Below are 44620 nucleotides of genomic sequence, written 5' to 3'. Positions count from 1 at the left end.
TGGTGGCGGTTGCATTCCACCCGGTGGTGGTGGTTGCATTCCACCCGGTGGTGGGGGTTGCATTCCTCCCGGTGGTGGCGGTTGCATTCCACCCGGTGGTGGTGGTTGAGTCCCTCCCGGTGGTGGTGGTTGAGTCCCTCCTGGTGGTGGGGGTTGTTGCATTCCTCCTGGTGGTGGGGGTTGTTGCATTCCTCCTGGTGGTGGCGGTTGAGTCCCTCCTGGTGGTGGCGGTTGCATTCCTCCTGGTGGTGGGGGTTGTTGCATTCCTCCTGGTGGTGGCGGTTGAGTCCCTCCTGGTGGTGGAGGTTGAGTCCCTCCTGGTGGTGGCGGTTGTTGCATTCCTCCTGGTGGTGGCGGTTGAGTCCCTCCTGGTGGTGGCGGTGGTTGGATCGGGGTGAATTGGATGGGTGGCGGGGGTGCGAAATTGGAGAGAATTGCAATATTGCCTTGAGTGCGATCGCTGGATAAGAGAATGCCGTTGAGTTGTTCAGTTCCCGTAAAAATGCCGCCTACAGTGCCATTGGTTCTGGCATCGCCGACAATAAAGGGGGTTGCGCTATCCCCGCCATGCCGAATAACGATCGCCTCGTTGCCATTGGCATCAGCAGTATAAAGACTCGTGGGAATATCCAGGCGATCGCGCAAAGTTCCCGTGGCGCGAAAAAATCCCCCCGTATTGATTTCTATCCTGCCACCCCTGCCGTTACTGCCTCCCGAGGCATCAATTGCAAGGACTTCAATATCTCCAGAAGAGGTGAGGGAGACATCTCCGCCAGTGGAGATAATCTCACCCGTTTGAATCCCATTATTTCCAGGATTTGACGTTAAGGTGATATTGCCACCACCGGAAGAGAGAATCGCCTTGCTATCAATCAACAGTCCCCCACTTCCCGATCGATTTGCTGTGAGGGTAATGTCTCCCTGATTGGTTTGAATGCTACCATAGACGGCAATCCAATTTCCCGCTTCCGCAGTCAATCCGACTCCAGGAGTTTGAATGGCGACTGGGGTACCTAGGGTAATGTCCTCCGTTGCTTGTAAGATGACATTAGTTGTCGCATTATTAATCAAGTCTACAGCGATCGTCGTGGGTTCGCCTAAATCCGGGTCTGCAAAGGCATCAACGTCAGACAAATTAGCTGTATTTTCTGTACTGCTGACCACTTCTATATTCGTCGGGTCCAGTAAAAGAATTCCCGAAGTACCATAAGGTGCGAGGGTATTGACGGTCCCTTGAAAGTCTAAAAATTCCCGTCCCGATATTTCTACAAACCCGCCATTTTGGGGAAGGTAAGCAGGATGAGAACCCCCTCTGGCAGTGACTTGTCCATAGAAGCGGGTGGTTTGATCGGACCAGATAATCACTCGTCCTCCATCTGCTGCCGAGGGGGAATTTGTGATTCCTGCTGGATCGGAAATAGAGAGTCCATCGGCATGAATGATTGTGTTTGCACTAACAAATGTGCGGGTGGCGGTGGGAATTGTACCATTGCCTTGAAAGTCGCCGCCAATCCGGATTGTGCCACCGCCATCAATTCCGGAGGCATCGATCGCCGCATCGATGACAGCAACGCGATCGCCTACAAGGGTGATGGTTGGTAATGCAGACTGATCAGGACTGCGATCGCTGACATCGAGGGTTCCCGAGGCGATCGCATCCCCGATTTTGGCATCCAGACTGATTCCTGAACCTGTGAGTGCGATCGTCCCATCGGCATTGACTTCTACCCCCGTAGCATTTTCTAGGTTTCCCCCGGTTAATAATTCTGAAAGTGAGAGGGGATCCGGCAAGGAGGCGAATTCCCCTCCGGTTAGAACTCCCTCGGTTCCCATCTCCACCTCTAAACTTAACAAATGTCCGCTTTGAGAGATACGAACTCGATGTTGTCCGGGGATGGCAGCAAGGGTAATATTTCCTCCAGGACTAGACAGAGTACCGGCATTGAAAACAGTTCCTCCCATTAAAACCAATGCGTGACCCGGTTGCAATTCCATCCGGCCAAAATTGGCAATGCTTCCTGGTTTCCAGGAGTCAAAAGCCAACTGCACTGGGGTTCCGACTAACTCCTGCCAATTTTGAGAACCCGTGGCAGTAAACCAGGTATTACTATCAAATCCAATTCCCGTTGCTGTAGTTGCAAAAAAATCTCCGGATACATTTAATTGAGCATTCTGTCCAAAAATTATCCCAGCGGGGTTCATCAAAAATAGATTAGCATCTCCTCCTGAGATTTGGATTAATCCATTGATGACTGAAGCGCTTCCTCCCGTAACTCGTCCCAGAATATTTTGAAGAGGGGGAATGGAGTGAAAATTGGCAATTTCTCCAGGATTTAAACCAAACTGCTCAAAGCTATGAAACAGACTGATACCATCTTTAGAGAGAGTGCCCCCTTGAATATCATATTGATTTCCATTCCAGTGAACTTGGGTACCCGTTCCATCCGTAGCGGGGGAAATTTCTTGCGCGAGAGATAAATTAACGTCCGTGAATACCGCAATGAGACTGACTAAAACAGGGGAAATTAATTTCATTGGGGTTACTGAGTTAAGGATACAGAAAATTGGGTCATCGGGGTTTAGAGGGTACAAGAGACTACATTAGGGAGAAGTGGTTGCCTTAGACGGTTAGGCGATCGCCTCAACAGGAAAGCTTCATCGGTAATCTGAGTAAAAACCCACAGGAAGAGACACCCAGGCTGATAAAATAAGGGGAAACTCTTTAGGAATAGGGACCCGTGTTAGCGGCATTACTGTACGGAAAAGAAGACTGACGTTTAGAAATTGTACCGGATCCGACACCGGATGTGGGGGAAGTCGTGATTCGGGTGAAAACTGCCACGACTTGCGGGACGGATTTGAAGGTATGGCGGCGTGGGGGTCATGCTAAGATGTTGCAACTTCCCACCTTATTTGGACATGAGGCATCAGGGGAAATTGTGGCAATTGGGGAGGGGGTTCAGGGATGGCAAATAGGCGATCGCGTGGTTGCCAATAATTCCGCCCCTTGCTTCTATTGTTTTTTCTGCGATCGCCATGCCTATTCCCTCTGTCCTAACATTACTTGGAATAACGGAACTTTTGCGGAATACTTAAAAATTCTTGCTGCCATTGTTCAAGCTAATTTACTAGCAATTCCTCCGAATTTTCCGATGAATTAGCTTTATGAACTGAACAATTAGCCTGTGTTTTACATGGAATATACCGTTCACCAATTCAACCCCAAGACCGGGTTATTGTGATTGGGGATGGAGCAATTGGATTAATGTTTGTGGCAGTTTTAGCAACCCGTTGTGCTGAAGTTGTGTTATTCGGCGGTAATGATAATCCCTTGGACATTGGCCGACAACTGGGAGCATTTCAGACTTTTAATTATCATCAATTAGACCCAACCATTCCCGAGGTGGTGAGAGGGTTCACCGATGGATGGGGTGCAGATGTTGTCATCGAAGCGACAGGAGTATCGGAAGTTTGGGAAACCGCCATCGCCTGTGGTCGTCCGGGTGCGATTATTAACTTATTCGGCGGTTGTCCAAAAGATACGACAATCACAGTAAATACTCAACGATTACATTACAGTGAAATAACCTTAAAAGGCGTATTCCATAATACCCCTTACCATGTCCGAGAAGCACTTTCTACCATTGCCAGCAGACAGATTCCCTTGGAATTGTTACTCAGCGATCGCCGGTCACTCCAAGACTTAGAAAGAACCTTCCAGGATATGCGCGATCGCCAAGTCATCAAAGTGGCGATCGTCCCCAGAGAATGAGAAAATTAGGTTAAAAATTATTGACCTCAAGGGAATATCCAATTTTTATAAACCTTGTCTCAGGGGATTAAACATTGTTCGGGGGAGGGGGAGCAATCTGCTCCCAGTCCTGTGCTGAATTGTCCAATTCAGTTATAATATCCTTATACTGGATGATTTCTAATTGGCCTCACCCCCCTTGCCAAATGCCGGAATAGATACTTTGGACGGCGATCGCAATTCGGTGTAAATCCTCTTTTAACAGCGGCGGCCAATCTACCCCAGAATTCCAGCCACTTTCAAAAAGCTGCTGACTTTCCACCGTTAAAAGATACAATGCCCAAACCAAGTTTCGGTCTAAATTTTTGGCATCTTTCACTCCTTCAAAAACCACTTTAAGTGCTAATAAAATAGCCGTAATTTGACCAGGAATCGGCGGTTTTCCTTGTTGGAGACGGCGCAGTAAATCATCAGGGTTGCGCTGAGAACTTAGGGCAGTTCCCTGATCCATTAAAAAATTGTAGGCAGTTGGGTAATCCATCGGCTTTTTTTATCGAACAAAATTGGCAGGCTCGCACTCTTGTTGCATCCTAACTGTAGCGCAAACCGAGAACCCGCGATCGCCGGGGATAGGATGACTCGCTTTTAGACAGTGCTATCCTTAACAAAGAAACTCAATCCAGCTATACAAAATAAACTCCCGTGAAAAAAATAAACCCCGCCTTTTTCCACCTCCAGCAGGGAAGAAAGGGGGGATAATTTTAGGATGGGGAATGAGGAGTATGAGCCTTCCCGTTCAGCCGATTTTATCCCTTGATCAAGAGGCGAATTTCACCCGGGGTACAAAACCCCCATAATTATAGAACTAGAGCACAGGCCGATGGGGCAATCCAACCCTCCTCATCCTCTCATCCTCACCCAAGGAGACTCCATGTCCTATTTATCTCAATTAGAAGCACAGATTATTCGGGAAATGAATCAAGCGCGGGCCAATCCCGGGGAATATGCTAACAAACTGGAAACCCTGAAACAATATTATGACGGCAGACTGTTTAAACAACCGGGAGAAACCGCGATCGCAACCCAAGAGGGAATCAGTGCTGTTGATGAAGCCATTCGGGCCCTGCGGGCAATGGATTCTAAACCCTCCTTGTGCCCCTCCCGAGGGATGTCTCAAGCAGCAGCGGATTTAGTCCAGGACCAAGGGCCACGAGGGGAAATCGGACATACCGGCAGCGATGGCAGCACCCCATTTGACCGGATGAACCGTTATGGACGCTGGCAGGGAGGGGCCGCAGAAAACATCAGTTATGGTTCCGATACCGCAGAACAAGTGGTCATGCAACTGATTATCGATGATGGGGTGAGTAGTCGTGGTCACCGGAAGAACATCTTCAACGGCGAATTTCGCTGGACTGGGGTCGCCTGTGGCCCTCATCAAACCTACCGGCAGATGTGCGCGATCGTCTATGCCAATGGATATGAGGAACGGGAGTAGGCGCAGTTGCTGAGGTAATCAGACCCCATTGCCCCGGGAATAGGGACCTCTTTCAGCAGAACTTTGATTTTTGCGGCATACTTAGATATTTGTTAAAGAGTCATCCCTCATCGCCGCAATTGCTGGTTTTTCCATGACGCTGACGCAAGTTTGGGGTACATTGCTGATTTTTATCCTCTGTCCAATCTTAGGGGCCTTACCCCTGATTGATTGGATCACTCGGGCCCTCACCGGCCAAAATTTGCGGCGGGTGGGAACCGGCAATATAGGGGTCTCTGCGGCCTTCTATCATGGAGGACGAGTTGCCGGTATCCTCGCGGTCATATCTGAGGCATCAAAAGGAATTTTAGCCGTATTGCTAGCAAGGCAGTTTTTTCCCCAGAATCCAGAATGGGAATTAATTTCCTTGATTGCCTTGGTAATGGGTCGGTATTGGAAAGGACGAGGGGCCGGGACCACCAATGTGGTTTGGGGGTTTATCGTCTATGACCCGATCGCCTCGGGGTTGATTTTTTTGATTGGGGGGATTAGTTTTACTCTAGTGCGAGAGCGTCAGCAGGGTCGGACCTTAGTGTTGGTCCTCCTGCCGCTGATTACGGCTGCCTTGCACTCCCAGCAAGTTGAACGCATCGCCGCCGCGATCGCCCTGGGGGTAATACTCTACTGGATTTACCAAAAAATGCCTGACGATTTAGATTTGCCTGCCACCAACAGTCACGAACAATCTGAGAAGATGTTTCGCTTCTTCCGAGGCGATCGCGCCCTGGTTTCTCTGGACAAACCCCTCGATGCCGCCAAAGTTGGCGCAAAAGCTGCCACATTAGCCGCCCTCAAGCAGTCCGGCTATCCCGTTCCCCCGGGATGGGTCCTCCCTCCCGGGGATGACCCCGCCCCCTTGATTGCTCATCTCGACCCATCAGAGGACTCTCCCCTGATTGTCCGGTCCTCCGCCATTGGCGAAGATACCGAAACTGCCTCTGCGGCGGGTCAATATCTCTCTATTGCCAACGTCATCTCGCGCCCCAGTTTGAGTGAAGCGATTACCCGCTGCTTAACCTCCTACGATCGCCCCAATGCTGCTCAATATCGTCAGGATTCTAGCCCCCGAGGCCGATCCAGCAATCCTCGGCAAACGGCAAGAGACGCAATGGCAGTCCTCATTCAACCCCAAATTCCCGGCGTGTTTTCCGGTGTCGCCTTTAGTCGGGACCCCATCGCTGGACAAGGGGATTTTGTGGCGATCGAAGCCCTCCCCGGAGACTGTTCCCGAGTCGTTTCCGGACAAGTCACCCCGGAACGTTACCAAGTCTTTATCTCCGCTGCCGATGTCGATGCCAGCGCAAGCTGGAAACTCCCCGAGGACCAACAACTCCCCCTCGAAGGCACCGGGGATGTCCCCCGACGATTGCTGCAACAAGTCGCCTATCTCGTCCGCCATCTGGAAAACCACTACCACGGCATTCCCCAAGACATCGAATGGACTTACGATGGGGAATCACTCTGGCTATTACAGGCGCGTCCCATCACCACCCTGCTACCCTTATGGACCCGCAAAATCGCTGCGGAAGTCATCCCCGGCACCATTCGTCCCCTCACCTGGTCCTTAAATCGTCCCCTCACCTGTGGCGTCTGGGGGAAACTGTTTAGCCTAGTGTTAGGCAAACGCGCCCGTAATCTGGATTTTCTGCAAACCGCCACCCTGCATTTTTCTCATGCTTATTTTAATGCCTCCTTACTGGGGGAAATCTTTCTGCGTATGGGTTTACCCCCAGAAAGTCTGGAATTTCTGACCCGGGGTGCAGCCTTCAGTAAACCGCCCTTAACCTCTACCTTGATTTCCCTGCCGGGATTACTGCGATTGCTGCGACGAGAAATCCGTCTAGGATTTAATTTTGATGACCTAGAACAGAGGCGTTTGGCCCCCGCCTTGGCCGCCTTCGAGTCCCAGAAAGCGCTTTCTGTTTCCGATGACACGGGATCGCGATCGGACGGTTCTTCCTTAACCCCTCAATCCCTGCTGCAACGGATTGATGAGATTTTGGAGTTGTTAGAAACGGTCACCTATTACAATATTTTGTCCCCCCTGAGTTTTGCCTTGAGAAAGGGAATGCTCAAAGTGGGCGATCGCGAACTGGATTATGGGAAAACTCCCGAAATCTCCGCAGTCCAGGCCCTCCAAGAAATTGCCAATGCCGCCTTATTGGTCCTGCCGGACTTGGATGAAATTAGTCTCCCTGGGGATAAAACCGGAGATTGTTCTCAACTGTTTGCCGTCCTCGCGGAAATGCCCGAAGGACAAGCAATTTTTGACCAATTCGATGAGTTTCTCAACCGCTACGGCTATTTGAGCGATGTTGCCACAGATATCGCCGTTCCCACTTGGAAAGAAGACCCCCGACCTGTGCGCCAACTGTTTACTCAGCAGTTGTTTCAACCTGTTCCTGTGGCAAACAAACCCACCTTTCAACGCATCCGAGCCCAAATTGTTCAAAGTCGTCTTGACTTAAAGGGTCGGGTGGCGGTGATTTATAACCAGTTGTTGGCGCATTTGCGATGGAGTTTTTTAGCGTTGGAACAGCAGTTTATAGAGAGGGAAATCATCGCTCAAAAGGGGGATATTTTCTTTTTAGAGTTTGGGGAAATTCGGCAATTAATCGAAGGTTCAAATCGGGAATTAAGACCTCTTATCCGAGAAGTAATTGCCACCCGGCAAGATGCTTTTGCCCGGGATAAAAAACTGAAATCTGTGCCTGCTGTGGTCTATGGAAATACACCGGCCCTGCCTTCGACTGTAACCCGCACCGTGGTGGATATGTCTCAAGGATTGCGGGGGATTGGTGCGAGTGCTGGGGTTGTGGAAGGTCGAGTCAAAGTGCTTCGCAATTTACAAGAAATTAGCCCCATTGATAAGGAAACGATTCTCGTTGTTTCCTACACGGATGCGGGTTGGTCCGCTGTATTAGCCCGCGCTGGGGGGTTGATTTCGGAGGTGGGTGGTCAACTCTCCCACGGGGCGATCGTTGCTCGTGAGTATGGAATTCCTGCGGTGATGGATGTTACGGATGCGACTTCTCGTCTCCAAGATGGGCAACGGGTTAGAATTGATGGTGCACAAGGGACAGTGGTGATTGTGGGGGATAGATAAATGTGGGGATGATGGGGTGGATTGAAGAGAACGACTGAAGTTGTGACTACGAACAAGGTAAGAAAGAAACGACTGAAGTCGGGACGTTGAACAAGGTAAGAAAGAAACGACTGAAGTCGGGACGTTGAACAAAGATAAGAGAACGACTGGAGTCGTTACTATGAACAAGGTAAGAAAGAAACGACTGAAGTCGGGACGTTGAACAAAGATAAGAGAACGACTGAAGTCGGGACGTTGAACATCTTTCCCACTTTACTCTTCGCTTTTAAACATTTTGCCCATGAAATTGACCCAGACTGAACGGGGGAAAAAGCGGGGGAGATTGACAATGATGTGAGTTTTAAAGGTTCCGGTTACGACAACGGGCTGATTTTTTTCAAGGCCGCGTAGGGAGTCTTGAACGACTTGTTCGGGGGGAATCATGGTAATTTTTTGATTGTTGTTCATGGTCTGGGGAAACCCAGATTGTTGGAAAAATTTACTTTGAGTTGGACCGGGACAAAGGGCTTGAATGCGGAGGTTGAAGTCGAGATTTTCGGCCCAGAGTGCTTCGCTAAAACTGAGGACAAATGCTTTAGAAGCGGCATAAACGGACATATAGGGTAGGGGTTGAAATCCGGCAATGGACGCAACATTAATGATGCTGCCCGATCGCCGCTGTTGCATTTCAGGTAAGATACAATGGGTCAGTTCCACGAGGGCTGCGATATTGAGGTGAATCATCTCTAACTGACGAGTGCGGCTGCGACGGGCAAAGGGTCCATAGTCTCCACATCCGGCATTATTAATCAGTAAATCAACAGTCAAACCTCGGTCTTTAACGGTTTGATAAACCTGGGTGGCTGCCTGGGGTTGTCCGAGGTCTTGGACAATGACTTCAACTTGAATGGGATACTGGTTTCGGAGTTCTTGGGCGAGGGTATTGAGTTGCTCTTGCGATCGCGCCACGAGAATCAAATGGTAATGACGACGAGCTAATTCTCGGGCAAATGCCGCACCAATTCCAGAAGATGCTCCCGTAATTAAAGCCGTTTCCATGCTCATCCCTATAATTTACTAAACGTTGAGTACCGTGCTGAATTAAAGCCAGCAGAGCAACCGAATTATAAACTTTAGTTTGTGTCTGTGCCGATCGCCCGGATTCTCAGGAGGCAGGGATCGCGATCGGCCTTTGTCCGGAGGGAGTCGATGCCCTGGCTCCAAGGCCCCTACCTAGAGCTGCGGTCCTAGTCGGATATCTACCCTTTTATTGGCTGAGGTTCTGATTCGGCTCATTGCGGGTTGAAAGTCGCGCCAGCACGAGCTGATCCTGCTACCCTTAAAGTATGACTTTTACGGGTTCTAAAGGGCTAAAAGCGCAAACTGCGGTCTCCCTAAAGGGAGAGTATCAGTCTGTTAAAGGTAGCTGAAACCCCCGAAATTGAGGATAATATGGGGAAACTCAGACGCTTACCCCACAGAAGGAGGAGCGATCGCGCAGATTTATTCCCCCTGGCGATTTCCCATCCCCAGGATTAGCCAATTCACGCTAACTCGATTCAACGGAGGAATCATCCCTCATTCCACAATACTCTGAACCCATTTGCTGCTGATTGGTTCAGTTTGAGCAAAGCAGTCTTCTGAACCTGCCACCGATCTCTATCCATTCAGTCTTTGAGCTCCAAGACTATGACCAGGCAGAATGCCAAAGCCACCAGTCCCAAAATGACCTGGACACCACACCCGATTACCGTCTTGCTCATTGACGATCAACCGATCATTGGTGAAGCAGTCAGTCGGATGCTTGTAGATGAAGAAGATATTATTTTTCACTATTGCCAGGACCCTCTTGATGGCGTTCGACAAGCCACGGAAATTTCCCCCACGGTAATTTTGCAAGATTTAGTCATGCCGGATGTGGACGGGCTATTATTACTGCGGTTTTTTCGCGCCAATGCCGCCACCCGTGACATTCCCATGATTGTACTGTCGGTGAAAGAAGAAGCCAAGCTCAAAGCCGAAGCGTTTGCTGCCGGTGCGAATGACTATTTGGTTAAACTACCCGACCCCATTGAACTCCTGGCCCGAATTCGCTACCATTCTCAAGCTTATATTAATCGTCTCCAACGGGATGAGGCATATCAGGCACTCCAGGAAAGCGAACTGCGCCTGCGCGGTGTTTTGGAAAATATGCCGGTGATGTTGACGGCGTTTGATGTCGAGGGAAATATTATCGTCTGGAACCGCGAGTGTGAAAGAGTCACGGGCTATTCTTCTGCGGAAATTATTGGCAATCCCCAGGCTAAACACCTGTTCTCGGATCAGTCTTCAGAGAATGGGATATCTACAGACTTGAGTGCACCTTCTACCTCGCCATTTGTCACCCCTGTGCCGTCGGTGAATACCCTACGCGATGCCATTATTGAAGAAGTGAATAAAGCGCGCAATCATGGACGCGCCCGGGAATGGCAAATTACCTGCAAAGATGGCATGATCAAGACCGTGGCTTGGTCTAATATCAGCTCACGCTTCCCGATCGCCAGTTGGGCCGGATGGGGAATTGGCATTGATATTACAGAGCGCAAACAAGCCGAACTCGCTCAAGAACAAGAATATCAGCAACTCCGGCAATTTATTGAAAATGCCCCGATCGCAATGGCGATGTTCGATACGGAAATGCGTTTTCTCTCCTACAGCAACCAATGGCTCACGGATCATAATTTGGTCTCTCAAAGTCTTTTGGGTTGCAGTTACTATGACATCTTTCCCGATATCAAAGAAGACTGGAAAGAACTCCACCACCAGGGATTAAAAGGACAATTTATTTCTCGCACGGAAGATAAGTGGGAGCGGGCCGATGGGTCGGTGTTATACTTCCGCTGGGCCGTTCAGCCTTGGTACGTCAATCCCCTCAATGGGACAGAAGATGGCGAGGCGATCGGGGGTGTGATTATTGTCGCCGATCGCGTGGATGAATTGATCCAAACCCGCGAAGCTGCCCTAGAAGCTGCCCAAGCCAAATCACAATTTCTGGCCAATATGAGTCATGAAATCCGCACCCCCATGCATGGCGTCTTGGGAATGGCGGGGTTGATGTTGCATACCGAACTGACGCCTAAACAACAGGAATATGCGGAAACAATTCGGATTTCTGCCAAACATTTACTCGGCCTGATTAATGACATCCTAGACTTTTCTAAGTTGGAAGCCGGGGAAATGCATTTGGAAATTTTGGAGTTTAGCTTATATGAATGTCTGCAAGATGTGATCAATTTATTTAAACCTCAAGCCGAAGACCAAGGTCTGACTTTAAAACTCCATTTTCAGGAAAATTTGCCCCGGTTTGTGCAAGGTGACCCCAGCCGATTGCGCCAAATTTTACTCAATTTAGTCAGCAATGCGATTAAATTCACCCCGTCCGGTTCTATTTCTGTAAAAGCCAAATTAGAGGAAAATACTAACCGTCAGACGCGCATTTATTTTGAAGTCACCGATACCGGAATTGGGATTCCCCCGGAAGCCCAGGCTAAACTGTTTCAATCTTTCTCTCAGGTCGATCCTTCCACTAGCCGTCAGTATGGCGGAACGGGATTGGGACTGGCCATTTGTGAGCAATTGGTCTCCATGATGCAGGGGAAAATTGGCGTAAACAGTCAAGTCAATCAGGGCTCAACCTTTTGGTTTACCCTGGAATTTCAGCCAGCCACTCGTCGGGAACCCATCGGCGAATCTCCAGAAGAAAGGGAGTTGAGTTCTTTAGAACCCAAGGGCGCTCGCTTGATTTCTAGTGGAAAAAAAGACCTAAAAATTTTGGTGGTAGAAGATCACTTAATCAATCAAACCGTTATACTTTCTCAACTTGAAACCCTCGGCTACCAAGCAGACTGTGTGGCGAATGGTCTGGAAGCACTCAAGTGTTTGGAAGCCCAAAATTACGATATCGTCTTGATGGATTGCCAAATGCCATTGATGGATGGTTATACGGCGACTCAGGAATTACGGCGGCGAGAGGGGAATCAAAATCGCACGGTTGTGATTGCCTTGACTGCCCATGCCATGAAAGCCGATCGCGAGAAATGTTTAGCTTCCGGCATGGATGACTATTTGAGCAAACCCGTGGATGAAGAGGATTTATCCCGAATTGTGCAGCGATGGGCCCAGAAAATTCCTCTGAGTCATCAGAATCATTCCCTTGGGGCGACAGACTCAGAATTGGCGGAATCAGGTGCTCTGGTTTCTGTGAATCCAATCTATTCCTCCAGTGGAAATGGCAATGGTTCTGGAATCCATTCCCCGGATTTTACCCTCCCCATCGATCGCGATCGCCTCGAAAAAATCTCTCGGGGTAAAATCTCCGTCAAACGGCAACTGCTGCAAATGTTTCTGGAAACAGCCTCCCAAGATTTACAGCCCTTAGAACGGGCGATCGCCTCCCAAGACTATTCCCAGGTGAAGCATTTCGCCCACCGACTCAAAGGTTCTGCCGCCAATATGGGGGTTCCCATTCTCTCCGATCGCGCCAAGGAACTCGAAGAAATGGCCTGCCAACATAGTCTCGACGGATCCACTGAACTCTTAGACTCGTTTCGCGAACTCCTCGATGCGGTGGATGTATTTATTGAAACGGAACTGACGTGATGATTTCCCCTTTTTACTCTAGGCAGTCGCCCAATTTTCTACGGCAGAAGTTGGCGGGTCCCGGTTCTCCCGTTGTAACGGAATTGTTGCCGAATCCGAGTCCCCCTCTCCCCCCTCGGCAGTGACATCCAGATGCAAAGGCAGGACAATTTTAAACTCCGTTCCTTCTCCCTGGCTTGAGTTACAAGTAAACAACCCTTGATGCTTTTCCACAATAATTTGGTAACTAATGGACAATCCCAGTCCCGTCCCTTTGCCCATCGGTTTTGTGGTGAAAAAGGGCTCAAACAGTCGGCTCTGGATCTCTGCTGGAATCCCTGGACCATTATCGGTGATTTGAATGACCAGGGAATCATTTTGGAGCTCGGTGTGAATACCAATCCTGGGGGTCCAAGGGGCCCGACTCACCTCGGGCGATCGCCCTGAGCTGTCCCCGCTTTCTGATACCGGGGAATTCCCCATTTCCAACGCATCGATCGCATTCCCGATCAGATTAATAAAAACTTGATTCAGTTGTCCAATACAGCATTCTATTTCCGGTAAGTTCCCATAATCCTTGACAACTTGAATTTGATGCGCTTTTAGCCGATGTTGTAAAATAACTAAACTACTCTCAATCCCTTCATGAATATCCACCTTAATTCTCCGCCCCTGGTCCATCCGGGAGAAGTTCCTCATATCGTTAGAAATTTCTTGGATGCGATCGACCCCCACTTGCAGGGACGACATCAAATTCGGTAAATCCTCACAAATAAACTCCCAGTCTATCTCCTGAACAAACGCTTTCACCTCCGGACCCGGGTCCCCATTTGACCGGTGGTAAAGTTCCACCAGGGCTAATAAATCTTGCGTATATTGGCGGGCATGAGTAATATTACCGGCAATAAACTGAAGGGGATTATTGATTTCATGGGCAATCCCCGCCACCAATTGCCCGAGGGCGGACATTTTTTCCGCATGAATCAGTTGAGTTTGGGTGTTTTGCAGGTTTTCTACCGTTTGCCGGAGTTCTTTCGTGCGTTCCTCCACTCGCTGTTCTAAATTTTCATGAAGCAACTGGAGTTCCTGGTAGGCTTCCTGCTGTTTTAAAAAATTAATATAAGCCTTGGAGTGATAGCGGATCCGGGCAATCAACTCGATGGGATCCGGAAATTTGATTAAGTAGTCACTGGCACCCGCCGCAAATGCTTCTCCCTTGAGACTGACTTGTTCCTCCGTGGAGAGCACCAAAACCGGAATTTCCTGCGTTTTAGGATGAGCCCTCAAAAACCGGAGTAACATTAATCCATCAATTTCGGGCATGACTAAATCCAGTAAAATTACGGTGGGTTCACATTCGAGGGCCATCGGAATCGCCTGAACTGGATTGCTACAGTAAAAAAACTCAATGTCTTTTTCCGAGCCAAGTTTTCGCCTTAACACTTCGCCCACCAAGGGCCGATCATCGATGAGTAAAATGGTGACGGGGTAGTTTTTTTGCGAAAACCCGGGGGTGATTGGTTGTGAACACAAATGTTTGCCTACTGGTTCTTTCATAGCTTTAATTTCGGGATTTTATTACATAAATTAGTCATTCCAACCTTTCTGGAAAAATACTGTAATTTCACTGAAATCACCGAATTTATCTCTGGGCTATGTCGGATTGATTTCTCGGGTTAATTTTTCATACTGATTAAAAATGCTATCAAGGTACATTGACCTATTTCCGGTGAAAAAGATGCTTTGAAACCTTGCTTTTTTAAATATATCAAAAAAAATCGCCTGTCTCTATAAATTTTGGGGGGATGAGTGATGAACTCAGGGGAAAATGAGAAAAACTTTGACCCGATGATGAGGATTTACTACAGTTTTTCATATCACGAAAATGGATTTCTGTCAAGCCCGGGGTCTAACCAACCTAGTCCAATTTTTCAAGGCTTGCACATCTAGTTTGCTGGAAACTTCGCCCACCTGTTTATGAGAGAAGACCCTGCCATTGCTTCAATGAAGCGTGTTAAATGGATGAAGCAATGAAACAGAATGTCCAAGCAACGGAAAACAGGCGATCGCCTTCGCCCTCAAGGGGCTGAATGACTCCGATCCCTAGATCCGCTGGACTGTCTCCTTGAAGAGTTGAGGGGAACTTCCCTTCCGATTGCTCTAGGGAGTCGGTACAATATTCTCTAAGCGCGACAATAAACCGGGTTCCATTGCCGTTTGTTTGTTGCGGGTCGCTACAAATAGGCCCAAGATACCCAGTTTATCTTCCCCCCATTCTACCCTAAAATGAGAAGGCATCAGAGGCGGGTGGGGCATTCCCCACCCTCGGATTGACTTACAAGGGAGTGCCACATTCACTACAACACTTGTGGCTGGCGGGGTTGAGATGACCGCAGGCGGAACAGGTGAGTTCATTGCTGACGGCAGACTCATCTAAGTGAGGGTGCAAGCCCAGCATCCGATCGTTGCCGGTACCGGGGACAACCATTGGATAGCAGTCTTCGTTGCGGGTGACCCGGATATCCAGAAGCATCGCGCCATCATGGGCGAGGAATTGCTCGATCGCCCCGGGGAGTTCTTCGCGCGATCGCACGGCTAAACTCTTGATGCCATAGATTTCAGCTAACTTGGCAAAATCCGGCGTTCCTTTCTCCAAGTTCGTCGCTTCATAGCGATCGCCATAGAACAAATGTTGCCACTGGCGGACCATGCCTAACCAGCCATTATTCAAAATGGCAATTTTCACCTTGATGCCATACTGGGCGATCGTGCCGAGTTCCTGGATATTCATTTGGAAACTGCCATCGCCGCTAATACAAATCACCTCTTCATCAGGCAGGGCTTTTTTCACCCCCACTGCTGCGGGTAAGCCATACCCCATCGTCCCTAACCCACCACTGGAGATCCAGCGACGCGGCCCATTTTTCAAAAATTGGGCGGACCACATTTGATGCTGACCCACATCGGTTGTATAATAAGCAGTCGGTGCATGACGCCCAATTTCTGCAATCACTTCCTGGGGAGATAGCCCCTCGGCCGGACTGGGAATTTCTAGGGGATATTCATGCCGCCACTGTTCTAAGCGATCGCGCCAGGGTTTTGTTTGTGCTTCCTCCACCCCATTCCCTAATTCCCGATTTCGGTGCAATAAATCAATCAACACCTGTCGCACATCCCCGACAATCGGCACATCGGGCTTGCGATTTTTCCCTACCTCCGCCGGGTCGATATCAATGTGAATCACCTTCGCATTGCGGGCAAAATCCTCCAACTTACCCGTGACGCGATCGTCAAACCGGGCACCGACGGCAATCAATAAATCACAATCGCTCACGGCAAAATTGGCGTAGGCGGTGCCATGCATCCCTAACATCCCTAAAGACAGGGGATGATGTTCATCAAATGACCCTTTGCCCATGAGCGTAGTACAGACGGGCAGATGGAAATGTTCGGCGAGTTCCAAAATTTCCCCATGAGCACCGGAGGCGATCGCCCCACCTCCGACATACAGTAAAGGACGCTCTGCCTCGCGAATCAAACTCAAAGCGCGATCGATTTGCCGGTTGTTCCCCTTCACCGTCGGACGGTATCCCGTCAAACTGATATTCCCCGGTTGTACCGGAGTATAGTCAAACTCCTGAGAACCCACATCTTTAGGAACATCAATCAAAACCGGGCCCGGTCTCCCCGTACTCGCCAGATAAAACGCTTCGGCAATAACTTGTGCCATATCTTTAGGATCGCGCACTACATAAGAGTGCTTGACGATCGGTAACGTGATCCCGAAAATATCGATCTCTTGAAACGCATCACTGCCGATCGCCGCCCGAGGCACCTGCCCTGTAATCGCTACCATTGGCACCGAATCTAAATAAGCCGTAGCGATCCCCGTCACGAGATTGGTGGCACCGGGTCCGGAAGTGGCCAAACAAACCCCCACCTTCCCCGTAGCCCTTGCATACCCATCCGCTGCATGAGCCGCACCTTGTTCATGTCGAACCAAAATATGCTGGAGTTCTCCGGCAGCTTCGGCCTTATAGAGTTCATCGTAAATCGGCAGGTTCGCGCCACCTGGATACCCAAAAATATGCTTGACACCGTGACGTTTCAAACTATCAATTAACGCAAAAGCGCCGGACACGCGCTTGACTTCTACACTGGTTACTTGCACGGGATACCTCTGCTCTTTTTTGCTACTTCGGGATTGTTTTACTCAGATTTTTTGTGCTATATCCTACATTTTTGCTACACAAATCCCGATTTTCTGGGCTTGGGGAAAAACGATAAACGCTCTTAAGCGTGCAGTTCTGTTTCCTAGGACACGCTTCTCACCTAACTGGGGCGATCGCAGTTTATTTCTCCTGCGTCCCCACAAGTGGTGGTAACCTTTATTCCTCAATTACAATCATGCCCCAAATTTTTGGAAACCGGGTTAATCTTGATATTTATTTAACAACTGGAGGGAATATAGCGATAACTTCCCGATGTAGTCTTCTTGGCAAAGAGCCTTAAATCTGACCCCGGGCTAATTCCAGTCCCCTCCCTCTCCATCACCCAGGCAAGTTGCAACAACCGGCGGGCAACAACCGGCGGGGGATAAAACTAACAACTAAAGTCGGTTTCAACTGACATCTTGCACCATTCTCAACACCGGCGGGGGTTCAAACCCCCGCCTAATAGCTAAAGTCGTCTAAAGACGACTGCAAGTCTGATACAGTGGTGTTTTCAGTCGGTTTCAACCGACTTGATTCTGTTAGGCCGCCAATCGTTTGAACCCCCGCCGGGTGTTGGCACTGGTGCAAGATGTCAGTTGAAACCGACTAAAAACACCACGCGATAAGACTTGCAGTCGTCTTTAGACGACTTTAGCTATTAGGCGGGGGATTTATCCCCCGCCGGTGTTGAGAATGGTGCAAGATCTCAGTTTCAACCGACTGAAACCGACTAAAAACACCACGCGATAAGACTTGCAGTCGTCTTTAGACGACTTTAGCTATGAGGCCGCCAATCGATTTATCCCCCGCCGGTGTTGAGAATGGTGCTGGGGGTTTTAAGCGACTAAAAACACCATCGGATAAGACGATCACTCGTCTTGAGACGAGGGAGGGGCGCAAAAACCTCGCGCCCCTACAGGGGATAAATCCCCCGCCCGGTGTTGCTACTTATCCACCGGGGCGATAAATAACTGACAACTTCTTTCCGTGGGTTTGTTCACCTCACTCAACCGAGAGGTGACAAAGCGATCGAGCCAATTTTCGAGATAAGCTCGGTTAGCTTGCTGTTGTTCCGGTTCCTTCGTGTCTAAGGGATGAGGTGCCAGACCCTGAATCGCGGCGGTGGTGACGCAAAACATGGATTTCTGAAAACTTTGGCAAATTTGCACCCGCAAATCATCTTCTCCCCGGCAACTATTGCGATACACCTCATGCAAATAGTCTGGGAGATAGTGCCGCATATCTTGCATCAACAAGGTGGGAGGAATTCCCGCTGCGCCTGTGGGTAAGGGGTCCGCATAAAGCGCCCCATAACTAAACTGCTGTTGAAGCTCGGGAATTTGATGCGCTTGAGCATTGTAAGAAATCGTACCGGGAAACGGAGTGCCTCGGAAAAAGACCGCCTCGACATAAGGCACCGCTGTATCCGCTAGAAAGGTTAATCCCGCTTCTTTCGGCAGAATATCATAGACTTTATCCCCAATTTTCACCGAATAAGTAATGGGGGTACTGGCATCGGCGACTAAGCCATTCAGAATATGATTGACCACTTGAGAAATTGAAGTGATTTCCCCAGCATCATAGCCATCGCTCAGAGAGATAAACATATCGCTCATCACCCGCCAAAATTGTCCCAAGGCACTGTAATACGCAAGCTGGCGCACTTGTTCCAACAGAAACTCAGGAAAGAGCTTGTTCACTCCCAAAATAACGGGGTTAAATTTTAATTTAGCCAGAATTGCTGCTTCAGCGAGTTTCCGAAATTCCGGACTATCGACATACTCATCTAAGCCACCGCCCCCATGCCAAAACATGGCTTTCATGCAATATTCGGCATATTCAAAATTAATGCGATCGTGATACCAATGTTTCCATAATTTAGAAAAAGAAAATTCTCCATTAAAGTATTTGAAAAAGGGAAAAAATACCAAAAATTGATGGTTGGCAATATAAATTAAATTGCGGGAATAAGCATCTAAAATAACGCCGTAACTTTTGAGAATGCCCACCACTTCAACCAAATTTTCAGGGGAATCTGGGAGTAAGTCCCCCCCAGATTCTAGGCGTTCGATATATTCAATTAAAGGATGGGTAGAATCTTTTATTTTTGATAAGGTCATTTTCTGAAATCTCCTAAATCAATAGCCAAGGGAAATTATTTAATAGGGCAAAAGTTTAATTTCGGGTTTCTCTATCATGACACGCCAACTGAGGAGAAAAACCCAGGGGGGTGAAGTTAAAACCAACGGTAGGGGTTTTAACCTCTAGCCGTCGGTTTAGATTTCAGGGAGTTACGGAGAACAGGGTGGGGACATCGGATTGATTGGAAACAGCGATCGCCTCCGGATGAACTGCGGCACTCAAGGCAGGCTGTCGCCGACTCAAGGCTGTAGCGTCGTTTTCACTATAGGTAACCAAACCACTGGGAAGCAAGCCCAAAATCACCACAAACACCGCTAACACGATCGCTGGAATGCGATCGGACCACTGCACCGGAGGCAAATTCACCACCTGCTCCGACAAGCGCCCAAAAAAGGCCCGGTTAATCAGCAACAAGAAATAAACCGCCGTTAACCCAGTCCCAATCATACTCAAAAGAGTTTGCACCGGAAACACCGGCAAACTCCCACGAAAGATAATAAACTCCGCAATAAATCCCGCCATCCCCGGGATCCCCGCACTCGCCATCACCGCCAGCACCATCAAGGACCCAATCATCGGTAACCCGCGTTCGGGATTCAACAACCCATGCAACACGCGCAAGTCCCGAGTCCCCGCTTTCTTGTAAACCACCCCAACCAACAGGAACAGTAACGCCGAAATCAAGCCGTGGCTGACCATTTGAAACACTGCGCCGACGTTACTCACCGGCGTATTCGCCGCACAAGCTAGGAGAATATACCCCATGTGGGCCACAGAACTAAAGGCGACCATTTTTTTCATGTCCGTTTGGGAAATGGCGCTAAAGGCTCCATACAGAACGCTCACCACCGCCACCGTGGCTAACCAAGGGGACCAATAAGCCCAAGCATCGGGAAATAAACCGACTCCAAAGCGCAACAACCCATAAGTTCCTAACTTCAACAACACCCCGGCTAACATCACCGAAATCGGCGTTGAAGCTTCCACATGAGCATCGGGTAACCAGGTGTGGAAGGGGACAATCGGGGTTTTGATGGCAAATCCGATTAATAAAGGGGCTAATAAAAGCTGTTGTGATTTTAATGGCAGGGACCCACCGGCAAAGGCTTGATAGGCAAAGCTATCGGCATGGGTAAGCCAAACCAAGCCTAAAAATGAGGCCAGAATTAAAATCCCCGAAATAGCGGTATAGAGTAAAAACTTGGTGGCGGCATATCCCCGCCTTGCTCCTCCCCAAATGGCAATTAAGAGATACAGAGGAATCAGTTCGACTTCATAGAACAGGAAAAACAGCAGTAAGTCTTGGGCGAGGAATGCCCCGGCAACACCGGCATTCAGCAACAAGATTAAGGCGTAGTACAATCGCGGACGGGTAATCGCCTCGGTGGTACTGTAAAGGGCGATCAAGGTGAGCAATCCATTTAAGAGGATTAAGGGTAAGGATAAGCCATCTAATCCCAGTCGGTAGCTCAACCCGAGATATTCTAGCCAAGGAAGATTTTCCTCGAATTGTAATCCGACTCCCGTGGGGTCAAATTGACTGACGAGAATCAGAGACCAGATGAATGCGGCAGCGGTGATCGCCAAGGCAATCTGACGCGATCGCTTTGGGTTCATCGGGTTGGGGAAAAATCCAATAACAGCGGCACCAATCGTCGGCACCCAGATTAAAGCACTCAGCATCGCTAACTTCTATAGGGTCTTTTTAACTGCAATCTATTACGGAAGAGGTCAGAGAGTTTGAAAGCATTAGGAATTTCACACTCCTTTGACTTCCACCTTTCTTCTAAATCTGGCCTGACTTACGCCTATTTTCCAAACCAGTTCTAAAGGGTAGGGGCGAGAAAGCGAATCGCCTCTACATTATTTAGGATCGATTCTTAACCGTTGCGTAAGTCTGTCCTGTGGAGGTTGATTCGCGAATCAACCCTAGATTTAGGGCTTAAACTCAAATTCGGTAAACCCCCAGGTTTATAACAACGAACTCATCAACAGACCTAAAAGTGCAACGCCAATGAGAATGGTCAAAACATAGAGTTGAGACCCCCCCGGAACGGTATATTTTAAGCCTTGACCACTGAATACCGTGGCTAAACCCACCAAATTGACCAGTCCATCGACAAAGTAGCGGTCTATCCAAGCAGTGAATCGGGAAAACTGTTCTACTGCTAACACCACGGTGACTCGGTACAGCTTATCGATGTAAAAGTCATAAGCCAACAGGTCTTGTAACGGTTTCCAGGGGAGTTGGACAGGTTCGGTGCGGTTGGGGTTGAGATAAAGCACTCCCCCGACAATACAGCCGACAATACCGGAGAGGATGACCAAGGGCAAGTCAAAGACTGCCGGATCTGGACCTGTTCTGGCCCAAGGCCCTGCCCAACTGAGCAAGAGTTGCCAATGTTGGAGCATCAGGGGAACCAGCAGGGTGACGATGGTTAAGCTGACCATCGGGAGGGCCATCGGCCAAGGAACTTCGGGTGCCCGACGGGTTTTGGGTTGGGTGGGACCGAGGAAGACGAGACAGAAGACGCGGGTTAAGTTAAGGGCGGTTAAGCCGTTAAAGACGATCAGCAGGAGTAACAGCCACCAGGGAACGCTCCAAAATCCGTTGACCCAGCGTTCCATTGCCCAAAAGTTTCCGAGGGGGATGAGGGCGATCGTCCCGGCACTCCCAACGACAAAGGCGAGGGTGGTAGCGGGCATTTTGGACCACAATCCACCCATTTCGGTGATGTTTTGGTTGCTGGTGGTGAGGATGATGGAACCAATGCTGGTAAAGAGGAGGGCTTTGGCGATCGCATGGGTGAGGAGCAATAACAGGGCCACATCGACGTGCTGCATCCCCACGGCGATAAAGACTAATCCTAAGAAGGCGCTGGTGGAGTGGGAGAGGGTGCGTTTAATATCGATTTGGGCGATCGCCACTAAAGAAGCGCCGATCGCCGTCATCGTCCCCACCACGATTAACGTCGTTTCCGCCAGGGGAGAGAGGGACACCACCGGGGAGAGTTTAATCAGGATATAAGCGCCGCAACTCACCACCAGGGAATTGCGGAGTAAGGAGGCCGGATTTGGACCTTCCATCGCCTCATCCAACCACAGGTGCAAAGGAAATTGAGCACATTTGCCAATCGGACCGGCGATTAAGGTTAATCCCAGGAAATTCGCCACCATTGGTGAAAGTTCGGCAGTTTCGGCCCAAACTTCGATATCAGCAAAGTTGAAGCTACCGGCTAAAGTGCCGACACTAACCACCCCCATTAGTAACAAAATATCTCCCACCCGTTTGGTTAAGAAGGCATCTCGCGCCGCAGTGACAACTAAGGGTTGAGCGTACCAGAATCCGACAATGAGGTAGGTGGAAAGGGTCAGCATTTCCAGTAAGGCGTAACTCAAAAATAAGGAGTTACTAATGGCTAGACCACTCATGGCGGCTTCAAAAAATCCCATCAGGCCAAAAAACCGGGCTAAAGACCAGTCTTTTTCCATGTACCCTAGGGCGTAGACTTGGGCAACCAGACTCAATCCCGTGATTGATTCCATTGCGCCGGTGCTCATTTGGGAGATTTCTAGGACAAAGGAAAGATCTAAATCTCCGGTATTGAGCCAATTGATGACGAGGAATTCTGGGCCGTGACCCCAGGTGGCTCTAAATAAGAATCCCCCATGAATAAATGCCACAATGGTGGCGAGAAGGTTGATGTAAGCACCGGGTCTCGGTCCCGTGCGTCGGACGATCGCCGACGACCAGGGGAGGGTGATAATTGCGCCGAGTAAGCTATATAAAGGAACCCACCAACTCGTTTGGACGAGCAACTGATTTATCATAATATTCCTTGATATCAAGCGATTAAATTAACGAGCACCCGTGTTTTTATTTTCAGTCGGGTTCATTAGAAAAAGGGGTTGTCAAGGCAGATCTATAAGGGGTTGATCTGTCAGTTTTGCTAGGTAGGTTGACCCGCTAGATGTCGGCCTAAAAAGGCAGACGAGGGAGCAGGATTCGGCGGTTTCCCATCGGAAAATTCACGGACTGCTCGCCGAGCAAGGGGGTTCAAGGGGCGATCGCACCGTCCCGTTGCAACGGTTCCCCCTGTCAATCATGGAAGATTTAGGCACAATTGCGGAGGAACCCTGGGCGATCGACCGTGAAGGCGAGACGAGGGTACGGTTCGTCGCAACGGAGCCATTGTGACCTCCGGGAGGGCCGTGACAACAGTGCCTGGATCAACCCTAGGCGACTCCGTTGATTCGGTTCAGTGCAGGGGTCTTGATCCGCAGTTAGACCCCCTCAAGTGGGACTGATCCCTGATGCGATCGCACCCCCTTGAGCACTCATGGCCCCTCTCGGTCCAACTCCTTTCCCATTGGAGCATTAATTTTATTAATAAAATATTAATTTTCTTTAAAGCATTAGTTTTTCTAATTACTTTTATTTGCGAACATGATTATTATTTATATTGTCAAGGGATACAAGATTCACCTATTCTTGATAAAGGAAGAGGATAGCTTTACGATAACTGAAAACGTTCGGGAATACCGATCGCCTAACGATCGCAGCTTAGATTGAATTACACCGACTCATCCATTTAGGAGACAGAAGAAATGCCTATAGCAGTGGGAATGATTGAAACCCGGGGCTTCCCAGCCGTGGTAGAAGCGGCTGACGCGATGGTAAAAGCTGCCCGCGTAACCCTTGTGGGATATGAAAAAATCGGCAGCGCTCGCGTAACCGTAATCGTGCGCGGAGACGTATCGGAAGTGCAAGCCTCCGTCTCGGCTGGGGTCGAATCAGTCAAGCGTGTGAATGGTGGAGAAGTTGTCTCCACCCACATTATTGCGCGTCCTCATGAGAACCTAGAATATGTGCTGCCGATCCGGTACACCGAAGCCGTCGAGCAGTTCCGCACCTATTAACACCATTCAGGACCACCGTTCTGACTGGGACCTAGAGCAAGCGTCATTGACGCAAACAGCAAATATCAACCTTAACGTTGGGAGTCAAATTTATGTCTATTGCAGTTGGAATGGTAGAAACCCTAGGGTTTCCCGCAGTCGTAGAAGCCGCAGACGCAATGGTGAAAGCCGCTCGCGTTACCTTAGTCGGATATGAGAAAATCGGAAGCGGTCGCGTCACCGTCATCGTGCGCGGAGATGTCTCGGAAGTGCAAGCCTCCGTCGGTGCAGCCGTGGAAAATGTCAGACGAGTCAATGGTGGACAAGTCTTGTCTACCCACATCATTGCCCGTCCTCATGAGAACCTAGAATATGTTCTACCGATTCGCTACACCGAAGCCGTGGAGCAATTCCGGGAAAGCACCACAGGCATTCGTTTAAGCCGATAAATTGAGTGTAAATCATGCAACTTGCCCAAGTTCGCGGTAGCGTCGTCAGTACGCAAAAGGATCCAAATCTGCAAGGGGTTAAATTACTCCTGTTGCAATTAATCGATGAGGAAGGACAACTCATCCCCAAATACGAAGTCGCTGCGGATAATGTAGGGGCTGGTGTAGGGGAATGGGTGCTTGTCACCATTGGCAGTGCAGCAAGGCAGGTCATCCGTAGTGGCGAGCGTCCCGTGGACGCGGCAGTCATTGCGATTGTAGACACGGTGAATGTTGAAAATCGCATTCTTTACAGCAAGAAAGAAACCGATCGCTTTCGTTAGTCAGTTTCGTTAGTCAGTATAGACAAAACAGACCAACGCGGTGCGATCACATTCGGTGTGGAGTCAGGCGTCAGGAGTCAGAATTCAGGCAAGATTCACCTAGTTGTGCGATCGCCATAGATGACGTTACACAGATAAAAGCAAACCCTCTGTAACCTTCTGTCCCCAGAATTCTGAATTCTGAATGTCTGACGCCGATTCTAGTCGCATACAGGAAGGAGTAATTCAGTTATGGTAGTCCGCAGCAAGGCGGCTCCGCCAACCCCTTGGTCAAGAAATATGGCCGAGCCTCAGATCCACAAAACCGCCTACGTTCATTCCTTCTCTAACATGATTGGGGATGTGCGGGTTGGTGCTCATGTCTTGGTTGCCCCAGGTACCTCAATCCGGGCTGATGAAGGCACCCCCTTTTCCATCGGAGAGTATAGCAACATCCAAGATGGCGTGGTGATTCACGGACTCGATGCAGGACGAGTCGTCGGAGATGACAACAATCCCTATTCCGTGTGGATCGGCAAAAATTGTTCGATCGCCCACATGGCCTTAATTCACGGTCCCGCCTATGTCGGGGATAGCTGTTTTATCGGCTTTCGTTCCACCGTCTTTAATGCCAGAGTCGGCAAGGGCTGTATCGTGATGATGCACGCCCTGATTCAAGATGTGGAAATTCCCCCAGGCAAATACATTCCGTCTGGAGCGATCATCACCAACCAGCAACAGGCCGATCGCTTGCCGAATGTGACAGAGACGGATACCAAATTCGCCACCCATGTCCTCGGCATCAACGAAGCCTTACGCAGCGGGTATCACTGTGTGGAAGACAAAGCCTGCGTTCTGGAGATCCGCAATGAAGCCCCAGGCCCTGTAAGTTCTAATGGCAACGCTACTAAACAAGAGACTATGACCATCACTCAAGAAGCAATCTCCCAAGTCCGAGATCTCCTAGCCGGTGGATATCGGATCGGTACCGAACACGTGGATGAGCGCCGCTTCCGCACCGGATCCTGGCAAAGTTGTGCTCCGATTGAAAGCAAAAACCTCTCGGACGTCATCTCCTCCCTAGAACAGTGTTTAGCTGAACATCGTGGGGAATATGTCCGCTTAATTGGCATCGATGCCAAAGCCAAACGCCGGGTCCTGGAAACCATCGTCCAACGCCCAAACGGTCAAGTCTCCAGCAGCAACGGCAACGGCAACAGCTCCTATCGCCCCAGTCACAGCCCCAGCAGCTACAGTGCACCGGCTGGGAACGGCGGTGGACTGCCCACAGAATTAGCCGAGCAAGTCCATCACATCCTGACTCAAGGATTGCGTCTGGGCACTGAGCACGTCGATGAGCGACGCTTCCGGACCGGCTCCTGGAAAAGCTGTGCTCCGATTGAAAGCAAAAATGAATCCCAGGTGCTCGCGGAATTAGTCAATTGCTTGAAAGAACATCAAGGGGAATATGTACGCTTGATTGGGATTGACCCGAAAGCCAAACGCCGGGTGGTCGAAACCATCATCCAACGCCCCAACGAAACCCTCGCCACCAATGGCAACGGTCGCCCATCCTCCCCAGGGCAAAACTACAGCAGCAGCTATAATAGCGCCCCCTCTGGTGGCTCGGGTAACCTAGATCAGGGAGTCGCTGACATGGTGCGTCAAATCCTCAGCCAAGGATTTCGCCTAGGTGCCGAGCACGTCAATAAGCGGCGCTTTAACAACGGGTCCTGGGAAAGCTGTGGTGCCATTGATACTCAAAATCCATCCCAAGCCCTCGCGGCGGTGGAAGGATTTATGCGTCAATATCCCGGTGAATATGTTCGCCTCATTGGAATTGACCCGAAAGCCAAGCGGCGCGTGGTGGAAACGATCGTCCAACGACCCTAGTGTGCAGGGAAGCGTCAGGGGGTGGCCCAAAAGCCCAGGGGGTTGAGTGGATGCCCAGCAGTCGTTGCATTCTGTGGCAATCCGCCCTCGGAGTTAGGGAGAGAGGCGATCGCGTCGCATCTTGACTCCCCCTTAACTTGGGCTATCCACCTCTCGTTTCCCAACCCTTCCCCATACCGGAGATCACCGGAGGGGAAAATCGAGATCGTTCGACCCTTAAAGGTTCCATTTCCCATGTATTTGCCGCCACTGCAACCCAATCGGAATCCCAATATTTATATGAGTGGCGATGTCACCATTGATGAAGGTGCCTCGATCGCCTCGGGAGTCATCCTCCAGGCATCTCCAGGTACTCGCATCGAAATCGCCGCTGGTGTCTGCATTGGCATGGGTTCCATTCTGCAAGCCTGTCAAGGCAATCTAATCATTGAAGAAGGGGCAACCCTCGGTGCCGGAGTCCTGGCGATCGGAACCGGCAAAATTGGGACCCATGCTTGCATCGGTAGCTCGACGACGTTACTGCACCCCACGGTTGCATCCAATGAAGTGATTCCCCCCGGTTCCTTACTCGGGGATGAAAGTCGTCAATGGATCGATGTGGAGAACACTGCTGCTGCCCCGGATCCAAGTCCGGTATCCCCTGCGGGTCCCAACCCAGTCGCCCCGGATCCGATACCACCGGCTCCCCCTCAACCGCCAGAACCTGTGGCTGTATCTGAGCCGGAACCTCCGACTCCGAGTCCGACTCCGGAGCGATCGCAACCCATCAGCAGCAATGGCAATGGCAATGGCCCAGAACCTGCGGCGACACCCCCAGATCAGGCCGTTGTTCCATCCTCTCCCGCTTATGTCTATGGACAAGCACACCTCAACCAATTGATGCAAACCTTGTTTCCCCATAAACAACACCCCATCCAACCTATCCCAGAGGATTAGATTTAGTCCCTATTAAATTTTAAATGTTACGTTTGAGATCAGGTGAAGAAATTGAGAACCGATACCCTCAGCTAATGTGGGACCTCGGTCATGTTTGAGGGAGAGGCAAGATGGAAAGACGCGATGTAGGACTGGTAAAGCGCGAGCAAAAAACGCGCAGTCACGACCTTCAGGATTTAGCTTTGGGTTTAGTATCGACCCAAAGTTTCCCGGCGATCGTCGGCTGTGCCGATATGATGCTCAAATCCGCTGGGGTGATTTTAGTTGGATTTGAAAAAATCGGAGGCGGTCACTGTACGGCAGTGGTCCGGGGCAAAACGGCAGATGTGCGCTTGGCTGTAGAAGCGGGTGCTGAAACTGCCGAAAAGTTTGGTCAAGAGGTTTCTAAGCTGGTTATCCCGCGTCCCTTGGCAAATTTGGAAGCTATCCTCCCCATCGGTGCGCGGTTGAGGGATTTGGCCGAAGGCAATCACGGACGTCCAACCAATCAAGCGATCGGACTGGTGGAAACCCGAGGATTTCCGGCTTTGGTGGGTGCAGCAGATGCTATGCTCAAGTCCGCTGATGTGGATTTAACCGGCTATGAAAAGATTGGCGACGGCTTATGCACGGTGATTATCCGAGGCACTGTGGCGAATGTGGTCGTCGCAGTGGAAGCGGGGATGTTTGAAGCCGAACGGATTGGAGAACTGACCTCGGTGATGGTAATTCCCAGGCCCCTGGATGATTTGGAGCGGTCTCTGCCCCTGGCGAGTTGTTTTGTTGAGACGGCCCAACCTCTGCAAATGCCGGTTGTCATTGAGGAGAAAGAGCCTGAACTGTTAGCCTTGCCAGAGTTGGAGAAACTGGGTAAACCCCTAGAAGTTGAGGTGGAACCCCTGGAAGTGACGGAGTTGCAGGAATTGCAAGAATTACAGGAATTACCGAAACTGGAACTGGAGAACCCGGATCAAGAATAACTTGAGGTCTGGCCCCTGGGGATTCGGGTTTCGAGGCGATCGCAGATGGGTTCAGTTCAGCCGGATGCCCGGTGATTTTGGCACGCTAAGATTCAGGAATTTCAGTTTGAGACTGGCGATCGAGAATCCCTTCGGCAATCCAACGAGCAAACGCTTCATCCCCCATCCGCGATAATGCCTCTAGTAGGATGTCTAGCGATTCTTCCGGCGCGTCCCGAGTTAACTCCACAGGTAGGGCTAACAAGGGCATATTCTGGATTAGTTCCAAGAGGTCCTCGCGGATGCGTTTGCGCTTGGTTTCCAGGACCATCACGGTTCGACGAATCGATCGCTCGCGGGTGACTTCGAGTAATAAAACATCCTGTTCATAAAAGTTATTCATTAAAAAAACTCCTTTATGGATACCCCTTGCCCGAATCGGGTTGCACTTCCCTACTGAAGACCAGCGCGATCGCCCCTTGTGAGCCATCTTAAACGAATTTCCCTTTCCGTAACTACAATCCCTAGGTAGGGGTTAACGCACCACTGTGGTTTCGGCATTTTCCAATCCCTGGAGACCCCATTCTCATGCGCAGTACAGAACCCAGTTAGGGCCGAACTGTGTTGCCCCGGGTAAGTCCGCCCTCTGAATCTCCCCATTGTGCTCCAGACCGCAGGTTTTGGGGTCTCCTCACCCTCCCTCAACCGCTGCGGGTTCAAGCGGCGCTAATTTTCCCCTTTTAAACCCTCGGTAATTCGGCCTATAACTTAAAGAATATGCCGATCGGATTAGTTTCAAAATCTACAAAAAGACAGGGGGCAATTCCTGAAAATTAGTTCTATTTATAAGGGGTAGTTTAAAAAGTTTAGGGAAAATTCTATGCCGACGCAAGAAAAACAACGCCCCGCTCAACATCAAGACCAACAACCGGGCCTGGAATCAGAAATGAATCCCCGTCCTAAAGCCCGTGCTTCTCACTATAAAGGCAGTGGAAAATTAGAAAATAAAGTTGCCCTGATTACGGGCGGAGATAGCGGAATTGGTCGTTCCGTGGCGATTTTGTTTGCCCGAGAAGGAGCGGATGTGGCGATCGTTTATCTGAACGAACATGAAGATGCCAAAAAAACTCAAGAGATGGTAGAAGCGGAAGGGCGGCGCTGTTTGCCGATCGCCGGAGATATCGGTGAAAAAAGCTTTTGTGAACAGGTGGTTAAACAGACCGTGGATGCTTTCGGCCATCTGGATATTCTGATTAATAATGCAGCGGAACAACATCCCCAAGAAAATATTGAGGATATCACTCAAGAACAGTTGGAAAAAACGTTCCGCACCAATATTTTCTCCATGTTTTACCTGACTCAGGCGGCTATGCCTCATCTGCAAGAAGGCAGTGCGATCGTGAATACGACCTCGGTAACCGCCTATAAGGGAAATGAAACTTTACTGGATTATTCTTCCACCAAGGGGGCGATCGTTGCCTTTACCCGAGCCTTGTCTCAAAAAGTGGTCAGCCAAGGAATTCGCGTTAATGGGGTCGCACCCGGTCCAATTTGGACTCCCCTAATTCCCGCCACCTTCCCCCCGGAAAAAGTCGCCTCATTCGGTCAGCAAGTCCCGATGAAACGGGCCGGAGAACCCGAGGAAGTCGCCCCCTGTTATGTGTTCCTCGCCTCGGATGATTCTTCTTATATGACAGGTCAAATTCTGCATCCCAATGGTGGTACCGTTGTTGGTGGTTAAGCGTTGAGCTTGTCACTCAAAATAGCAGGGTAATCCCTCGTCTTTTCAGCTTTGGTGGCAGGACTTACACAGATTTGGAAAATCTATCCTAAATGTAGAGGCGACCAAGGGAATCGCCTCTACATTTATGGGTTCAGGTTAAATCTTGCGTAATACTCCATAGGGTACTGATAAGTCTATAAAAACAACCGGCATCAAGCGGTATGTGTAGGGGCCTGCACATCGAAGCCCCTACAATCCGTTTTTATAGACCTTTAAATACCGTATGGAGTATGACAACGGGATTCTGTATGATTTAAACCTCGCTATATAATCGGGGGAAACCCAAAAAAGGGAGGGATTACACCCCCCCTTTCGGCTGATTTACAACGTTAGGTTAGCAACTAACCAAACTGAGTCTGCATCTTAGGACGCCATTGATTGTTGAATGCGGCTTTTGGCTTCCTTAAACTGCTTGGACACTTGTTCCATTTGGGCCTCATTCATGGTTTGCTGGAATTTATTGAACATATCGTTCTCTTCTTCCTTGACGTGATGCTGCACCATTTCTTTCAACTGTTTGACACGAGTCATAAAGCTGGCATCGCTACCGTTGCTGGATTTGATGGCTTCGAGGAGTTGTTTCATCTCCGCCTGCTCGTTATACAGATGTTGCACTTCTGGGAATTGAGCGCGGATAGCGGGATAGACCACTTCTTCTTCAGCTTCCGAGTGAGCGCTGAGGTCTTTATAGATTTGACCGAAGAATTCTTCGCGTTTTTTAGCGTCGCTGGTGTTTTCGATTTCCGCGAAGAGGGTGTCTACCTTGCGGTGATCTGCACGGAGGATTTCCAAAATGTTCACATCATCTTTAGTGCGGCTGACGGCGCTACCAAAGACACCACTCAAGGCTGCCATTGCATCTTGAACCCGACTCCAGACGCTTTGATCCGGGTCTTGTCCGGTGAGTTCGCGAGTGCCGAGGACTTCGAGAATACCCTTGAGTTGTTCTTGGTGAGAACGGTTTTCAAAGTTCACCGTATTCAGGGGAGTGATGGCGACTTCAATGTCAGCACCGACGACTTGTGCGGCTTTATGGACGAGGAGTCCTTTCATCACCTGAGCGTGTTTGAGCAGTTCGTGCTTAGACATTTTATCAAACAAGCTCATTTTGGAATCTTCCATCATTTTCTGAGCTTGTTTGAGGGTTTCCTCAGTGGTGCTATCGGGTTCAGAGGGATTGCCATATTGAATGATGGTGGTTTCAATGATGCCGAGGTTTTTGCGGTCATCCTCTAGCATACTTTGCAAGCGCTCGCGGATATCGGGGTCGCTGGTGGCGCTGATAAATTTTTGTTCATTAGAAATGAGAAAATTTTGCACAGCTTTCATATCGGCCAATTTTTGGGCGATCGCCATGCGTTTAGTATCTTGTAATTGAACGGTCATTCGGGTGTTCTCCTCGAAATTCAGGATTTAAAGTTGTTGTCAACTGTCCTTCAGTTTAAAAGAGGACACTTTTAAATTCATCCTTCTTTAGGCAGATCGTAGTGTTTTTAAAGGAAGACAAATTTTTAGGCCAATCAGGAGAGATTCCGCAATAACTTTTACTTATTTGTCACGAATACCCTCACTATAAACGTGATGAATCAAGGAAAAACCCAGAAAATTAGGGGGATTTGCCAGATTTGCTCTAGGGTACTCTTAAGTTTAAATATTCCTTTTGACAGGGAAATTTTTATGCCTTTAGGAGGTACACAATTTAGAGAGAAATTTATAAAGGCCAGGGTAACAATCTGCCATTTTCCCAGAAAGAGATGGGCAAATGAGCAAGGGGAAAATTGACGGCTACAGCGATTTGATAAATAGGGGCAAATTTTTCTTGGAAGAAACCCTTTATTCAACTGCGGCGATAGCGCATTCCCGGTAATTGCTCCACCAAGCCGATTAATTCAAGTTGCAATAAGGCACTGGACACCGAGGCGGCATCAAGTTGGGCTTGGGATACAATGAGTTCAAAGGCGATCGGCTCGATCGCCGTTGCTTCCCAGACTTGTTGCAAGGGAGGGGCTAAATCTGGGAGCGATGGCAGGGGGGGCATCACTGCCGTGGGAGAAGTGAGGTTTGCCGCAGTGGGGGAAGGGGTCGGATGATATTTGGGGATAGCCCCTAGCATTTCCAGCAATTCAGTTTCATTGATGATGGTTTCGGCCCCATTTTTCAACAAACGTAAACAGCCTTGAGAATTGGGATCATCAATGCGTCCAGGTAAGGCAAAGACATCTCGGCTATATTCATTGGCGACTTTGGCCGTAATCAGCGCCCCCGATCGCTCGGGTGCTTCCATGACCAGAATGGCCTGACTTAACCCGGCAATAATCCGATTGCGTTGCGCGAAATGTTCTCGCCTTGTGAGTGTTCCTACAGGATGCTCACTCAAAAATAATCCTTTTTGTATAATTTTCTCAGAGAGATTACGATTAGTCTCTGGATATATTTTGTTGAGGGGAGTTCCGAAAACGGCGATCGTGCGGCCATCGGCATCTAAACAACCGAGATGGGCGTGAGTATCAATGCCTGCGGCCATGCCAGAGACAATGGTAAAGCCACATTCCGCCAGAATCTGGCTAATTCGGCGGGTGCATCGCTGCCCATATTCGGAGGGATTACGAGTGCCGACAATGCCGACAATGGGACGATTACCGAGGGTTTCCTGGCGATCGACCTGACCCTGGTAATACAGCAGGGGGGGTGGGTTAGGAATTTCTCCGAGCAAACGGGGATAATCGGGGTCGGCAGGGGTCCAAAAATTGGGGTTTTGGCGCAGATGTTCGCTGTAGAGTTGTTGGGGATTCAGTTGCGATCGCCTGGTGACAATTTTTTCGACCAGTTGCCGACCTAAACCCTGGACCTGAGTGAGAGCCTCGGGTTCAGCTTGCCAAGCAGCGGCTAAACTGCCGAAGTATTTAAACAAGCGACCCAGTAACACCGGGCCGACTGCGGGAATTTGCGACCAAGCCACCCAAAATGCTCGTTCTTCCAGATACATTGACCCTAATGACTCCTATCGAAAAATCGGGGGGAAATATAGGCGATCGCATTTTACAAGTACCCTTCGGAATCCGTCCTGGGAGAGCCATCATCATTGAGGCTTGTCATCCCGGGAATGGATGGCGATCGTACCCCCTTGAATTTTAGGGGAAAGTGTAGTTTGGAACAACGGAAAAGTTTGTTGACCTGAGATCTTGCACCATGCTCAACACCGGCGGGGGATTAATCCCCCGCCTCATAGAATCAAGTCGTCTAAAGACGACTGTAAGTCTTATCCTGTGGTGTTTTCAGTCGGTTTCAACCGACTTGAACTGTTAGGCCGCCAATCGTTTGAACCCCCGCCGGTTGTTGCTTGGCGACCAATTTGGGGCAAAAACCGGGTTTCTGGTCCTGGGGGTCTGATGCTCTGAGCATTAGGCGATCGCCGGGTCCAGGGACTGGCTGGATTGGACCAGCAATGTACTGTATAAGTGACTGAGTTGACGAGCTACGCCATCCCAGCTAAACTGGCTTTCGACCCGTTCGCGAGCGGCTTGGCCTAAGTCGGTTTGCCAGTCGGGGTGAGATAAAATTCGGTCAATGGCGACGGCAAAGGCGGCATCATCCTGGGGTGGACAGAGTAGACCTGTTTCTTCTGAAACCACGGTAAACTGTAATCCGCCCACATCTGAAGCTACAACTGGGGTGCGGCTGGCCATTGCTTCGATCGCCACTAATCCAAAGGGTTCATAATGGCTAGGAACCACGCAGACATTGGCCGCTGCATAATATAAGGGCAACTCGTCATGACCAATCCGTCCGGGAAAGGTTGTCAAGTCAGCAATTCCCAATTCTTCGACAAGACTGCCAATGCGATCGCGTTCTTTCCCATCGCTTTGACCTGGACGCCAACCTCCACCAATCATCAGCCGGAGGTCCTGCTGATCCCGCAGGGTGGAACGACTCATCGCCCGAACTAAGGTTTCAATCCCTTTGCGTCGGTCAAATCGACCCACATAAAAGACCACAGAACTATCTTGGGGAATGCCCAGTTTTTCCCGCGCTATTGCCTGGGAAACACCGCCAAATTGATGAATATCGGTGCCGCAAGGAATCACATCGATCTGTCCCTTGGTGGAAACAAGAGTTCTCATGTGTTCTTTTTCCTGGGGAGAAGTCGCGACAATGCGATCGGCATTTTCCAAACAAGCCTTTTCAACGCCTAAGCGGGTACTGGCAATCATCGGAATGGTGGAAACGGCTTTATACTTGACGGCACCCAGCGAGTGGTAAGTATGAACCTGTTGGATGGGTTGAATTTTTTTCAACTCCATTCCTACTGCTGCCGAAATCCAATAATTCGTATGAACCAAGCGATAGTCTAGGCGCTGTTGTTCTTGAAATTTCAGAAATTCTTGAACAAACTCGGGGACATATTCATAAATTTTTTGGCGCGGAACGAATTCTTCGGGTCCGGCAACTAAGCGAATGGTCCGACAATTGGGGGTATGTTGTACTATCGTCGGTTGTGTGGCATTGGACTTGCGGGTGAACATATCAACTTGCCACCCTAGATTGCCTAACGCTTCTCCAACCTTGCGAACATAAACATTTTGGCCTCCGGCCTCTTCTTTACCAATTTCTATGGCTGGGTCGCCATGAACAGAAATTAAAGCAATCGACTTGGACGTTATCATAGGTATAAACTAGGGGTGAAGAAACTGAATTATAAAAACACGGCCAGTGTTGAGCGGCGGGATTCCAGTTCGGTTGGGTTATCCCTGAATACTAGAGGTGACCTAGATTCTGTGGGGACTTCTTAACACTAGGCTTAGGGACTCCAGGACTGGTACTGGAACTCAAAGCGTTGAACTAACATCCTTTTCAGTCAAAAGTCTGAGCAAAACCCTCTATTTAAGGGGTCTGATCGGTGATGTTTTCCCTTGCATAAAATGGAAGATAGAACCCGGCAGTAGAGGTTTGTTCTTCCGCACTTTTGGGCGAGGAAAATTTATAGGGAAATAATAAAAAATAACTCAAGGCGATCGCATCTACCCCCCGAAATAATTCGAGGGGAATAGCTCAAGGAACATCACCTCAATCCCACCCATAAAATGTGGCGACAGAATGAGTGAATTGGCCTGATGGCATGGAGGTTAATCCCTGGAGCTGATTTTATATGTTAGCTGTCTTGAAGCCCAACTCCCGCCCCGGTCATCTCTGCTATGTCATGATTTATTGACAATTAACGACAAGGCGCATTTTTGCTTAGAATTGAGGGGGAGTCAAACCCTCCTAATGGGTTCTGTCGCACTGTTGGAGACTTTAAAAGGCTTGGTCCACAATGAAGGAACCTATGCCCTCTATCATTTTTGTTCTGTACAACCCTGTCCAGAAATATCAATTATCGGGTTAAGGCTGCGCTTTTTGCTGTTCCTTGAGGTAGGCAAAAACACTTTTATCTCCAATATCTGACGGAATGTCTTGGCCCGCTTTTCGCAAGGCAAAGATTAGAAAGAGAATGGCCCACAGGGCTAATAGGATTTTTTCCATTGAGGGAGTTAATAAACCTGAGAGGTGACCTAAAATTAGCAGGGGAACTAAGGGGGTGAGCAATTTAGTTTCTAGGCGATTGAAACAAAAGGCTTCTTTAAAATAAATGCCAGTTAATGCCACAAAGGTAAATCCGATACCGACGAGGGCGATCGCCTCGTGATAAACTGTGACTACGAAAGGGTCAGGGCGAGTAAAAATCACCGTTAATGCAGTGACGGCCCCAGTCGCCCAACAGACTTGAAGGAAGCGATGGAGGACTTGCAGATAAATGTGAATCGTCAGTAAGCTGACGCCGAGGGCAAGACAGAAACAGGCATAGAGTACGCTCAGACTGGTGAGGACATTGGGAGTAGTTCCTTGCCAAAAGAGGAGAACTGTGGCAATGGCGAAACTGAGGGCGGCTACCATCAAGCCACTGCGATAGATGATAACAGATTGGCGATCGCTGGGGGTAATGCTAAATTCCCCAAACTGCCCTTGATAGACTGGAGATTCCATAGAATTAGCTTGAGTCATGATGAATTTGACCGATCTACTCCAAGATAATGGGTGTTCGAGATACACTTTAGATTATGACCGATTTGATGACTGACCCGACCCTGATCCGATTTAAATATGACTAAATCAAAAAAACCTCCGAAACAAAGCGCCTCATCCCCCTCGGTCCCGAAAATTATAGAAATTGATGAAGGGGTATTTGGCCCCCGGCTCATGGAACGGGGGGAAATTCCTATCAATCCTCAGAGAATCCTTGATTTAGTCAAACGGATGAGCCAGATAGAAGAGTTATTACTAGATGATGAGGATGAGGATGAGGATGATTTATTTTTAGAAGATATTTTTGATGAGGATGAGTTTGAACTAGAATTACAAGAAATTTTAGGGAGTCCTAATTTAGAGGTCAATGAAGAAAATTTAAACCGATATTTACAATTTTTGAAAGCTCGGATTAAACCCCCTTATAATCTGACAGGAAATGGAGAGTTTGACTGGGAAGAAGAGTATGTGAGTGGCGGCAAGAGCAAAAAAGAATATGAAAATCTGAAAAAACACAAGCCTTCTTATGTGGATACCTTTAGCTTGGTTCAGTTTTGTGATGTGGGTACAGAGGGGATTATGGTGAAGGTGGAACGAACGAGCGATCGCCGCCAGTTTATCTTGCCTTTAATTGATTTAGATGTGACCAAAGAAGATCCCGAGCATTTTGAGTTGATTGATAATTATCTCCTGTGGTTTTTCAGTTATTAGACCAATTTGCCGACAGTTGAGGGTTGGCGATCGCCCTTTTCAACAACCCATCCTGATCCTTTAGCTCAACCTCACCCTCACCGTTGCACCAACGGCAAGTTGGAATGTATCCGCCGCATTGCCGCCATTGATGGCAATTTCTACCCAACTGTGAGAACCGACGAGGGCGATCGCACCTCCTCTGGGCGCATCACTGTAAGTATTTCCCCCGGGGATCATGCGATCGCCCACTCCAACTGACCCGAGTTTTTCCATCACCCAAGTGCTAGGAATGTTCGTGATCAGGTTACCAAAGCAATCGATATATTGGATACAACCGGCGATTTCCTGGTTTTGCCACTGACATTGTGGCAGATCCAGGGTGACTAAAGTCTGGGGATCAATCCTGGGTCCTAGATCCTCTAAAGGCACTCCTTTAGTCAAATGAGCACCTACGGGAGCAAAAATATCTCGCCCATGAAATGTGGTACTCGGAGCAGGGGTGCGCCAGTAGTCAGAATTGCTCAGTTCCACTGCCGCGAGAATGGGGTTTTCTGGAGTAAGTATCCCAGAGAATAACCCGTTATCAGGTCCTACCAAGATGGAGTGCGGGAGTTGAAGGGCGATCGCCCGTCTTGCACTGCCGACACCGGGATCCACAACGGCGACATGAACCGTCCCCTGGGGGAAATAGGGATAAGCATTCATCAGACAAAAACGCGCAGCAGCGACATCCTGGGGAGGAATCTCATGGGTGAGGTCCACAATGGTGACCCCGGGATTCATACAGGCGATGACGCCCTTCATCACGCCGACATAGACATCATGGGAACCAAAATCGGTTAAGAGGGTAAGCATGGGATAGGGGAGATGGGGAGGATAGGGAGGATGTTCAACGTCCCGATTTGCTGTCGTTTCTTTCTGATGGGGGGTGGCGATCGCCTGTTGGCGTTGGCAGAGTCTCGGGTTACTCCAGGAGGTTAATGCCCGGAAACGACTGAAGTCGTTACTACAAACTAAGAAGTTTATCCGAACCCTCCTCAAGATACCGGAAAGGGGACCAGAGAAGGCTAGTTATAAAAACCTACCCCTCCCTTGTCCCTTGTCCCTTGTCAGGATCGGGAGCATGAATCGGAGATGATTATTAAAATTTTGGTAAATTTTGATACTATTCCTGATTTTAAGTGTTATTTTGGAAGTAAGGGAAAATACACGAATTAAAAACGGAAAAAGTCCACCATGAACAAAATTAGTCATGAAACCTTGAAACAAGCCGCAGCCATGCATCGGGCAACTATCCGCCAGAAGCTACAGTATCGCCTGGAAATGGCTAGACAGAAAGGGGATGAAAGCTTGATTCGGATGCTTGAAGCCGAAGCCAACTATTTCAGCTAATGCCTGATTATAAGGAATCCCGTTGATAAAACCCCGAATACAGACTAGATATAGAGACGCCTCATTTCGCGTCTCTATCGTAGTTTAAGGGTCTAATCTCAGAGTTGGGGGTTCTGCTCAAGATTAGATATCAGCTTTGCAATATTTTAAGAAGTGGGAGCATCTCAGGGACTTGAACAGCTAGGAGGATGCTCCCATTTCTGTTGGAGATATTCTATTTCCCTCAAGGGTCCTGACAGCCACTCTACAGAAACTGGATACTGCTGACCCCTGCGGCAGGGATTCCCATCAGGGATGCCAAAACTTCGCCGGTACTGGCGATCGCAATCTCAGTGGAGTTCCCGTTTTGAGTAATCAAGAGTTGATCCACGGTTAAATCCCCGGTTAATTCCAGAAAATCCTGTTCCACTTCAAAATCCCAAATCAGGTCCTGGTTATAACCCGCCTGGAGTACAAACCGATCGCGCCCGTTGCCGCCAATCAGGGTATCATCGCCGAAATCCCCACTCAGGCGATCGTTCCCATCTCCTCCCGCGAGGATATCGTTCTGTTTACCGCCAAATAAGGTATCGTCTCCCTGATCGCCATTGAGGGTGTCATCGCCGCGATCGCCATAAAGGAAGTCATTTCCAGCACCCCCAGAGAGACAATCTTTTTCCGTATTAGGATCCATCGGTTCCTCAATGCCGGTACCCCCGAGAAGCGTGTCATCCCCATCGCCACCGCAAAGGATATCATTGCCGCGATCGCCAAAAATTAAATCATCCCCCTGATCTGCGGCAACAATATCATCCTCCTTGCCACCGCGTAGGGTATCGTTTCCCTCACCCCCAGATACCGAATCATCCCCCTGGTTGCCGTTAAGGAAATCATTTCCAGCGCCACCGAAGAGCAAATCTCGCCCATTGGGATCGAGCACTGCGGCATCATTGGGATTTCCCAGCAGCGTATCATCGCCGAGTTCGCCCAACAGGGTATCATTGCCAATGTCGCCAAAGATGAGGTCATTATCTTTGCCACCGTGCACGACATCATCCTCTTTTCCGGCATGAATGGTATCGCTTCCTTCGTTGCCGAAGAGGTAGTCATTCCCGCGATTCCCAAAGAGTAAATCAGCGTCAAGGAAGGGACCGACAGGGATATCACTGCCTTTGCCACCGTAGAGAGTATCGTTGCCTAAATCGCCATAGAGGGTATCGCTATCCTCATCGCCCAATATCTGATCATCGTCTTTTCCACCCCATATCCGATCGCCTCCGAATCCGCCGGAAATGGTATCGTTGCCTTCGTTGCCAAATAGATCATCTTCCCCGGCATTCCCTTCTATCCAGTCGCGATCGCCTTGGGAACCGATGGGAAAATTGCTACCCATTCCACCCAGGATAGTATCGTCTCCGGCACTTCCTAAAAGATTGTCATCACCCGGGTTGCCAAAGAGTAAATCATTGCCACTGCCTCCGTTCATTTCGTCAGCGCGACTGCTGCCTTGTAAGGTGTCATCTTCTTCGGTCCCGATGAGGATATTTTCCACCGCATTCGGTTGGGCGATCGCTGCTGCTAACGGCACGAATTCTGGTACTGTCAACGTCGGGCAATTGCAATCCGGTACCTCTATGGGAGTTAAGGGGGGTATCGGTGTTTCCGTTAAGCTGGAATCTGGATTGAGGGTTGATGGCAGGATGGGTTCTCGTACCACTTCCAAAAGAGGTGAGGGAGTGGGTTGCGGTTGCGGTTGCGGTTGCGGGGTTGGGGTTGGGGGTTCGTCATCGTCAGTAATGGTGGCGATCGCTTGGTCCGTTGCGATCGCGGCATTGACGGGATTAGAAAGATTAACAAAAAACTGTTCATCGGGTTCATCAATCGTATCGGGGGCGATCGCTACCGTAATCGTTTTGGTAGTTTCCCCAGGATTAAACTGTAATGTGCCACTCGTTGCCGTATAATCTTCCGGCGAAGTCGCACTATTATCAACCGTGGCATAATTTACGGTAGCGACTTGGTTGAGTGCCGCATTCAGAGTAACCGTAAAAATTGCAGTAGTTGTATCAGAATTTCCTTCAATAACTGTAATATCTTCCAGGGTGAAACTAGGTGCAATCACCACTTGACCCCCAGAAAATTCCGAAGTGTTGTTATTGGGGTCTGTTGCGGTAGCGGTGATAAATTCATTAGCAGGAACTGCATTGGGAAAGGTTTCCGTAAAGCTAACATTACCCGTAGCATCGGTGGTAACCGTGGCAAACCCAATAAATCTTTCCCCTTCGCCAAATTCCGAGGGGTCTAAAGCTCGATTGGCGAAAAATTCCAGGCGAAATTCAGTGTTAGCGGTGCTGTTGAGCGTCCCCAAAATTGTGGTAGTTGTTCCATCAGAAATCGCTGAAGTGATGACGGGAAAATTTTGAAGATTATTAGTCCCTGTATCTGCATCGCCTTCATCATTGGCTGTTGTCCCGGCAAGGTTACTAGCAGGACCGACTAAATCGATGCCTAAGCGACCGTTGGAAAAGATAGCATTGGATAAAATTCCGTTATTTGTACCCACACTAACCTGAATTCCCGCCCTTCCATTAAAGCCAATTCGATTGGCCTCTCCCGTAGCTGTTCCCCCAATGAGGCTATTACCCGTCAGGGAAACCAGCTTAATGCCATCATCAGCATTTCCTAGGGGGCTAATTCCATCAATTTGAGTGCCTATAAAGTTACCTAAGACTCGGTTATTACTGGCATCGAGGTAAAGTCCATCACGGCTATTTCCTGAAATCAGATTACGGGCATTTGGCGTCGTCCCACCGATGATCGTGTTGCGAGGGAAAGCATCACTAAAAATTCCATGCCGACCATTGCCGATCGCCAAAGTGCCTGTAACATCAGTGCCGATATAATTTCCGGCAATCAGGGTATCCGAAGAGGCCAAACCTAAATCAATTCCATCGGAGCGATTTCCGGAAATTAGATTACCAGAACCGGGTTCTAACCCGCCAATTGTAGTGTTTGCTGCCGCTATAATATAGAGACCAATCCCATTGCTAAGGGCAGATTGTCCCGTAATATTAGTGCCAATGAAATTGCCTATAACTTGATTATTGGTGGCATTTATTTGAACGCTAACACCGGTTGATTGATTGCCAGAAATAATATTGCGATCGCCTTCAGTTGTACCGCCAATCTGATTCCCTGTTGCACGTTGAGCGATCACAACGCCCGCTTCGCCATTCGCCAGTGCTACATTCCCTGTGAAATCGGTGCCGATTAAATTTCCCGTCACTCGATTATCATTGGCACTGCTGCCACTGATTTGAATCCCATCGGCTCTATTTCCAGAGATTAAGTTATTTTGAATAATATTATTCGCACCCTCAATCCGCACTCCGGCTAATCCACCATTTTCTACAGCTTTGTCTCCTTGAGAATTAGTGCCAATATAATTGCCCAGTATTGAATGAAGTCCGCTCGTTTCACGAACATAAATTCCCGAAGAACCATTCCCCGAAATAACATTTCGAGCGTCAGCAGAATCCCCGCCGATTAGAGTCCTGGAGCCCCCGGATATCCCAATCCCATAAAACGCATTTCTGAAGGAAATTTCCCCCGTAACATCGGTGCCAATAAAATTGCCTAAGATTTGATTATCATTCGCCTCATTGCCACTAATTTCAATTCCATAAAAGCCATTACCCGAAATAATGTTGCGGGCATTGACAGTTGTGCCCCCAATCCGATTATTGGGCGCATTCCGAATGACGATACCACTGCCTCTGTTACCTAAATCTTGAGTCCCGGTGACATTGGTTCCGATAAAATTCCCTAAAATCTGGTTTCCACTCGCCCGGTTGCCTTCAATATCAATTCCCACAGAAGAAGTATTATTATTCCCCGAGATCAGGTTATTTTGAATCCTATTATTAGCCGATTCTCGAATAAAAATACCGGAACCGCTACGTTCCAATAAACCCGTTCCTGTGGCATCGGTTCCCAGGTAATTGTTCTCAATCAAATTATTCCCATTTTCCCGGATTAGAATAGCGGCATTACTAAATCCCGCCCGATTAATCACAAATCCGCGAACGGTACTGTTTCCAGCGGTAATCTGTAAAACCCCGCCATCTAATCCGCCTACATTTGTTCCATCAATTTCAATCAGGGGAGTCCCCGTATATCCGGATTGAGTGGTGGCATCGATAATGACAGAATTCGTGATGATTGGAAAAGGTGATAAAGGCTGTATTGTCTGCACACCATTTCCGCTAATATTAAAGGTTATGGTATCAGTATCTGAATTGGCATTGGCATCTAAAATCGCTTGTCGAAAAGAGCCTACACCGATGTCATTGGTGTTGGTAACAGTAAAGGTTGCCAAAATAGAGGGATAATTTTCTAGGGTTTCGGCAGGGAAGGCTAAAACACTGTCTATTTTGCCCGTTTTGACTTCAAAGTTCCAATTTCCGCCTCGGGTACTACTGCCGGTTTTGCTGTTAGAAGCGGCAACGGTTATTCCGGTTAATTGGCTGAGTTTTTGGATGAATTGTTCTCCCCGATCGCCTGCTGCCACTTCGCACCCATAAAGGAGCAAGGAGGGAGAGACATCCGGGGAAAAAGCATCACTCCACTGCTGCAACAAATCCCCATAAAAACTTAAATTTTTTAAAGTGAGATACCCGTTGCCGAGTTGCAGACTGGCAGCACTACCATGAGAGACAATATGCAGGGTATGCAATCCCTTTCTCGCGGCTAAAATAGCGGAAATCTGCTCAATTCCGTCTTGTTCTGTTTCGAGGGCGATCGCCTCTGTTCCCGCAACCGTGGCAACAGCTAATTCTTGCCATTCTGGTACTCCCGAATCAATCAAGACGAGGGTATGAATCGAGGGCTGTTTAAGAGTAGGTTTCGCCAAAGTTTCCATCATGATAGTTCTCCCAATTATTTATTATGGGTTCGAGGATAAGTAATTTTTACGGCTTCACTTTTGTGATAAACCAAAAATTTTAAATCAAGCCTAATCATTTAAGAGATGAAAGCATATTTTTTAGAAAATGGGGGTTCTAGTTGACCCAAATTTATAAAAATTTACAAAAAATTGAGGGGATCGCTATTTCCTGCGATCGCCCTCGATTAGTAGGTGAATTTACGTTGAATAATTTCCTGGAGAGGTTAGAAACCCGGTTTCTGCTCCTAGTATCAAGTGCGGAGGATTATCGTCCGCCAACTACGACATTTTGAATAGAAATGTGCGGTCCCCCAACACTGACGGGTAACGGAGATTGTCCACCTTTACCACATCCCCCATTTAGATAAACCGAATCAGAACCGATCGCCTGAATATCCTTCAAAGTTTGAAACACATTCCCCGAAAGCGTCACATCACTCACGGGTTCCGCAATTTTTCCATCGCGAATCATGTACCCTTCTGCTGCTGCAAAAGTAAACATTTCGCCATTCGTTTGACCCCCAAGCATCCGGACTGCATAAACCCCTTCATCGATATTGGCAATCATGTCCTCAAAGGAGCAATCTCCCGCTTCAATGGCGGTATTGGTCATCCGCACAATGGGGGCGTAGGTGGCACTGAGGGCGCGAGCATTTCCCGTGGGTTTTTCATGCATTTTGCCCGCAGTTTCTCGGTTGTGCAAACGCTGAGTCAAAACGCCATCCTTGATTAAATATTTCCGTTGACCCTCAACGCCTTCATCATCGTATTTCATTGAACCCGGTAAGTTCGGAATTGTGGCATCATCCACCACATTTAATTGAGAAATTCCCAAGGGTTTACCGAGTTGCAGCACTTCCTGCATTTGCGGATTTTCATAGACAAAATCCGCCTCAGACAAATGACCGAATGCTTCATGAATGAAAACTCCGGCGAGATAGGGATCAAGAACAACAGTATATTGCCCACCTTTAACAGATTTGGCTTCTAACTGGCGAATTGCCC

33 protein-coding genes (1 of these 33 only partly in view) are annotated in these 44620 nt (G+C 49.0%); 16 read left to right on the top strand and 17 right to left on the bottom strand.

The window, feature by feature from the left end:
• Positions 1-2535: two-partner secretion domain-containing protein (locus NG795_RS05665; protein WP_367287692.1), on the bottom strand; the 2535-nt coding region annotated here is incomplete at its 3' end.
• 293 nt (positions 2536-2828) lie between these two features.
• Between NG795_RS05665 and NG795_RS05660 the strand changes: the two genes are divergently transcribed.
• Positions 2829-3161 (top strand): alcohol dehydrogenase catalytic domain-containing protein, encoded by a 333-nt coding sequence (locus NG795_RS05660; protein ID WP_367287691.1) that lies wholly within the window; start codon positions 2829-2831, stop codon positions 3159-3161.
• 110 nt (positions 3162-3271) lie between these two features.
• Entirely contained in the window at positions 3272-3772 is a 501-nt protein-coding gene (locus NG795_RS05655) for a zinc-binding dehydrogenase (protein ID WP_367287690.1), read from the top strand.
• A 169-nt stretch (positions 3773-3941) separates the two neighbouring features.
• Here the strand turns inward: NG795_RS05655 and NG795_RS05650 are convergent, their stop codons facing one another.
• Positions 3942-4292, bottom strand: a complete 351-nt coding sequence (locus NG795_RS05650) for a Dethiobiotin synthetase (protein WP_261197321.1) — start codon at positions 4290-4292, stop codon at positions 3942-3944.
• Between the two features lie 339 nt (positions 4293-4631).
• On the opposite strand from NG795_RS05650, the gene NG795_RS05645 reads away from it, so the two are divergent.
• Together NG795_RS05645 and NG795_RS05640 are read left to right on the top strand one after the other, a co-directional pair.
• Positions 4632-5249 (top strand): CAP domain-containing protein, encoded by a 618-nt coding sequence (locus tag NG795_RS05645; RefSeq protein ID WP_367287689.1) that lies wholly within the window; start codon positions 4632-4634, stop codon positions 5247-5249.
• A 133-nt stretch (positions 5250-5382) separates the two neighbouring features.
• Complete coding sequence (locus tag NG795_RS05640) at positions 5383-8394, top strand: glycerol-3-phosphate acyltransferase (RefSeq protein WP_367287688.1); 3012 nt, start codon at positions 5383-5385, stop codon at positions 8392-8394.
• 252 nt (positions 8395-8646) lie between these two features.
• Here the strand turns inward: NG795_RS05640 and NG795_RS05635 are convergent, their stop codons facing one another.
• Positions 8647-9438, bottom strand: coding sequence for an SDR family NAD(P)-dependent oxidoreductase (locus NG795_RS05635; protein WP_495855876.1), 792 nt, complete (start codon positions 9436-9438; stop codon positions 8647-8649).
• Positions 9439-10062: 624 nt separating this feature from the next.
• Between NG795_RS05635 and NG795_RS05630 the strand changes: the two genes are divergently transcribed.
• Positions 10063-13011, top strand: a complete 2949-nt coding sequence (locus tag NG795_RS05630) for a response regulator (protein ID WP_367287687.1) — start codon at positions 10063-10065, stop codon at positions 13009-13011.
• Positions 13012-13029: 18 nt separating this feature from the next.
• On the opposite strand, the gene NG795_RS05625 is transcribed toward NG795_RS05630, so the two are convergent.
• The 6 genes from NG795_RS05625 to NG795_RS05600 form a co-directional block, all read right to left on the bottom strand.
• Positions 13030-14547, bottom strand: a complete 1518-nt coding sequence (locus tag NG795_RS05625) for an ATP-binding protein (RefSeq protein ID WP_367287686.1) — start codon at positions 14545-14547, stop codon at positions 13030-13032.
• 603 nt (positions 14548-15150) lie between these two features.
• Entirely contained in the window at positions 15151-15306 is a 156-nt protein-coding gene (locus NG795_RS05620; RefSeq protein WP_367287685.1) for a hypothetical protein, read from the bottom strand.
• Positions 15307-15325: 19 nt separating this feature from the next.
• The gene (ilvB, locus tag NG795_RS05615; protein ID WP_367287684.1) at positions 15326-17161 is read right to left on the bottom strand and encodes a biosynthetic-type acetolactate synthase large subunit; all 1836 of its coding nucleotides are present in this window, start codon (positions 17159-17161) and stop codon (positions 15326-15328) included.
• Positions 17162-18148: 987 nt separating this feature from the next.
• Positions 18149-19324 (bottom strand): CO2 hydration protein, encoded by a 1176-nt coding sequence (locus NG795_RS05610; RefSeq protein ID WP_367287683.1) that lies wholly within the window; start codon positions 19322-19324, stop codon positions 18149-18151.
• A gap of 163 nt (positions 19325-19487) precedes the next feature.
• Positions 19488-21029, bottom strand: a complete 1542-nt coding sequence (locus tag NG795_RS05605; RefSeq protein WP_367287682.1) for an NADH-quinone oxidoreductase subunit M — start codon at positions 21027-21029, stop codon at positions 19488-19490.
• 288 nt (positions 21030-21317) lie between these two features.
• Positions 21318-23174, bottom strand: a complete 1857-nt coding sequence (locus NG795_RS05600) for an NAD(P)H-quinone oxidoreductase subunit F (RefSeq protein WP_367287905.1) — start codon at positions 23172-23174, stop codon at positions 21318-21320.
• A 619-nt stretch (positions 23175-23793) separates the two neighbouring features.
• Here NG795_RS05600 and NG795_RS05595 point away from each other — a divergent pair.
• The 7 genes from NG795_RS05595 to ccmO all read left to right on the top strand — a co-directional run bounded on the left by NG795_RS05595 (position 23794) and on the right by ccmO (position 28784).
• Positions 23794-23919 (top strand): hypothetical protein, encoded by a 126-nt coding sequence (locus NG795_RS05595; protein WP_367287681.1) that lies wholly within the window; start codon positions 23794-23796, stop codon positions 23917-23919.
• Positions 23920-23954: 35 nt separating this feature from the next.
• Positions 23955-24266 carry a carbon dioxide-concentrating mechanism protein CcmK gene (locus tag NG795_RS05590; RefSeq protein ID WP_015148315.1) on the top strand — a complete coding sequence of 104 codons (312 nt, stop codon included), beginning with the start codon at positions 23955-23957 and terminating at the stop codon, positions 24264-24266.
• A gap of 92 nt (positions 24267-24358) precedes the next feature.
• Positions 24359-24694, top strand: a complete 336-nt coding sequence (locus NG795_RS05585) for a carbon dioxide-concentrating mechanism protein CcmK (RefSeq protein ID WP_015148316.1) — start codon at positions 24359-24361, stop codon at positions 24692-24694.
• Positions 24695-24708: 14 nt separating this feature from the next.
• A complete protein-coding gene (gene ccmL / locus NG795_RS05580; RefSeq protein ID WP_367287680.1) occupies positions 24709-25017 on the top strand; it encodes a beta-carboxysome shell vertex protein CcmL in 309 nt (102 codons plus the stop codon).
• Positions 25018-25248: 231 nt separating this feature from the next.
• The gene (gene ccmM, locus NG795_RS05575) at positions 25249-26889 is read left to right on the top strand and encodes a beta-carboxysome scaffolding protein CcmM (RefSeq protein ID WP_367287679.1); all 1641 of its coding nucleotides are present in this window, start codon (positions 25249-25251) and stop codon (positions 26887-26889) included.
• Positions 26890-26910: 21 nt separating this feature from the next.
• Positions 26911-27825, top strand: a complete 915-nt coding sequence (gene ccmN, locus NG795_RS05570) for a beta-carboxysome scaffolding protein CcmN (protein ID WP_367287678.1) — start codon at positions 26911-26913, stop codon at positions 27823-27825.
• Positions 27826-27935: 110 nt separating this feature from the next.
• Positions 27936-28784, top strand: coding sequence for a beta-carboxysome assembly protein CcmO (gene ccmO, locus NG795_RS05565; RefSeq protein ID WP_367287677.1), 849 nt, complete (start codon positions 27936-27938; stop codon positions 28782-28784).
• A gap of 85 nt (positions 28785-28869) precedes the next feature.
• On the opposite strand, the gene NG795_RS05560 is transcribed toward ccmO, so the two are convergent.
• Positions 28870-29166: a hypothetical protein gene (locus NG795_RS05560; protein ID WP_367287676.1), complete on the bottom strand. Its 297-nt coding sequence runs from the start codon at positions 29164-29166 to the stop codon at positions 28870-28872.
• A gap of 477 nt (positions 29167-29643) precedes the next feature.
• Between NG795_RS05560 and NG795_RS05555 the strand changes: the two genes are divergently transcribed.
• Complete coding sequence (locus tag NG795_RS05555) at positions 29644-30504, top strand: SDR family oxidoreductase (protein WP_367287675.1); 861 nt, start codon at positions 29644-29646, stop codon at positions 30502-30504.
• 405 nt (positions 30505-30909) lie between these two features.
• On the opposite strand, the gene NG795_RS05550 is transcribed toward NG795_RS05555, so the two are convergent.
• Together NG795_RS05550 and dprA are read right to left on the bottom strand one after the other, a co-directional pair.
• Positions 30910-31932 (bottom strand): hemerythrin domain-containing protein, encoded by a 1023-nt coding sequence (locus tag NG795_RS05550; RefSeq protein WP_367287674.1) that lies wholly within the window; start codon positions 31930-31932, stop codon positions 30910-30912.
• Between the two features lie 451 nt (positions 31933-32383).
• Complete coding sequence (dprA, locus tag NG795_RS05545; RefSeq protein ID WP_367287673.1) at positions 32384-33532, bottom strand: DNA-processing protein DprA; 1149 nt, start codon at positions 33530-33532, stop codon at positions 32384-32386.
• Between the two features lie 8 nt (positions 33533-33540).
• On the opposite strand from dprA, the gene NG795_RS05540 reads away from it, so the two are divergent.
• Positions 33541-33681, top strand: a complete 141-nt coding sequence (locus NG795_RS05540; protein WP_367287672.1) for a hypothetical protein — start codon at positions 33541-33543, stop codon at positions 33679-33681.
• A 266-nt stretch (positions 33682-33947) separates the two neighbouring features.
• On the opposite strand, the gene NG795_RS05535 is transcribed toward NG795_RS05540, so the two are convergent.
• Both NG795_RS05535 and NG795_RS05530 read right to left on the bottom strand, forming a co-directional pair.
• On the bottom strand, positions 33948-35210 hold the full coding sequence (locus NG795_RS05535; RefSeq protein WP_367287671.1) for a glycosyltransferase family 4 protein: 1263 nt from the start codon (positions 35208-35210) through the stop codon (positions 33948-33950).
• Positions 35211-35925: 715 nt separating this feature from the next.
• The gene (locus NG795_RS05530) at positions 35926-36585 is read right to left on the bottom strand and encodes a DUF2301 domain-containing membrane protein (protein ID WP_367287670.1); all 660 of its coding nucleotides are present in this window, start codon (positions 36583-36585) and stop codon (positions 35926-35928) included.
• 99 nt (positions 36586-36684) lie between these two features.
• Here NG795_RS05530 and NG795_RS05525 point away from each other — a divergent pair, with 99 nt between their 5' ends.
• Positions 36685-37317, top strand: a complete 633-nt coding sequence (locus NG795_RS05525; RefSeq protein WP_367287669.1) for a hypothetical protein — start codon at positions 36685-36687, stop codon at positions 37315-37317.
• A gap of 60 nt (positions 37318-37377) precedes the next feature.
• On the opposite strand, the gene NG795_RS05520 is transcribed toward NG795_RS05525, so the two are convergent.
• Positions 37378-38154, bottom strand: a complete 777-nt coding sequence (locus tag NG795_RS05520; RefSeq protein WP_367287904.1) for an SAM hydrolase/SAM-dependent halogenase family protein — start codon at positions 38152-38154, stop codon at positions 37378-37380.
• A 381-nt stretch (positions 38155-38535) separates the two neighbouring features.
• Here NG795_RS05520 and pirA point away from each other — a divergent pair, with 381 nt between their 5' ends.
• Complete coding sequence (gene pirA, locus NG795_RS05515; RefSeq protein ID WP_367287668.1) at positions 38536-38691, top strand: arginine synthesis PII-interacting regulator PirA; 156 nt, start codon at positions 38536-38538, stop codon at positions 38689-38691.
• A gap of 244 nt (positions 38692-38935) precedes the next feature.
• Here pirA and NG795_RS05510 read toward each other — a convergent pair whose 3' ends face one another.
• A complete protein-coding gene (locus tag NG795_RS05510) occupies positions 38936-43594 on the bottom strand; it encodes a DUF4347 domain-containing protein (protein WP_367287667.1) in 4659 nt (1552 codons plus the stop codon).
• Between the two features lie 286 nt (positions 43595-43880).
• On the bottom strand, positions 43881-44620 hold the 3' portion of the coding sequence (locus NG795_RS05505; RefSeq protein ID WP_367287903.1) for a TldD/PmbA family protein. The gene runs 628 nt beyond the window's last position; only the last 740 of its 1368 coding nucleotides appear in the window; its start codon lies beyond the right edge, outside the window; the stop codon is at positions 43881-43883.

This window comes from Laspinema palackyanum D2c (assembly GCF_025370875.1).
In the GTDB taxonomy this organism is placed as follows: Bacteria; Cyanobacteriota; Cyanobacteriia; order Cyanobacteriales; family Laspinemataceae; genus Laspinema; species Laspinema palackyanum.
Note: the sequence above shows the minus strand (reverse complement) of the source record. Positions and strands in the feature narration are given on the sequence as shown.

What these genes read in the sequence shown, in the direction of transcription:
- NG795_RS05650 (WP_261197321.1), bottom strand. Translation starts at nt 4,292, where the DNA reads ATGGATTACCCAACTGCCTACAATTTTTTAATGGATCAGGGAACTGCC.
- NG795_RS05645 (WP_367287689.1), top strand. Translation starts at nt 4,632, where the DNA reads ATGGGGCAATCCAACCCTCCTCATCCTCTCATCCTCACCCAAGGAGAC.
- NG795_RS05640 (WP_367287688.1), top strand. Translation starts at nt 5,383, where the DNA reads ATGACGCTGACGCAAGTTTGGGGTACATTGCTGATTTTTATCCTCTGT.
- NG795_RS05635 (WP_495855876.1), bottom strand. Translation starts at nt 9,438, where the DNA reads ATGAGCATGGAAACGGCTTTAATTACGGGAGCATCTTCTGGAATTGGT.
- NG795_RS05630 (WP_367287687.1), top strand. Translation starts at nt 10,063, where the DNA reads ATGACCAGGCAGAATGCCAAAGCCACCAGTCCCAAAATGACCTGGACA.
- NG795_RS05625 (WP_367287686.1), bottom strand. Translation starts at nt 14,547, where the DNA reads ATGAAAGAACCAGTAGGCAAACATTTGTGTTCACAACCAATCACCCCC.
- NG795_RS05620 (WP_367287685.1), bottom strand. Translation starts at nt 15,306, where the DNA reads ATGCCCCACCCGCCTCTGATGCCTTCTCATTTTAGGGTAGAATGGGGG.
- NG795_RS05610 (WP_367287683.1), bottom strand. Translation starts at nt 19,324, where the DNA reads ATGACCTTATCAAAAATAAAAGATTCTACCCATCCTTTAATTGAATAT.
- NG795_RS05605 (WP_367287682.1), bottom strand. Translation starts at nt 21,029, where the DNA reads ATGCTGAGTGCTTTAATCTGGGTGCCGACGATTGGTGCCGCTGTTATT.
- NG795_RS05595 (WP_367287681.1), top strand. Translation starts at nt 23,794, where the DNA reads ATGATTATTATTTATATTGTCAAGGGATACAAGATTCACCTATTCTTG.
- NG795_RS05590 (WP_015148315.1), top strand. Translation starts at nt 23,955, where the DNA reads ATGCCTATAGCAGTGGGAATGATTGAAACCCGGGGCTTCCCAGCCGTG.
- NG795_RS05585 (WP_015148316.1), top strand. Translation starts at nt 24,359, where the DNA reads ATGTCTATTGCAGTTGGAATGGTAGAAACCCTAGGGTTTCCCGCAGTC.
- ccmL (WP_367287680.1), top strand. Translation starts at nt 24,709, where the DNA reads ATGCAACTTGCCCAAGTTCGCGGTAGCGTCGTCAGTACGCAAAAGGAT.
- ccmM (WP_367287679.1), top strand. Translation starts at nt 25,249, where the DNA reads ATGGTAGTCCGCAGCAAGGCGGCTCCGCCAACCCCTTGGTCAAGAAAT.
- ccmO (WP_367287677.1), top strand. Translation starts at nt 27,936, where the DNA reads ATGGAAAGACGCGATGTAGGACTGGTAAAGCGCGAGCAAAAAACGCGC.
- NG795_RS05560 (WP_367287676.1), bottom strand. Translation starts at nt 29,166, where the DNA reads ATGAATAACTTTTATGAACAGGATGTTTTATTACTCGAAGTCACCCGC.
- NG795_RS05555 (WP_367287675.1), top strand. Translation starts at nt 29,644, where the DNA reads ATGCCGACGCAAGAAAAACAACGCCCCGCTCAACATCAAGACCAACAA.
- NG795_RS05550 (WP_367287674.1), bottom strand. Translation starts at nt 31,932, where the DNA reads ATGACCGTTCAATTACAAGATACTAAACGCATGGCGATCGCCCAAAAA.
- dprA (WP_367287673.1), bottom strand. Translation starts at nt 33,532, where the DNA reads ATGTATCTGGAAGAACGAGCATTTTGGGTGGCTTGGTCGCAAATTCCC.
- NG795_RS05540 (WP_367287672.1), top strand. Translation starts at nt 33,541, where the DNA reads ATGACTCCTATCGAAAAATCGGGGGGAAATATAGGCGATCGCATTTTA.
- NG795_RS05535 (WP_367287671.1), bottom strand. Translation starts at nt 35,210, where the DNA reads ATGATAACGTCCAAGTCGATTGCTTTAATTTCTGTTCATGGCGACCCA.
- NG795_RS05530 (WP_367287670.1), bottom strand. Translation starts at nt 36,585, where the DNA reads ATGACTCAAGCTAATTCTATGGAATCTCCAGTCTATCAAGGGCAGTTT.
- NG795_RS05525 (WP_367287669.1), top strand. Translation starts at nt 36,685, where the DNA reads ATGACTAAATCAAAAAAACCTCCGAAACAAAGCGCCTCATCCCCCTCG.
- NG795_RS05520 (WP_367287904.1), bottom strand. Translation starts at nt 38,154, where the DNA reads ATGCTTACCCTCTTAACCGATTTTGGTTCCCATGATGTCTATGTCGGC.
- pirA (WP_367287668.1), top strand. Translation starts at nt 38,536, where the DNA reads ATGAACAAAATTAGTCATGAAACCTTGAAACAAGCCGCAGCCATGCAT.
- NG795_RS05510 (WP_367287667.1), bottom strand. Translation starts at nt 43,594, where the DNA reads ATGATGGAAACTTTGGCGAAACCTACTCTTAAACAGCCCTCGATTCAT.